Source organism: Burkholderia sp. AW49-1, assembly GCF_053427845.1.
Genome location: NZ_JBSAXF010000027.1, coordinates 1 through 57,671, shown reverse-complemented (window position 1 = coordinate 57,671; position 57,671 = coordinate 1). Strand labels below are relative to the sequence as shown.

The window sequence follows — 57,671 nt, the reverse complement described above, 5'->3', positions numbered from 1 at the left end:
CGGGCAGTCGCCGGCCCGCGCGCAGTTCGTTCAGATCTCGTCGAGCCGTCGGCCCGACAGTGCGCGCTTGATGCTCTTGTCCATCCGGCGCGCCGCGAATTCGTCGGTGCCGTCGGCCAGCGTCTTGGTCGCGGTTTCGATCGCGTCCGTGTCGTCGCCCTGCGCGATCGTGCGCAGCGCGGCGACGAGCGCGTCGACCTGCGTGCGTTCGGTGTCGTCGAGCAATTCGCCGTCGGCCGCCAGCGCCGCCTGCGTCGCCTCGATCATCCGCTCGGCCTCGACTTGCGCTTCGCGCAGCGCGCGCGCCCGCATGTCGATCTCGGCGGTCTTGAAGCTGTCCTCGAGCATCTTCGCGATGTCGTCGTCAGCGAGGCCGTACGACGGCTTCACGACGACCGACGCCTCGACGCCCGAATGCTGCTCGCGCGCGAATACCGACAGCAACCCGTCCGCATCGACCTGGTAGGTCACGCGGATGCGCGCCGCACCGGCCGTCATCGGCGGGATGCCGCGCAGCTCGAAGCGCGCGAGCGACCGGCAGTCGGCGACGAGCTCGCGCTCGCCCTGCACGACGTGGATCGCCATCGCGGTCTGGCCGTCCTTGAAGGTCGTGAATTCCTGTGCACGCGCGATCGGAATCGTCGAATTGCGCGGAATGATCTTCTCGACGAGGCCGCCCATCGTCTCGACGCCGAGCGACAGCGGGATCACGTCGAGCAGCAGCCAGTCGTCACCGCTGCCGCGATTGCCGGCGAGCAGGTCGGCCTGGATTGCCGCGCCGAGCGCGACGACCTGGTCCGGATCGAGATTGACGAGCGGCGGCTGGCCGAAATGCTTCGCGACCGCCTCGCGAATCACCGGCATGCGCGTCGCGCCGCCGACGAGCACGACGCCCTTGATGTCGGCCGGGCTCACCTGCGCATCGCGCAATGCCTTGCGGGTCGGCGTCAGCGTACGCTGCACGAGCGGCTCGACGAGCGCGGCGAACGTGTCGTGCGAGACCGTCTGCTCGAGCCGGGCACCGCTCGACAGCGTCACGTCGAGCGCCGCCTGCGGCGCGGACGACAGCGCTTCCTTCAGCACCCGCACGCGATCGAGCAGCAGGCGCACGTCCTCGGGCGCGAGCGCCTTCGCGTCGATGCCTGCCTGCGCGAGCACATGGCCGAACAGTGCATGGTCGAAATCGTCGCCGCCGAGCGCGGAATCGCCGCCCGCTGCCAGCACTTCGAACACACCCTTGGTCAGCTTCAGGATCGACAGGTCGAACGTGCCTCCGCCGAGGTCGTACACCGCGTAGAGGCCTTCGGCCGCGTTGTCGAGACCGTAGGCGATCGCGGCCGCGGTCGGTTCGTTCAGCAGGCGCAGCACGTTGAGGCCCGCAAGACGCGCGGCATCCTTCGTCGCCTGGCGCTGCGCGTCGTCGAAGTACGCGGGCACCGTGATCACCGCGCCGACCAGTTCGTCGCCGAGCGTGTCTTCCGCGCGGTAACGCAGCGTCGCGAGAATCTCGGCCGATACTTCGACCGGGCTCTTCACGCCGTCGATCGTGCGGATCTGCACCATGCCCGGTGCATCGACGAATTCGTAAGGCGCGTTCGCCGCGCCTTCGACCTCGGCCTTGCCGCGGCCCATGAAGCGCTTGACCGACACGATCGTGTTGCGCGGATCGCTTGCGGCCTGTTCCTTCGCTTCGTGACCGATGCGGCGGCTGCCCTTCTCCAGATAACGGACTACGGAAGGCAGCAGCACGCGGCCCGCGTCGTCCGGCAGCACTTCGGGCACGCTGTTGCGCACGGCCGCGACGAGCGAGTTCGTCGTGCCGAGATCGATCCCGACAGCGAGTCGCCGCTGGTGCGGCGCCGGCGCCATGCCCGGTTCGGAAATTTGCAGTAAAGCCATCTTGGTTCGTTCGGGCGCTCGGCCCGTTTGCTGCGCGTGCCGCGAGGCACGCGGTTAAGTTTCGAGGCGCTCGATCTGCGCACCCACTTCCGACGCGACCCGTTCGATGAACATCAGCTGGCGCACGGCTTCGGCGGCGGCCTGGTCGGCGGCGCTGTCGAGCAGCGTGCCGAGGCGCTCGAGGCGCACGCGCTTTTCGTCGCGCAATTCGGCGAGCAGCGCATCGAGCGCGTCGACGTTGCGGGCGGCCGCGGCATCCTCGATGCCTTCGCGCCACTCCATCTGCTGCATCAGGAACGCGGGCTCCATCGCGGTGTTGTTTTCGGCACCGATATCGACGCCACGCAGCGACAGCAGATAGGTCGCGCGCTTCAGCGGATCGCGCAGCGTGCGGTACGCCTCGTTCGCACGGGTCGCCCATTGCATCGCGATGCGCTTTTGCGCGTCGCCGGCCGCCGCGAAGCGGTCCGGGTGGACCTGCGTCTGCACCGTGCGATACGCGCTGTCGAGCGCAGCCTCGTCGAGCGCGAATTGCGCCGGCAGGTGAAACAGATCGAAGTGGCTGTCTTTCAGCGAAACCATCGTCGCGTTCAATTCCGGTTCGTCGCACGGCAAACGCCGCACATTAAAAAGGCGGCTCGTGCCGCCTCTTGCCCGCATCGCGCGGATACCCGCGTCACACGCGGAACGATTCGCCGCAACCGCACTCGTCCTTCACGTTCGGGTTGTTGAACTTGAACCCTTCGTTCAGGCCTTCGCGTGCGAAGTCGAGCTCGGTGCCGTCGATGTACGCGAGGCTCTTCGGGTCGACCACGACCTTCACGCCATGGCTCTCGAACACCTGATCCTCGGGGGCCAGCTCGTCGACATACTCGAGCTTGTACGCGAGCCCCGAGCACCCGGTCGTGCGAACGCCAAGCCGCAGGCCCACACCCTTGCCGCGACGGACGAGGTATTTCTGGACGTGCTGTGCTGCTTTTTCGGTCAGTGTAATTGCCATGATGTCCTTGCCGCGGCGCGCCACCGGGGCCCGCCGCGTTCCGTCTAAGCGCCCCAAACCTGTCGCTTCGCGCCAGCCCCCCAGGGGGTCATCCCTCAAGGGGACTTCCTACGGGGCGGAAAACTTGGGGCGGCCCGGCGTTTTCTTGCGAAGCCGCTCGAGACCGCTCAGGCCGCTGCCTGATCGCCTTCCTTCGTGTCGTGGCGCTTCTTGTAGTCGGCCACGGCTGCCTTGATCGCGTCTTCCGCGAGAATCGAGCAGTGAATCTTCACCGGCGGCAGGGCCAGCTCTTCGGCGATCTGCGTGTTCTTGATCGACAGCGCCTCGTCGAGGGTCTTGCCCTTCACCCATTCGGTCACGAGCGAGCTCGACGCGATCGCCGAACCGCAGCCGTACGTCTTGAACTTCGCGTCTTCGATCACGCCGTCCGCGCCGACGCGGATCTGCAGCTTCATCACGTCGCCGCAGGCCGGCGCGCCGACCATGCCCGTGCCGACCGCGTCGTCGTCTTTCGCGAACGAACCGACGTTACGCGGGTTTTCGTAGTGATCCAGAACCTTGTTGCTGTATGACATGACTCAGACTCCTTGACTCGTTACGTCTGCGTGCGCAAATCCGCCCGCGAATGTATTCAATGCGGTGTTCAGTGTGCGGCCCATTCGATCGTCGACAGATCGATGCCTTCCTGGTGCATTTCCCAGAGCGGCGACAGTTCGCGCAGCTTCGCGATCTTGCTGTTCAGCAGAGCGATCACGAAGTCGACGTCCTGCTCCGTCGTGAAGCGGCCGACCGTGAAGCGGATCGAGCTGTGCGCGAGTTCGTCGTTGCGGCCGAGTGCACGCAGCACGTACGACGGCTCCAGCGACGCCGACGTGCACGCCGAGCCCGACGACACCGCGACGTCCTTGATCGCCATGATCAGCGACTCGCCTTCGACGAAGTTGAAGCTGATGTTCAGGTTGTGCGGGACACGGTGCTCCATGTCGCCGTTCACGTACGTTTCCTCGATCTGCGACAGGCCGCGCAGCAGCTTGTCGCGCAGCATGCGGATGCGCTCGTTCTCGGTCGCCATTTCTTCACGCGCGATGCGGAACGCTTCACCCATGCCGACGATCTGGTGCGTCGCCAGCGTGCCCGAACGCATCCCGCGCTCGTGGCCGCCGCCGTGCATCTGCGCTTCGATGCGCACGCGCGGCTTGCGGCGCACGTACAGCGCGCCGATGCCCTTCGGGCCGTAGGTCTTGTGCGCCGAGAACGACATCAGGTCGACCTTCAGCTTCGCGAGGTCGATCTCGACCTTGCCGGTCGACTGTGCGGCGTCGACGTGGAACACGATGCCCTTCTCGCGGCAGATCTCGCCGATCGTCTCGATGTCCTGGATCACGCCGATCTCGTTGTTCACGTGCATGACCGACACGAGGATCGTGTCCGGGCGCAGCGCGGCCTTGAACACGTCGAGGTCGATCAGACCGTCTTCCTTCACGTCGAGATAGGTGACTTCGAAGCCGTCGCGCTCGAGCTCGCGGCAGGTGTCGAGCACGGCCTTGTGCTCGGTCTTCACCGTGATGATGTGCTTGCCCTTGCCCTTGTAGAAATTCGCGGCGCCCTTGATGGCGAGGTTGTCCGACTCCGTCGCGCCGGACGTCCAGATGATCTCGCGCGGATCCGCGTTCACGAGCGCGGCCACCTGCTCACGCGCTTCCTCGACCGCGCGTTCCGCGTCCCAGCCGTATGCGTGGCTGCGCGACGCCGGGTTGCCGAACTGCTCGCGCAGGTACGGCACCATCTTGTCGACCACGCGCGGGTCGACCGGCGTCGTCGCGCTGTAATCCATATAGATGGGCAGGTGGAGAGTCTCTTGGGTCATCTGTCGCTCCGGGAATTCTGTGCAGGGACTATGTGCGTTATGGGGTGTGCGGCGCGTTCGCGCTCACGAACTCGCGATGTTGAACACCGAATTGGGACCGAGCGGCATCGTGCGCACCGGTTCGGCCGGCGCCGCGACGGGCTCCGGCGTGCGCCGGTCGCGCAGCACCGCGGGTGCGCCCTCGCGTGCGCGCTGCTGATCGACGAGATCCTGCAGCGATACCGAATCGAGGTATTCGACCATTTTCTGGTTCAGGGTCGACCACAGCTCGTGCGTCATGCAATGGCCGTCGGGCTGCTTCGAGCCGTCGCACGTGCCTTTGCCGCCGCACTGCGTGGCGTCGAGCGGTTCATCGACCGCGATGATGATGTCGGCGACGGTGACGTCCTGCGCGCGGCGCGCGAGGTTGTAGCCGCCGCCCGGGCCGCGCACGGATTCGACGATTTCATGCCTGCGCAGCTTGCCGAACAGCTGTTCGAGATACGAGAGCGAAATCCGCTGGCGCTGGCTGATGCCTGCAAGCGTCACCGGGCCCTGCTCCTGGCGCAGTGCCAAGTCAATCATCGCCGTGACGGCGAAACGGCCTTTGGTGGTGAGTCTCATGGTGTCTAGGGGACTGCAATCTTGACGATTTTGGTCAAGTATAAATATTTGACGTTTTTAGTCAAGTATCCATGTCTTCGACAGGGTATTCGCAAATCGCTGAATACACCCCGTCGCGATCAGCGTGCGGCGCCGCTCTGGAGGGTGTCCAGCAGGCCCGCGCATGCGCGCTCGACCTGGTCGAGCACCTGTTCGAAGCCCTGCGCGCCGCCGAAATAAGGATCCGCCACTTCGGTCTCGGTCGCGCCCGGCGCGAATTCCATCAGGAGGCGCACCTTGTCGCGATGCCCGGGCGGGCAGCGCCGCCGCAACTCCGCAAAATTGGCTTCGTCCATCGCCAACAGCAGATCGAACCGCTCGAAATCCACCGCGCTCACCTGCCGCGCCCGCAGCGCCGACAGGTCGTAGCCGCGGGTGCTGGCCGCCGCCTGCGCGCGCGTGTCGGGCGGCTCGCCGACGTGCCAGTCGCCGGTCCCGGCCGAATCGATCGCGATCCGATCGGCCAGCCCGGCCGCTTCGACTTGATGGCGCATCACGCCTTCCGCCGTGGGCGAACGGCAGATGTTGCCGAGACAGACGAAACAGATCGCAACGCGGGTCATCGCACTATCGAAAAGCCGCGGCGAACCGCGTGGAAGAAGAACACGCCATTATACAAAGGCGCCCGGAATCGCGCCGCCGCGCAAAGCGACGGCGGCGTGCCTTACAGCGCCTTGGGTGCGACGAGTGCGACGTCGCCGGATACGGCCGGCAGCGGCTTCGCCGCGTCGCCGACCAGCCCGAACGACACCGCGCGCGCGAGTTCGGCCGATGCCTGATGAACGGCGAGCGGGCCACGCGACGGCGCGTCGGCCATCGCGTGCAGATAAGCGACCGCGGCGAGCGGAACGACGATTGCCAGCGGCCAGTACATCGATATTGTCTTTCTCATGATGCGGCTCCTTGACCTCATGCCCCGAAACCCGATTCCGGGGACTACAGGCAGGATTCTATAGACCGCACCTATCGAGATAAATACATGAATAGCGAACGCACTGTTGTCGCTCGATGAACAGTCGTCAGCCGAGGTGGCTTTGCGATGCCGCGTATAGTTCGCGGAAGGTGCGTCCGGTCGGCGTCGGCATGTCACGCGTGTCCATCCAGCCGCCCATCATCGGCAGGCGCCGCAGCGTGCCGCCATTGCCGCCCAGCCGCTCGAGGATGCGCACCGCAAGCTTGGTCGTGAGGGCGTACAGCATCGGCCGGCGTGCGACAAAGCCCCACGCGGCGAGCGCGGCGCGCTCGCGCCACGGCCGCAGATGCCGCTCGACCTGTTTCTCGCGCAGCGTGCGCAGCAAGTGCGACAACGGGATCCCGGCCGGGCACACGCTGTCGCATTCGCCGCACAGCGTCGCGGCCTGCGGCAAGTCGAGCGCTCGGTCGAGCCCGACGTAGCTCGGCGTGAGCACCGAGCCCATCGGGCCCGGATAGACCCATCCGTACGCGTGCCCGCCGACCTTCTGATATACCGGGCAGTGGTTCATGCAGGCGCCGCAGCGAATGCAGCGCAGCATCTCCTGGAAATGGCCGCCGATCAGTCCCGTGCGGCCGCCGTCGACGAGCACCACGTAGTTGTGCTCCGGGCCGTCCTCGTCGCCGGGGCCGCGCGGCCCGGTGAGCAGCGAGAAATAGTTCGAGGTCTTCTGCCCGGTCGCCGAGCGCGGCAGCAGACGCATCGCGGTCGCGAGATCCTCGAGCGTCGGCAGCACCTTCTCGATGCCCGTCACCGCGACATGCACGCGCGGCATCACCGTGCACATCCCTTCGTTGCCTTCGTTCGTGACGACCGCGACCGACCCCGTCTCCGCGATCACGAAGTTGCCGCCGGTCACCCCCATGTCGGCCGACAGAAAATGCGGGCGCAGCACCTCACGCGCCTCGCGTGTCATGTCGGGGATCTCGGTCAGACGCTCGCGGTGGTGCGTGCGCGCGAACAGGTCCGCGATCTCGTCCTTGTCCTTGTGCACGACGGGCGCGATGATGTGACTCGGCGGCTCGTTGTCGTTGATCTGCAGGATGTATTCGCCGAGGTCCGTTTCGATCGACTGCACACCCATCTCGGCAAGCACCGCGTTCAGGCGCATTTCCTCGGACACCATCGACTTCGTCTTGATGACCTTCTTCACGTCATGGCGTCGCGCGATGTCGGCGACGAGCCGCGCGGCGTCATCGGTCGTTTCCGCGAACAGCACCGTTGTGCCGCGCCGCGTCGCCTCGCGTTCGAACGCCTCGAGCCACACATCGAGATTCTCCAGTGCACGGTTGCGGCGCGCCTTCAGCGCGGCGCGCGTCGCCTGGAAGTCGATCGCGGTCATCGCGTCGGCGCGTGCGGACACGAACTTCGTCGACAGCTTCTTCAGGTTCTGCTGAAGGCGCTGGTCGGCCAGTTTCTGGCCGGCACGGGCCTTGAAATGCATCGATTGGACTTGCATCGCGGTATCGGGGAAAAGTGAGCGGAACCGGGCGTCAGACGTCGCCCGCCAGCACCTGCGCGACGTGCAGCACGCGCGTGTCGCGGTCGCCCGTGCGGCGCAACCGCCCTTCGATGTTCAGCATGCAGCCGAGATCGCCGAGCACGACGGCGCCTGCGCCGGATGCGCGCACGTTCGCGCATTTCTCGTCCGCGATGGCCGCCGAAATGTCGCCGTACTTGACCGCGAACGTGCCGCCGAAACCGCAGCAGTGCTCGCAGTCCTTCATCTCGGTGACGGCCACGCCGCGCTGCGCGAGCAGCGCGCGCGGCTGCGCCTTCACGCCGAGCTCGCGCAGGCCCGAGCACGAGTCGTGATAGGTGACGGGCCCCGTGAATTCACCGGGCGCGAGCGTCACCTTCGCGACGTTCGCGAGGAAATCCGTCAGTTCATAGACGTTCTGCTGGAATCGCGCATAGCGGCCCATCAGTTCGGGGTCGTCGCGGAACAGGTCGGCGTAGTGCGTGCGGATCATGCCGCCGCACGAGCCCGACGGCGCGACGACATAGTCGAACTGCTCGAACTCGCGCAGCGTCTTTTCGGCGAGATCGCGTGCGAGCGCGCGGTCGCCCGAGTTGTAGGCCGGCTGGCCGCAGCAGGTTTGCGCGGGCGGCACGAACACCTCGTAGCCGGCTTCGCGAATCAGTTTCAGCGCGGAAAAACCGATTTCCGGACGCATCAGGTCGACCAGGCAGGTCACGAACAAACCGACTCGCATATGCGCTCCTTCGAGAAAACGGCTCTCATTATCCGCCGTTTGGCCGGCAAGACCAACGCCGGCGCGCGCGCAAGCACGCACGGCCGGAAACGAGGACTTCCTCGAACGGCGTTCGCTTTTTTCACGATACGAGATACAATCGACGCAACCACCGCTTGATGCGTCAACCGATTCTCCCCCGACATGAGCCAACCCACCCCGGATTCCAAAACGTCGATCCAGGTGATCGAACGCATGATGCGGCTGCTGGACGCGCTCGCCGCGCACAGCGACCCCGTCAGCCTGAAGGAGCTTGCGCAGCGCACCGAGCTGCATCCGTCTACCGCGCACCGCATCCTCAACGACATGGTGACCTGCCGCCTCGTCGACCGCTCCGACCCCGGCACCTACCGGCTCGGCATGCGGCTGCTCGAACTCGGCAACCTCGTGAAGGCGCGCCTGTCGGTACGCGACGCCGCGCTGATGCCGATGCGCGAGTTGCACCGCCTGACCGGCCAGACCGTGAACCTGTCGGTACGCCAGGGCGACGAAATCGTCTATATCGAGCGCGCGTATTCGGAGCGCTCGGGGATGCAGGTCGTCCGCGCGATCGGCGGCCGCGCGCCGCTGCACCTGACGTCGGTCGGCAAGCTGTTTCTCGCGGTCGACGAAACGTCGCGCGTGCGCGCCTACGCGACACGCACCGGGCTGTCCGGCCATACGCAGAACAGCATTACCGATATCGCAAAGCTCGAGCGCGAACTGACGCTCGTGCGCCAGCAAGCGTGCGCGCGTGACAACGAGGAACTGGAGCTGGGCGTGCGCTGTATCGCGGCCGGCATCTACGACGACTCGGGCAAGCTCGTCGCTGGCCTGTCGCTGTCGGCACCGGCCGATCGCCTGCAGGACGCGTGGCTCGGCCAGTTGAGCCGCACCGCCCTCACCATTTCGGAATCGCTCGGCTACCGCCCGGAACCCGCGAAGAACGCCGAAGGGCTGCAACGGCACGCATGACCCGCACCGCCCGCCGCACGGCGGCCGGACGAAAAAAGCCCCGCGATTGCGGGGCTTTTTCTTTGCGGCGACGGTACGGCGGCGAACCGCCGTGGCGCGATCAGGTGCCGCCGTTCGCCGTGTTGGCCGCCGTCAGGCGCTCGCCGCCGCCGGCGTCGAGCCAGTTGCGCAGGCGCGCCGCGTCGGCGAAACGCGAGTACTTGCCGAACGAATCCAGCAGCACCATCACCATCGGCCGGCCGTGGATCGTCGCCTGCATCACGAGACATTCGCCTGCCTCGTTGATGAAGCCCGTCTTCTGCAGGCCGATGTCCCACGAGCCGTTGCCGCGGATCAGCGCGTTCGTGCTGTTGTAGACCAGGTTGCGCTTGCCCGTATTGACGTCGTACGTGCGGTCGGTCGAGAACTGGCGAATCATCGGGTACTGGTACGCCGCGTTGACCATCTTCACGAGGTCGCGCGCGCTCGACACGTTCGAGCTCGACAGGCCCGTCGAATTCTCGAAGTGCGTGTCGTTCATGCCGAGCGACTTCGCCTTCGCGTTCATCGCCGCGATGAACGCTGGACGGCCACCCGGGTAGTAGCGCGACAGCGCGGCAGCGGCACGGTTTTCCGACGCCATCAGCGCGATGTGCAGCATGTCCTCGCGCGACAGAACCGAGCCGACCGACAGGCGCGAGCCCGTGCCCTTCTCGTAGTCGCGGTCTTCGTCGGTGACTTCGATCTGGTCGGTCATCGGCGATTTCGAGTCGAGCACGACCATTGCCGTCATCAGCTTCGAGATCGATGCGATCGGCACGACGGCGTGCGAATTCTTGTCGAACAGCGGCTCGCCGGTGTTCTGGTCGACGACGTACGCGACGCTCGAGCGCAGCGCGAGGGCATCCGGCGTGTCGTGCAGGCCGAACGCCTGGCCAACCGTCGGGCGACGCGGCTGGAACGCAACCTTGCGCACCGCGCCGCGGTGGCCGTGTACGTTCGACGCGAGCGTCGCGCGCTTGCGCGTTGCCCTCGGCGCATCGGCCGACGCGACGTTGGCGGATTTCGCGGAGGCGGCCTTCACCGTCTTCTTCTTCGCCGAAGAAGTGGAAGCGGCTTTCTTGGCGGCCTGGTGGGTCTTCGCAGTGGCGGCAAAGGCGTCAGCGGGTGCGACGGACGCAGCGGTCGCCAGCAAGGCGACGGCGACCGACACAGCCGTGCCGAGCGTCATGCTCTGCAACAATCTGCGCGGTGAAAACGATTCGGCTTTCATTGGGGTCTGGACAAAGCGGGCGGGAGTTTCCGCAAGTGTAGTTAAAGCTGAAAAAAAGAGCAATATTAGGCACTTACCGATCGTCGTTAAACCGGAATGTAAGAGTTGACCAAGAACGAGTCGATCAACCCTCCCGCTCCCATCGAAAAAATTGATGAGATGCGCTGCCCGACAGCACCCGTCTCCCGATTACCACACGGTTAATTGAGATAACGTCACTTTGGCGACGAATTAAAGCGGGGAAAGTACGTACCCGGCGCTCGGTGTGCCTGCGGCACCGGTGTCGACCGCGGCGGCGGCACATCGCCACGGCACGCGCAGTGAAACGGCGCGCTTTTCGACAGGAACAGAAGCATAACGTTCCACATGCCTGTCAGGTTTACCTGTGCATGATCATGGTGCGCCGCGCCTTCCCCGGCCCGGTGCGCACCATGTGGGATCACGCCTGAAACCGATTCCGGATGGGCATGATAACTCGTTGTTTTATCGATAATTTGTCGCGATTGTGCAACGCACAAAAAATACTTGACAAGTGTTTTCTCTGCCCTAAAATACGACTCATTGCTGCGTTGCACAAAGCACGCGGATCCGAGGTTCCCCAGCGTAGTGCCCCTTACCCCTGCGATCGACGCGATCGCTTTTCAGGAGCTTGACATGTCCTTGCTGACCCCCGAGCAAATCGCCGCCGCACAGAAAGCCAACCTCGAAAGCCTGTTCGGTCTGACGACCAAGGCGTTCGAAGGCGTCGAAAAGTTGATCGAACTCAACCTGCAGGTCGTGAAGTCGTCGCTGGCGGAAAGCCAGGAAAACGCTCAGCGCCTGCTGTCGGTGAAGGACGCACAGGAACTGATCGCGCTGCAAGCGAGCCTCTCGCAGCCGGTCGCGGAAAAGGTGCTGTCGTACAGCCGTCACCTGTATGAAATCGCCTCGTCGACGCAAGCCGAGTTCGCGAAGGTTGCCGAAGCGCAATTCGAAGAGCAGAACAAGAAGGTCCAGGCGCTCGTCGACAACGTCGCGAAGAACGCCCCGGCCGGTTCGGAAACGGCTGTCGCCGCACTGAAGTCGGCACTGAACGCAGCGAACACGACGTACGAAACGGTCCAGAAGGCTGCCAAGCAGGCCGTCGAGATCGCCGAAACGAACTTCAACGCGGCCGCCGCTGTCGCGACGAAGGCTGCGACCGCTGCTGCATCGCGCCGTTCGAGCAAGCCGGCCGCGTAAGCGTCCCCTGCTCCTGAAAAAGCCGCGCATTGCGCGGCTTTTTTTCGTTTCCGGCGTCGGAACATCCGGGCATCGGGTCGCCGCCAGCGCGTTGGGGGCACTGCCGTCGGCTGCGGACAAAAGAAAACGCCGCCGTCCGGATTCCCGGGCGGCGGCGTTTTTCGTGGCCGGCACGAGGCCGGCCATGCCGATCGCGTTACTTCTTGCGTTGCGGCGGCAAGTCCGTACAGACGCCTTCGTACAGCTCGGCGGCCATGCCGACCGATTCGCCGAGCGTCGGGTGCGGATGGATCGTCTTGCCGATGTCTTCCGCGTCCGCGCCCATCTCGACGGCCAGACACACTTCGCTGATCAGGTCACCCGCGTTCAGGCCGACAATGCCGCCGCCGATCACGCGATGGGTTTCCTCGTCGAAGATCAGCTTCGTGAAGCCTTCGTCGCGGCCGTTTGCGATTGCGCGGCCCGATGCGGCCCACGGGAACACGGCCTTGCCGTATTTGATGCCTTCGGCCTTGCACTGGTCTTCCGTCTTGCCGGCCCAGGCCACTTCCGGATCCGTGTATGCCACCGACGGGATCTGCAGCGCGTCGAAGTATGCCTTCTCGCCGTGTGCGGCTTCCGCTGCGACGTGGCCTTCATGCACGGCCTTGTGCGCGAGCATCGGCTGGCCGACGACGTCGCCGATCGCGAAGATGTGCGGGACGTTAGTGCGCATCTGCTTGTCGACGTCGATGAAGCCGCGGTCGGTGACCGCGACGCCGGCCTTGTCGGCACCGATCTTCTTGCCGTTCGGGCTGCGGCCCACCGCGACGAGCACGAGGTCGTAGCGCTGCGCTTCCGCCGGCGCCTTCTCGCCCTCGAACTTCACGTAGATGCCGTCTTCCTTCGCCTCCGCGCCGACCGTCTTGGTCTTCAGCATCACGTTGCCGAAGCGCTTCGCGTTGTACTTTTCCCAGACCTTCACGAGATCGCGGTCCGCGCCCATCATCAGGCCGTCCATCATTTCGACGACGTCGATCTCGGCGCCGAGCGTCGAGTACACCGTCGCCATTTCGAGGCCGATGATGCCGCCGCCGATCACGAGCATGCGCTTGGGCAGTTGACGCAGCTCGAGCGCGCCCGTCGAATCGACGACGCGCGGGTCTTCCGGCATGAACGGCAGCTTCACTGCCTGCGAGCCGGCGGCGATGATCGCCTGCTTGAACTTGACGACCTTCTTGCCGTTTTCGCCCTGCACTTCCATGTGATACGGATCGACGAATGCGCCGACGCCGGTGACCACTTCGACCTTGCGCGCCTTCGCCATGCCGGCGAGGCCCGTCGTCAGCTTCTTGACGACGCCGCCCTTGAAGTCGCGCAGCTTGTCGAGATCGACCTGCGGCTTGCCGAACGAGATGCCGTGCGCCGCGAGCGCTTCGGCTTCCTCGACGACGAGCGCCGTGTGCAGCAGTGCCTTCGACGGAATGCAACCGACGTTCAGGCAGACGCCGCCGAGCGTCGAGTAGCGTTCGACCAGCACCGTCTTCATGCCGAGGTCGGCTGCGCGGAACGCGGCCGAATAGCCGCCGGGGCCGGCGCCGAGCACGAGCATGTCGCACTCGATGTCGGCGGAGCCGCTGTAGCTGCCGGCTTGCGGCGCGGGTGCCGCAGCGGCGGCGGGCGCAGCGGCCGGAGCCGGTGCTGCGACCTTCGCGGGTTCGGCTGCTTTCGCCGGAGCGGCGGCGCCTGCCGAAGCTTCGACGATGGCGATGACCGTGCCTTGCGAGACTTTCTCGCCGGCCTTGACCTTGACTTCCTTGACCGTGCCGGCGATGTCGCTGGGCACTTCCATGGAGGCCTTGTCCGATTCGAGCGTGATGAGCGTTTGCTCTTTTTCGATCACGTCGCCCGGCTTCACGTTGACTTCGATGACATCGACGCCGCTGAAATCGCCGATATCCGGAACCTTGACTTCGATGAGACTCATTACTGTCCCCTTCTTGATTAGCTGCAGACAGAGGGGGAGAAACCCGCGCAAGAACCAGTTGCGACCACGGCCGGACAAGAGAACGCGAACCTGGGCAGGACCACCTTTGCCGTCCGCCCAAGGACGCGCCTTTCTTTTGGTTACTTTTCTTTGGAAGACAAAGAAAACTAACCGCCGCCCCGCGCAGGGGCGACGCTAATAGACCGTTAGCAAAACAGGTTCAACGAAAAGGCGTGGACAACCGAACAGAAACCCACGCCCCCGCGAGCCACTCCCACGCTCATCAAAGAATGATGCGACGGAAATCGGCAAGCAACGCACCGAGATACGCATTGAACCGCGCGGCTTCCGCGCCATCGATGACACGATGGTCATACGACAGCGACAGCGGCAGCGTCAGACGCGGCACGAACTGCTTGCCGTCCCACACCGGCTTCATCTGACCGCGCGACAACCCGAGGATCGCGACTTCCGGCGCGTTGATGATCGGCGTGAAGTTGGTGCCGCCGATCCCGCCGAGCGACGAGATCGAGAAGCAGCCGCCCTGCATCTGGTCCGGCTTCAGCTTGCCGTCGCGCGCGGCCTTCGACAGCTCGGCCATTTCCTTCGCGATGTCGACGAGGCCCTTCTTGTCCGCGTCGCGGATCACCGGCACGACGAGACCGTTCGGCGTGTCCGCGGCGAAACCGATGTGGTAGTACTGCTTGAACACCAGGTTGTCGCCGTCGAGGCTCGCATTGAAGGTCGGGAACTTCTTCAGCGCCGCGACGACCGCCTTGATCACGAATGCGAGCATCGTGAACTTCACGCCGGCCTTCTCGTGCTCCTTGTTCAGCTGCACGCGCAGCGCTTCGAGCTCGGTGATGTCCGCTTCGTCGTTGTTCGTGACGTGCGGGATCATCACCCAGTTGCGATGCAGGTTCGCGCCCGAGATCTTCTTGATGCGCGACAGCGGTTTCGCCTCGAACGGGCCGAACTTCGAGAAGTCGACCTTCGGCCACGGCAGCAGGTTCAGCTCGCCGCCGCCTGCCGGCGCGGCTGCCGCGCCCGGTGCTGCGCGCTGGCCCGTCATCACGCCCTTCACGAAGCCGGTAATGTCGTCCTTCGTGATACGGCCCTTCGGACCGCTACCCTGCACGCGTGCGACTTCGACGCCGAGTTCGCGCGCGAACTTGCGCACGGACGGCGATGCGTGGCTCGCGCGATACTCGCCCGACGGTGCAGCGGCCGGCGCGGCAGCAGCCGGAGCCGGCGCGGCCTTCGCGGGGGCCGGTGCGGCGGCGGGTGCCGGCGCGGCAGCGGCCGGCGCCGGTGCGCTCGCTTGCGGCGCGGCGGCCGGCGCTGCGCCAGCGGCGTCGAGCAGCACGATCAGCGTGCCTTCCGACACCGAGTCGCCCACCTTGACCTTGATTTCCTTCACGACACCGGCGGCCGGGCTCGGCACGTCCATCGTCGCCTTGTCCGATTCGAGCGTGACGAGCGACTGCTCCTTCTCGACCGCGTCACCGACCTTCACGCCGATCTCGATCACCGGGACGTCCTTGTAGTCGCCGATGTCGGGTACCGTCACCTCGAGCGTGCCGCCCGACGCAGCGGGAGCGGCAGCCGGCGCGGCTGCGGCCGGTGCCGGCGCTGCCGCCGGAGCCGGCGCTGCTGCCGGCGCGGCCGCGCCGTTCACCTGCGCCGCGGCGCCGCCTTCGAGCAGGATGATCAGCGAGCCTTCCGATACGGAATCGCCCACCTTGATCTTCACTTCCTTGACCGTGCCGGCTGCCGGGCTCGGGACGTCCATCGTCGCCTTGTCCGACTCGAGCGTGACGAGCGACTGCTCGGGCTCGACCGTGTCGCCCACCTTCACGAGCACCTCGATGACGGGCACGTCCTTGTAATCGCCGATATCCGGCACCTTCACTTCGATCGCTTGACTCATCTTTTTGTGTCTCCATGGCCGCGCGCGCCCCTCCCGGAAGCGGCGCGCGGCATCACACGGCGCGTGTGCGTTAAACGGTCATCGGGTTGGGCTTCGACGGATCGAGGTTGTACTTGGCAATCGCGTCCGCGACCACCTTGCGCTCGATCGTGCCTTCGTCGGCCAGCGCGTTCAGCGCGGCGACGGTGACCCAGTGACGGTCGACTTCGAAGAAGTGACGCAGCTTCTCGCGGGTGTCCGAACGACCGAAGCCGTCCGTGCCCAGCACGACGAAGCGGCGATCGATCTGGCCGCGGATCTGGTCGACCAGCGCGCGCACGTAGTCGGTCGATGCGATGACCGGGCCTTGCGTGTCCTTCAGGCACTTCTGCACGTGCGACAGGCGACGCTCCTCGGTCGGATGGAGCAGATTCCAGCGCTCGATTTCGTGACCTTCACGCGCGAGTTCGGTGAAGCTCGGCACGCTCCACAGGTCGGCCGCGACGCCCCAGTCGTTCTTCAGCAGGTCGGCGGCGGCAATCACTTCGTTGAAGATCGTGCCCGCGCCGAGCAGCTGCACGCGCGGCGCCTTCTGGTCGGCGTCGGCCTTCTTGAACGCGTACATGCCCTTGATGATGTCGGCCGCCACGTGCTCGCCCTGCGGAATCGCCGGGTGCTCGTAGTTCTCGTTCATCACAGTGATGTAGTAGTACACGTCTTCCTGGTCCTGCACCATGCGGCGCAGACCGTCCTGGATGATCACCGCGAGTTCGTAGCCGAACGTCGGGTCGTAGCTCACGCAGTTCGGCACCGATGCCGCCCACAGGAGCGAGTGACCGTCTTCGTGCTGCAGGCCTTCGCCGTTCAGCGTCGTGCGGCCCGCGGTGCCGCCGAGCAGGAAGCCGCGCGAGCGCATGTCGCCCGCCGCCCATGCCAGGTCGCCGATCCGCTGGAAGCCGAACATCGAATAGAAGATGTAGAACGGCACCATGATCTCGCCGTGCGTCGAATACGACGTCGCCGCCGCGATCCAGTCGCACATGCCGCCCGCTTCGTTGATGCCTTCCTGCAGGATCTGGCCGGTTTCCGATTCCTTGTAGAACATCAGCTGGTCGGAATCTTCCGGCACGTACTTCTGGCCTTCCTGGTTCCAGATACCGATCTGGCGGAACAGGCCTTCCATGCCGAACGTACGCGATTCGTCCGGGACGATCGGCACGACGCGCTTGCCCAGCGCCTTGTCCTTCAGCAGGATGTTCAGGATCCGCACGAACGCCATCGTCGTCGAGATCTCGCGGCCTTCGCCCGTGCCCTTCAGCAGCGGCTCGAATGCGTCGAGCGCCGGCACCGGCAGCGACGTCGCCTTCTCGCGGCGATGCGGCAGGTAGCCGCCGAGGTCCATGCGCTTCTGGCGCATGTATTCGAGTTCCTTCGAACCTTCCTCGAACTTCAGGTACGGCACGTCGGCGATCTGCTCGTCGGTGATCGGCAGGCGGAACTGGTCACGGAACTTCTTCAGTTGCTCGACCGGCAGCTTCTTCTGCTGGTGCGTGATGTTCATCGCCTGGCCCGACTCGCCCATCCCGTAGCCCTTGATGGTCTTCGCGAGGATGACGGTCGGCGCGCCCTTCGTGTTGGTCGCTTCGTGGAATGCCGCGTAGATCTTGTGCGGATCGTGGCCGCCGCGGTTCAGCGCCCAGATGTCGTCGTCCGACCAGTCGGCGACGAGTGCCTTCAGTTCAGGCGTGTTGAAGAAGTGCTCGCGCACGTACGCGCCCGACTCCGACTTGTACGTCTGGTATTCGCCGTCGACGGCTTCCATCATGCGGCGCATCAGCGCGCCCGACTTGTCGCGTGCGAACAGCGCATCCCAGCGGCTGCCCCAGATGACCTTGATCACGTTCCAGCCGGCGCCGCGGAATTCCGATTCCAGTTCCTGGATGATCTTGCCGTTGCCGCGCACCGGGCCGTCGAGACGCTGCAGGTTGCAGTTGATCACGAACACGAGGTTGTCGAGCTTCTCGCGGCTCGCCATGCCGATCGCGCCGAGCGATTCCGGCTCGTCCGTCTCGCCGTCGCCGAGGAACGCCCAGACCTTGCGGCCGGCGGTCTTCGCGATGCCGCGCGATTCCAGGTACTTCATGAAGCGCGCCTGGTAGATCGCCATGATCGGGCCGAGACCCATCGACACGGTCGGGAACTGCCAGAAGTCCGGCATCAGCCACGGGTGCGGGTACGACGAGATGCCCTTGCCGTCGACTTCCTGGCGGAAGCTGTCGAGCTGCTCTTCCGACAGGCGGCCGAGCAGGAATGCGCGCGAATACACGCCCGGCGACGAGTGGCCCTGCACGAACACGAGATCGCCGCCGTGCTGGTCCGACGCCGCGTGCCAGAAGTGGTTGTAGCCGACGTCATAGAGCGTCGCGGCCGACGCGAACGACGCGATGTGGCCGCCGACGTTCGTGTCCTTGCCTGCGCGCAGCACCATCGCCAGCGCGTTCCAGCGCGTGTACGAACGGATGCGGTGCTCGACGTCCTGGTCGCCCGGAATCTTCGCCTGGGCTTCGACCGGGATCGTGTTGATGTACGGGGTGTTGGCGGAGAACGGCAGGTGTTCGCCGTGCATGCGGGCGAATTCGATCTGCTTTTCGATCAGGTAGTGCGCGCGGCCGGTGCCCACGGAGGAGATCACGCCGTCGAGCGACTCGAGCCATTCAACGGTTTCTTGCGGGTCGTCGTCACGATCGGCGGCGACATATTTCATCACTTCGTTCGGTACAGCGGACATTCTCGTCTCCTGGGTCCTGGAATGTGAGGATCGCTCTCGTGCAGACGACGCGACGCGGCCGGCTGCGGGCAAGCTCCGACGGATTGTAATGATCGTGCACGGCCACGCGCAACAAAATTTTCGAATTGTGAGATCTTTTCTCGCAATGCGGAATATTGCTGCGCTGCACCCTCGTTTCGGGCCTCTCCGGCATGCGCCGCGAGCACAAATCCGTTTCCGTTCAACATATCCGGTATGGGTTTTCCATGTATTGCGCTGCGCTACAATCCTGCCATGTTGACCGATCGGCTTTTCGCACGCTCGGCGCGACCGTCGGGCCCGCCGGCGGAGTCGCAGCCGTCCCGCTGGCACCACGGACCGTGGTGGTCCAACTCCTATTTGCTGACGCCGCTGCTGTCGATCCTCGTGTTCCTCGTGGTGATGAGCCTGATTCTATGGAGCCTCAATCGCCGCGAACAGCAGCAGCAGGAAGACACCCTGTTCCGTAACGTCGCGTGGGCGCAGCAGCAGATCCGCCTGTCGATGACGGGCGCGCAGGAGCAGCTGCAGGCACTGTCGCGCGATCTCGCGTCCGGCCGTCTCGACCAGAATGCATTCCAGATGGCCGTCGCGGACGTGATGCAGACGCATCCGGAAATCCTCTATCTGAACTGGTACACCGCGCCCGGCGTGCAGCGCTGGCCGACCGTGCACCCGCCGCTGCTCGGCCAGCGGCTCGCGAAGCCCGGCGACGCGCAAATGCAGGACGCCGTGCGCGGCGCATACGACGAGGCGCGCAGCACGCGCCGCCAGGCCTATTCGCCACTGATCTACGACGACTTCGGCAACGGCTTCATCACGCTGCAGACGCCCGTGATGCGCGGCGACCGCGAATATCTCGGCTCGATCGCCGCGGTGTTCTCGGTCGAAGGGATCCTGAAGCACGACATCCCGCAGGAGCTGTCGTCGAAATACAAGATCTCGATCACCGACTCGAACAACCGCGAGCTGTCGTCCACGTCGACGCGCCCGCGCCTGCCGCGCGATTCCCACTACGACCTGCCGCTGGATCCGCCCGGCCAGGGGCTGACCGTGCGCGTGTACGCGTTCCCTCAGCTCACGAACCTGACCAACAACACGCTCGTGTGGCTGGTCGCCGGGCTGTCGTGCTTCGTGCTGTGGAGCCTCTGGAGCCTGTGGAAGCACACGCGCCAGCGCTTCGAAGCGCAGCAGGCGCTGTACGCGGAAGCCTTCTTCCGCCGCGCGATGGAAAACTCGGTGCTGATCGGCATGCGCGTGCTCGACATGCACGGCCGCATCACGCACGTGAACCCCGCGTTCTGCCGGATGACGGGCTGGGACGAGACCGACCTCGTCGGCAAGGTCGCGCCGTTCCCGTACTGGCCGCGCGACGCCTACCCGGAAATGCAGCGCCAGCTCGACATGACGCTGCGCGGCAAGGCGCCGAGCTCGGGCTTCGAGCTGCGTGTGCGGCGCAAGAACGGCACGCTGTTCCATGCGCGCCTCTACGTGTCACCGCTGATCGACAGCTCGGGCCGCCAGACCGGCTGGATGTCATCGATGACCGACATCACCGAGCCGAAGCGCGCGCGCGAGGAACTCGCGGCCGCTCACGAGCGCTTCACGACGGTGCTCGAAAGCCTCGACGCCGCCGTGTCGGTTCTCGCCGCCGACGAAGCCGAGCTGCTGTTCGCGAACCGCTACTATCGCCATCTGTTCGGGATCCGCCCGGACGGCCACCTCGAGCTGTCCGGCGGCGGCTTCGACCGCGCGCAGGCATCGTCCGACTCGATCGACATGGTCGACGCGTTCGCGGGCCTGCCGGCCGCCGCGCTGACGAGCAGCACGGCCGACGCCCAGGAAGTGTACGTCGAGAGCATCCAGAAGTGGTTCGAGGTGCGCCGCCAGTACATCCAGTGGGTGGACGGCCACCTCGCGCAGATGCAGATCGCGACCGACATCACGACCCGCAAGAAGGCGCAGGAACTCGCGCACCAGCAGGAAGAGAAGCTGCAATTCACGAGCCGATTGATGACGATGGGCGAAATGGCGTCGTCGATTGCTCACGAATTGAACCAGCCGCTCGCCGCGATCAACAACTACTGCTCGGGCACGCTCGCGCTCGTGAAGAGCGGCCGCGGCACGCCCGAGACGCTGCAGCCCGCGCTGGAAAAGACCGCGCAGCAGGCGCTGCGCGCGGGGATGATCGTCAAGCGGATCCGTGAATTCGTGAAGCGCAGCGAGCCGAAGCGCCAGCCGGCACGGGTGGCGGACATCGTCGCCGACGCGGTCGGGCTCGCCGAAATCGAGGCCAGGAAGCGCAGGATCCGGATCGTCACGGAAATCCTCGCAAGAATGCCTATTATTTATGTCGACCCCGTGCTGATCGAGCAGGTGCTCGTGAACCTGATGAAGAACGCGGCCGAGGCAATGGCCGACGTGAAGCCGGCATCGGCGGACGGCGTGATCCGCGTCGTCGCCGACCTCGACGCGGGTTTCGTCGACATCCGCGTGATCGACCAGGGTCCGGGCGTGGACGAAGCGACCGCCGAACGCCTGTTCGAACCGTTTTACAGCACCAAGTCCGACGGCATGGGCATGGGGCTGAACATCTGCCGTTCGATCATCGAATCGCATCGGGGGCGTCTGTGGGTGGTCAACAATGTCGAACCGGACGGCCGCATTTCCGGCGCGACATTCCACTGCAGCCTGCCCATTGGGGAACCCGCTGATCTCGGCCAAGGGGGGCGCGAGGCATCGGCATCACATACCGTTACGGGAGAACTATGAATAGCCCTGTCACCACCACTCAGGAAACTGTCTTCGTCGTCGACGACGACGAGGCCGTACGGGACTCGCTGCGCTGGCTGCTGGAGGCGAACGGCTATCGCGTGCAATGCTTCTCGAGCGCCGAGCAGTTCCTCGATGCCTATCAGCCGGCGCAGCAGGCCGGCCAGATCGCCTGCCTGATCCTCGACGTGCGGATGTCGGGCATGAGCGGCCTCGAACTGCAGGAACGCCTGATCGCCGACAACGCCGCGCTGCCGATCATCTTCGTCACGGGCCACGGCGACGTGCCGATGGCGGTGTCGACGATGAAAAAGGGTGCGATGGACTTTATCGAGAAACCGTTCGACGAGGCCGAGCTGCGCAAGCTCGTCGAGCGGATGCTCGACAAGGCCCGAAGCGAAAGCAAGAGCGTCCAGGAACAGCGCGCCGCGAGCGAGCGCCTGTCGAAGCTGACCGCGCGAGAGCAGCAGGTGCTCGAGCGGATCATCGCCGGCCGCCTGAACAAGCAGATCGCGGACGACCTCGGGATCAGCATCAAGACGGTCGAAGCGCACCGCGCGAACATCATGGAAAAGCTCAACGTCAACACGGTCGCCGATCTGCTGCGCCTCGCGCTGTCGAAGAAGCAGGCCTGAACGTCGCGTGCGGCCGCGGGCACTTGCCCCGCCGGCCGCACCGTCGCCCTGCCGCGCCGTGCGATGCGGCCCACTCGCGCGGTGCGGCCCGGCGCTTCCTCCCGGCGCGCCGGCACCGCCGCCATGACGCTTTCCTTGTATTCGCTGTCGGACGACGGCAGGCGACCGGTATAATTGCGTGTTTTGCTGCGGCGCTTCGCGCGCCGCACGCCCGCATTCCAACTTCCCGGCAGGACCACCACCATGACAGCCCTCCTCATCGACGGCAACGCCCTCTCGAAGACCTTGCGCGCGCAGGCCGCCGAACGCGCCGCCGCCCTGACCGCACGCGGCCACCAGCCCGGTCTCGCGGTGATCCTCGTCGGCGCCAACCCCGCGAGCGAAGTCTACGTGCGCAACAAGATCAAGGCGTGCGAGGACAACGGTTTCTTCTCGCTGAAGGATGCGTACCCGGACACGCTGTCGGAAACCGACCTGCTGGCGCGCATCGACGAACTGAACCGCGACCCGAAGATCCACGGCATCCTGGTCCAGCTGCCGCTGCCGAAGCACATCGACAGCCACAAGGTGATCGAGGCGATCGCGCCGGAGAAGGACGTCGACGGCTTCCACGTCGCGAACGCCGGCGCGCTGATGACGGGCAAGCCGCTGTTCCGCCCGTGCACGCCGTACGGCGTGATGAAGATGTTCGAAGCACATGACATCCCGCTGCAAGGCGCGAACGCGGTCGTGATCGGCCGCTCGAACATCGTCGGCAAGCCGATGGCGATGCTGCTGCTCGAAGCCGGCGCGACCGTGACGATCTGCCACAGCAAGACCCGCGACCTCGCCGCACACACGCGCCAGGCCGACGTCGTGGTCGCCGCGGTCGGCAAGCGCAACATCCTGACGGCCGACATGGTCAAGCCTGGCGCGACGGTGATCGACGTCGGCATGAACCGCGACGACGCGGGCAAGCTGTGCGGCGACGTCGATTTCGCCGGCGTGAAGGAAGTCGCCGGCCACATCACGCCGGTGCCGGGCGGTGTCGGCCCGATGACCATCACGATGCTGCTGATCAACACGATCGAAGCCGCCGAGCGCGCCGCCGCGGCCGCCTGATCGCAACCCGATCGCCCCTGCCCGCCCAGCCGGCGCGCATTCGTGCGCCGGCGTCTGGCCGGCCGCCGTCGCGGCCGCGCCGTTGCACCAAACTCCCCCGAATCCGACCCCGCACCGAGCGCAACCAATCGCGTCGTTAGAAACTAACGATTGGAAAGCGCGCGATGCGCCCCAATAATGTCGGTATCGGGCGCCGCCGCATCGCGCCTCACCCTTTTCACCCCGGTTCATCCGGCAACAGACAGGGAGTCTTAATGTCCGCCAGCGCCAACACCAATCCGCTCCTCGATTTTTCCGGCCTGCCCCGCTTCGGCGAGATTCGTCCGGAACACGTGACGCCCGCGCTCGATACGCTGCTCGATGCCGCCAACCGCGCGGTCGACACCGCGAGCGCGCCAGCGACGCCGGCGACATGGGCCGCGATCGTCGAGACGGTCGAGCAGGCGACGGAGCCGCTCGGGCGTGCATGGGGCGTCGTCGGCCACCTGAACGCGGTCGCCGATACGCCGGAGTTGCGCGCCGCCTACGGCGAAAACCTGCCGCGCGTGACCGAGTTCTGGTCGAGCGTCGGCCAGAACCTCGCGTTGTACGAGAAGTACAAGGCGATCGCCGCGAGCGCCGAATACGCGACGCTGTCCGCCGAGCGCAAGAAGATCCTCGACAACGCGCTGCGCGATTTCCGCCTGTCGGGCGCCGAGTTGCCCGAGGACCGGAAGCCGCGCTTCGCGGAACTGCAGGAGCAGCAGGCCGCGCTGTCGAAGGCGTTCTCCGACCACGTGCTCGATGCGACCAACGCGTATGCGTATTTCGCGCACGACGAAGCCGAGCTGGCCGGCCTGCCGGGCGACGCGATCGAAGCGGCTCGCGAAGCCGCGCAGAAGGAAGGCAAGGAAGGCTGGAAGTTCACGCTGCACTTCCCGTCCTACTTCCCCGTGCTGCAGTACGCCGAGAATCGCGCGATGCGCGAGACGCTGTACCGCGCGTATGCGACCCGCGCATCGGAACTCGGCCCGCAGTACGGCGGCGGCAAGGCCGAGTGGGACAACACGGCGATCGTCGCCGACGAACTGAAGCTGCGCCGCGAAGAAGCGCAGATGCTCGGCTACCGCAACTTCGCCGAAGTGTCGCTCGCGCCGAAGATGGCCGAATCGCCGCAGCAGGTGATCGCGTTCCTCGAGGATCTCGCGACGCGCGCGCGACCGCACGCTGACAAGGACTGGGACGAACTGCGCGCGTTCGCCGCGAAGGACCTCGGTCTGACCGAGCTCGCGCCATGGGACGTCGCGTTCGCGGCCGAGCGGCTGCGCCAGCAACGCTACGCGTTCTCGGAAAACGAGGTCAAGCAGTATTTCCCGGAACCGGCCGTGCTGAAGGGCCTGTTCACCGTCACCGAAACGCTGTTCGGTGTGCGGATCAAGCCGGACGACGCACCGGTGTGGCACAAGGACGTGCGTTTCTTCCGCGTGGAGAACCGCGACGGCTCGCTCGTCGCGCAGTTCTATCTCGACCTGTATGCACGCGAAGGCAAGCGCGGCGGCGCGTGGATGGACGATGCGCGTGCGCGCGCGAAGCGCGGCAACGCCGTGCAGACGCCGGTCGCGTATCTGACCTGCAACTTCTCGGCACCGGTCGGCGGCAAGCCCGCATGCTTCACGCACGACGAAGTCATCACGCTGTTCCATGAATTCGGACACGGGCTGCATCACATGCTCACGCGCGTCGACGAACTCGGCGTGTCGGGCATCAACGGCGTCGAATGGGATGCGGTCGAACTGCCATCGCAGTTCATGGAAAACTTCTGCTGGGAATGGGACGTGCTGTCGTCGATGTCGTCGCATGTCGATACGGGCGCCGTGCTGCCGCGCGAGCTGTTCGACAAGATGATCGCCGCGAAGAACTTCCAGAGTGGCCTCGGCACGCTCCGCCAGATCGTGTTCTCGATGTTCGACATGCTGCTGCACGTCGACTTCGACCCGGCCGGCACGACCGGCGTGAACGCGTTCGCGCGCGAGATCAACGAGCGCTACCACGTGATCCCGCAGGCGGCGTTCTCGCGCTGGCCGAACACGTTCAGCCACATTTTCGCGGGCGGTTATGCGGCCGGCTACTACAGCTACAAGTGGGCCGAGGTGCTGTCGGCCGACGCGTACGCGGCGTTCGAGGAAGCGGCTGCCGCAAGCGGCAGCGTGCTCGATGCGGCGACCGGCACGCGCTATCGCCGCGAGATCCTCGAAGTCGGCGGCAGCCGTCCGGCGATGGATTCGTTCAAGGCGTTCCGCGGCCGCGAGCCGGAAATCGACGCGCTGCTGCGCCACAACGGGATGGCTTCCCCCGCGCACTGAGCATGCCCTGCCCGGCTCGTCCGGCAGCATCGAAAGGCACCGCTTCGGCGGTGCCTTTTTCATGGTGCCGGCGTTTCGCCGCCGGCTTCGTCCGTGTTGTCGTTGTTGCGGTCGGCCTCGTCGTCGAACAGCGAAAACTGCCCGTGACGCTCGGCCGTGTCCTCGTCGATGCGCACGCCGACGCCGAGCAGCCGCACGGCCTGCGCGCGCCGCTGCAGCCCCTTCGCAAGCAGCGTGACGGCCGTCTGCGCATTCGTCGCGTCGGCCACGCACTCGACCGTCGTGCGCTGGAAATCGGCGAAGCGGATCTTCACGTACAGCTTGCGGATCGTGCGGGCCGCGCCCGCGCGCGCGATCCGCGCGTCGAGCTGAACGACGAGGCGACGAATCTCGTCCGCGCATTGCTCGAGCGTCGTCAGGTCGGTCACGTAGGTCGTCTCGACGCTGACCGACTTGCGCTCCTGATCGGCCTGCACCGGCCGCTCGTCGATTCCGCGCGCCAGTTGGTACAGCCGCCGGCCGAACGCGCCAAACTCGCGATGCAGGTCGATCAGCGACCAGTCGCGCAACTGCGCGCAGGTCTGGATGCCGAACCGGTCGAGCCGCGTGGCCGTCACCTGGCCGACGCCGTGCAGCTTGCGCACCGGCAACGCCGCGACGAATGCATCGACCTCATGCGGGCGCACGACGAACAGGCCGTCGGGCTTGTTCCAGTCGGACGCGATTTTCGCGATGAACTTGTTCGGCGCGACACCCGCCGACACCGTCACGCCGACCGTGTCGTACACGCGCTGGCGAATCTCCCGCGCAATCAGCGTCGCGCTGCCCTGGCACAGTTCGGAGCCGCTGACGTCGAGGTACGCCTCGTCGAGCGACAGCGGCTCGACGTCACGCGTGTAGTCGCGATAGATCGCCATGATCTGCCGCGACGCCGCGCGGTACTTGTCCATCGCGGACGGCAGGATCAGCAGGTCCGGGCACTTGCGCATCGCCAGCGCCGACGACATCGCCGAATGCACGCCGTAGCGCCGCGCCTCGTAGTTGCAGGTCGCGATCACGCCGCGCTGGTCGGGCCGGCCGCCGACCGCGAGCGGCCGGTTGCGCAGCGACGGGTCGTCGCGCATCTCGACCGACGCGTAAAAGCAGTCGCAGTCGCAATGGATGATCTTGCGCACGCGTGACGGCGCGTCGCCGGGTGACGGCACGCGCGGATCGGCAGGCGGGATGATGGTCGGATTCACGGTGCCGATACTGTACAAAAACACAGTGGCCGTTTCAACTGTCGCGTGCTGTCGCGTTCGATCGCCTCCGCGCAGTTCCGGCACGTTCCGGCCGGCCGCACCGTACCGGTCCGCTTCGCGCGGATCGTACCGCCGCGCGCAAGGACCGCCCCCTATACTCGTCTGCCACAGGTTACGAAACGCACGGGTGACGGATGAAGACGATCGGACTGATCGGCGGGATGAGCTGGGAATCGTCGGCGGAGTACTACCGGATGATCAATCGCCATTCGAAGGCGCTGCACGGCGCCCATCACAATGCGAAGAGCGTGCTGGTCACGGTGGATTTCGCGGAGATCGAGGCGCTGCAGCGCGCGCAGGACTGGGCCGCGCTCGGCGAGCGGATGCCCGATGCCGCGCGCCGGCTCGAAGCGGCCGGCGCCGATCTCATCGTGCTGACGACCAACACGATGCACCGCGTGCACGGCGCGATCGAGGCTGCGGTGGCGCTGCCGTTCCTGCACATCGCCGATCCGACCGGCGCCGCGCTGCGTGCAGCGGGCGTCGAGCGCGTCGCGCTGCTCGGCACGCGCTACACGATGGAACTGCCGTTCTACGCGGCGCGTCTGCGCGACAAATTCGGCCTCGACGTGCTGGTGCCGGACGAATCCGCGCGCAGCGACGTGCACCGGATCATCTACGACGAGCTGTGTCATGGCGTGATCGATGCAGGGTCGCGCGCGACCTACGTGGCCATCATCGACGAACTGGCAACACGCGGCGCGCAGGCGGTGATACTCGGCTGCACGGAAATCACGCTGCTGATCGGTGCGGACGATTCGCCGCTGCCGGTGTTCGACACGACCGCGCTGCATGCGAAGGCGGCGGTCGAGTGGGCGGCGGGCTGAAAACAAAAAACCCGGCACGAGGCCGGGTTCCTGTCGACGAAGCGCGCATCGGTCACTTGCGCTGCACATCGTCTGGTGTGCTTGGTTGCGGGGGTAGGATTTGAACCTACGACCTTCGGGTTATGAGCCCGACGAGCTGCCAGACTGCTCCACCCCGCGTCAGAAAAATAAATTATAGGGTGATGAAGTACTCACGTCAACACTTTTGTCACATTTTCTTTGCAGGTCGTCGATAACGCGATGCATCGCGCCTGCTTCGCGTCGCGTGTCGCGCGCGTTCGCGCCCCTTGCTCGCGGTAAGATGGCGGCCTTCGCATTCACCCCGCACGCATTCCCGTTCATGAAAATCGCCACCTGGAACGTCAACTCGCTCAACGTCCGCAAGCAGCACGTGCTCGACTGGCTCGCGCAAAGCGGAACCGACGTGCTGTGCCTGCAGGAACTGAAGCTGCCCGACGAGAAGTATCCGCGCGCCGATCTCGAGGCTGCCGGCTACCGCAGCTGGTTCACGGGCCAGAAGACCTACAACGGCGTCGCGATCCTCGTGCGCGACACGCTCGCCGTCGACGAATCGGACGTCGTGCGCAACATCCCCGGCTTCGACGATCCGCAGCAGCGCGTGATCGCCGTGACGGTCGACGGCGTGCGCATCGTGTCCGCCTATTTCCCGAACGGCCAGGCGCCCGACTCCGACAAGTTCGTCTACAAGATGCAGTGGCTCGACGCGCTGCATGCTTGGCTGAGCACCGAGATGCAGCGCTACCCGAAGCTCGCGCTGCTCGGCGACTACAACATCGCGCCGGAAGATCGCGATGTGCACGACCCGGCGAAATGGGAAGGCCAGAACCTCGTGTCGCCGCAGGAGCGCGCGCACTTCGCGAAGCTGATCGAACTCGGCTTCGTCGATGCATTCCGCCGTTTCGAACAGCCGGAGAAGACCTTCACGTGGTGGGACTACCGGATGTTCGCGTTCCGCCGCAACGCGGGGCTGCGCATCGACCACGTCCTGCTGTCGCCGGCGCTCGCCGCCACCTGCACGTCGTGCGAAGTCGACCGCGTGCCGCGCACGTGGGACCAGCCGTCCGACCACACGCCCGTCGTCGCGATCGTCGGCTAAACCCCCTGCCCGCTCGCGCCCGCGCTCAACCGCGCGTGGGCGCGGGCCCGAGATGCGTCCACAGGAAGCCGAATTCCGCCGCATCCGATTCGGCTCGCTCCAGATCGTCGGCGCTGCCGTGGCCGCCGTCGGTGTTCTCCCAGTACCACACCCGTTCGTGTCCGAGCGCATGCATGCGCGCGGCCATCTTGCGCGCATGCGCGGGATGCACGCGGTCGTCGCGCGTCGACGTCGTCAGCAGCAGCGGCGGATACACGACACCGTCGCGCACGCGGTGATACGGCGAGTAGGCGGCGAGTGCCGCGCCCTCGCGCGCATCGTCCGGATCGCCGTACTCGTCGAGCCACGCGGCGCCCGCATGCAGCTTCGGATAGCGCCGCATGTCGAGCAGCGGCACGCGGCACAGCACCGCGCCGAACAGTTCCGGACGCTGCACCATGCAGGCGCCCTCCAGCAGCCCGCCGTTGCTGCCGCCCTCGATGCCGAGCTGCGCGGCCGTCGTCACGCCGGTGCGGATCAGGTCCTCGGCCACCGCGATGAAGTCGTCGAACGAGCGCTGCCGATGTTCGCGCTGCGCGTCGACGTGCCAGCCCGGCCCGAATTCGCCGCCACCCCGGATGTGCGCGAACGCCGCGACACCGCCGCGTTCGAGCCACGCAATGCCGAGTGCATCGCTGTAGCCCGGCAGGTTCGGAATCGCGAAACCGCCGTAGCCTGACAGCAGGCACGGGCGCGCGACGCGGGTGCTGCCGTCGGCGCGCTCCGGTGCATCGAGTGCGTCGAGCGCGTCACGCGACCCGATCAGCGTGTACGGCACCGCCGTGCCGTCGCGCGAACGGGCATTCGCACGACGCACCACCAGCCCGGCCGCATCGAACCGCACCGGCGGCCGGTCGAGCAGCACGCGGCGCGACGGCGCATCGGCCGCGCGATCGGCCAGATCTACGAGCCAGCATTCGGGCGGATCGAGATAGGTATCGACGTCCACGTACACGTCGTCGTTCAGCGTCGACTCGACCGGCTCGACGTCGATCTGCGCATCGCCCGGCCAGTCGAACGGCCGCGCCTCCCACGTCCACGCGCCGTCCTCGCCCTGGCGCGGCTGCCACAGCATCGTGCGGTTGTGAACATCGTCGAGCCAGCTCGCGATCAGCATCGTGCGCGTGTGCGTCCACGTGCAGGCGGATGTCGACGGTTGCGGCGCGAACAACGTCGTGAGCTCGCGCGACCCTGCCAGGAACGCCTGCTCGCGGATCGCGAGCAGCGAGCCGCCCGCGTGATGCACGCCGCCGCAGTCCCAGTCGAGCCGCGGCTCCAGCACGAGCCAGCCTTCCCAGAAGCCGACCTCGACATGCGTCGGCACGTCGTAGCGCGCCCACTCGCCCGCGTCGGTCAGCCAGTACGCGTGTGCATCGAAGAAATCGACGCTGCGCCACGCGACGTGACGGCCGTCGATCGGGTCGAACCACGCGCCCGCGCTGATGTCGTCGGGCTCGCCGCGAAACACGACCGGCGCATCGGCAAGCGGCGTGCCGCGCACCCAGCGGCGCGCATCGTACGGATAGCCGGCTGCGGTCGCATGCGCTTCACCGCGATCCCAGCTTACGTAGACGGTATCGCGACCGATCCAGCCGACCGTGTGATGCCCCGGCTCGTCGATCGTGAAACCGCCGTCGACGAAACGGCGCTGCACGAGATCGAACTCGCGCACGACGACGGCGTCGGCCCCGCCCGGCGACAGCGACAGCAGCGCGCGGTCACCGTCGGGGTACAGGATCGCATCCTGCTCGAACACCCACGACTCACCCTCTTGCGCGCCGAGCGCGTCGACGTCGAGCAGCGTTTCCCATTCGGGCCGCCCGGCGCGCCAGTCGTCCCAGCGCGCGCGGCGCCACAGACCCTTCGGATGGAGATCGTCCTGCCACAAGTCGTACGCCCAGTCGCGCCAGCGGGTCGGAATCACCGGGCGTTCGCGCGGCAGATACGCTTGCGCGAGCCGCGCGGTGAGCGCGCGATACGCATCGTCGTCGCGCAGCGCGACACGCGTGCGCGCGTTCTGTTCGTCGACCCAAGCGCGGGCACGCTTGCTGTCGAGCGCCTCGAGAAAGCGGAAGGGATCGGCCCCGGCGGGCCAGCGGAAGGAATCGGACATGACGGAACGCACCTGACGGCAAACCGCGATTATGTCCGATCACGGCATGCGCGACGCCCGCGCATGCCGCGACGGAGATTTACGGCTCGAGATGCAGTTCCTGGATCTTGCGCGTGATGGTATTGCGGCCGATGCCGAGCCGCTCCGCCGCCTCGACCTTGCGGCCGCGCGTAAAGTCGAGCGCCTCGCGAATCACGGCCGCCTCGAAGCGGCGTGCAAGCTCGTCCATCACGTCGGCCGAATTCTCGCGCAGCAGCCGCGCGACTTCGGTGCGCAGCCCGCTTTCCCACATCGGATAACCGGTCGGCGCACCGTTCGGTGCGGCCGCGACGGGCGCCGCCGTCAACGGCACGATACCGGCCGCCAGCTGCGCGCGCGCCGCGTCGCCCGCAACGCCGCCGCTCACGCCGCCAAGTGCATCCGCGCCATCGGCCGTCGCGGTCACCGGCGCGCCTGCCGGCACGAGGTCGGGCGGCAAGTCCTTGATCTCGACCGTCTGCGCGGGCGCCATCACGGTCAGCCAGTTCGCGAGGTTCTCGAGCTGCCGCACATTGCCGGGAAACGGCAGCGACGTCAGATACGCGAGCGCTTCGTCCGACACGCGCTTCGGCTCGACGCCGAGATCGCGCGCGCTCTTCTGCAGGAAATGACGCGTGAGCAGCGCGATGTCCTCGCTGCGTTCGCGCAGCGGCGGCAGCCGCAGCCGGATCACGTTGAGCCGGTGGTAAAGGTCCTCCCGGAACAGCCCCTGCCGCACGCGCGCCTCCAGATTCTGGTGCGTCGCGGCGATCACGCGCACGTTCGCGCGCAGCGGGTTGTGGCCGCCGACCCGATAGAACTGGCCGTCCGACAGCACGCGCAACAGGCGCGTCTGCAGATCGAACGGCATGTCGCCGATTTCGTCGAGGAACAGCGTGCCGTTCTCGGCCTGCTCGAAGCGGCCCTGGCGCGTCGTCTGCGCGCCGGTGAACGCGCCACGCTCGTGGCCGAACAGTTCGGATTCCAGCAGGTCCTTCGGAATCGCTGCCGTGTTCAGCGCGATGAACGGACCGTTCGCCCGCGGGCTGTGACGGTGCAGTGCCCGCGCGACGAGTTCCTTGCCGGTGCCCGATTCGCCGGTAATCAGCACGGTCGCGGCCGAATGCGACAAGCGGCCGATCGCGCGGAACATGTCCTGCATCGCGGGCGCCTGGCCGAGCATCTCGGGCGCCTCCGCGACGCGCTCGTCCTGCGGCGCGCCGCCGCGCAGGCTCTCCTCGACCGCGCGGCGAATCAGCTCGACGGCCTTGTCGACGTCGAACGGTTTCGCGAGATATTCGAACGCGCCGCCCTGGAACGCTGCAACGGCGCTGTCGAGGTCGGAGAACGCCGTCATGATGATGACGGGCAGGCCCGGCAAGCGCTCGTGCATCGCCTGCAACAGCTCGAGGCCGGAGCCGCCCGGCATCCGGATGTCGGACACGAGCACCTGCGGCGTCTCGTGGTCGAGCGCGGCCAGCGCATCGCGCACGTTCGCGAAGCTCTTCGTCGCGAAGCTGTCCCGGGCGAGTGCCTTTTCGAGCACCCAGCGGATCGATTGGTCGTCGTCTACTATCCAGATCGGCTTCATAGGTCGGTCAGGTATGGGTGAATCCGGTGAATCGCCATGCCGTCGCTCAGTGATCGAGCGGCAGCAGGATCTGAAATTCGGTACGGCCAGGCCGGCTCTCGACTTCGATCATCCCGTCGTGCTGCTGCACGAAGGTCTGCGCGAGCGTGAGGCCGAGGCCGCTACCGTCGTCGCGCCCGGACACGAGCGGGTAGAAGATCCGGTCGCGGATCTCCTCCGGGATGCCGGGCCCGTTGTCGACGACGTGCAAGTCCAGTGCCAGCTTGTACAGGCGCTTCGCGATCGTCACCTTGCGCGCGACGCGCGTGCGCAGTTCGATCTTCGCGTCGCCCTGCGCGATCCGTTCGCGCAGGGCCTGCGCGGCGTTGCGCACGATGTTCAGCAGCGCCTGGATCAGCTGCTCCTTGTCGCCGCGCAGGTCCGGCACGCTCACGTCGTAATCGCGCTCGATGGTGAGCCCGCGCGGAAATTCCGCGAGCATCACCGCGCGCACGCGTTCGCACACTTCATGGATGTTGACGTCGCCGACGATGTGCGGATGCCGATGCGGCTCCAGCAACCGGTCGACGAGCGTCTGCAGGCGGTCGGACTCCTTGATGATCACCTGCGTGTATTCGCGCAACTCGCCGCGCTCGCGCTCGCTCAGTTCGAATTCGAGCAACTGGGCTGCGCCGCGAATGCCGCCGAGCGGGTTCTTGATTTCGTGCGCGAGGTTGCGGATCAGTTGCTTGTTGACCGCGGTCAGGTCGTGGATGCGCTCCTCGCGATCGGTGCGCGACTGCCGTTCGTTCTCGAACAGCTCGACGAGCACGAAATCGGGCGCCGTCTCGATGAAACCGACGATCGCATGCACGTGCAGCGGTTCGCGGCCGGGCCGGTCGAGCACGGTATCGAGATGCGTCGCGTGAAAGCGCTCCTCGCCGATCGCGGTGATCGTCGACGCGAGCTCGTTCGCGTTCGGGAAAATCTCGCCCCACGGCCGCTGCGCGAGCTGCCGGCGCGAGATGTCGAGCATCGCCTCCGCGGACGGGTTCGCGAACGCGATCCGCAACGTCTTGCGGTCGAGCACGATCACGACCGTCGGCAGCGCTTCCAGCCCCGCAAGCAGGCCCGAGCGCGAGAGCCGCTCGTCGTCCGTCAGTCGCTCGGGCTGCCCCGTCTTCGCCTTGATCAGATTCTTCAGAGCCATCGTGCGTGTCGTCGCGCCTCACCGGGTCGGAAAATGGAAATGCTCGGAACAAAAAAGGGACGGCTGGACGCCGTCCCCTTTCAGACTCCGCGGTTCCCGCCGCAAGCCACGCGACGGGAACGAACCGGCATGACGGCGCTGAATCGAAGCGCCATCGCCGATTACAGCGAGTAGTACATCTCGAACTCGATCGGATGCGTCGTCATGCGGAACTTCGCCAGCTCCTGCTCCTTCAGCGCGAGGTACGCATCGATCATGCCGTCGGTGAACACGCCACCGCGCGTCAGGAACTCGCGATCCTTGTCGAGCGCTTCCAGTGCCTGGTCGAGGCCTGCGCAGACGGTCGGGATCTTTGCATCCTCTTCCGGCGGCAGGTCGTACAGGTTCTTGTCCGCAGCTTCGCCCGGGTGGATCTTGTTCTGCACGCCGTCGAGACCGGCCATCATCAGCGCCGTGAAGCACAGGTACGGGTTGGCCATCGGGTCCGGGAAGCGCGTTTCGATGCGGCGGCCCTTCGGGTTCGACACGTGCGGAATGCGGATCGATGCCGAGCGGTTGCGTGCCGAGTAAGCGAGCTTGACCGGTGCCTCGAAGTGCGGAACCAGACGCTTGTACGAGTTCGTCGTCGGGTTCGTGATCGCGTTCAGCGCGCGGGCGTGCTTGATGATGCCGCCGATGTAGAACAGCGCGAATTCCGACAGGCCGGCGTAGCCGTTGCCCGCGAACAGGTTCTGGCCGTCCTTCCAGATCGACTGGTGAACGTGCATGCCCGAACCGTTGTCGCCGACGACCGGCTTCGGCATGAACGTCGCCGTCTTGCCGTACGAGTGCGCGACGTTATGGATGATGTACTTCGACCATTGCGTCCAGTCGGCGCGCTGCACCAGCGTCGAGAACTTCGTGCCGATTTCGTTCTGGCCCTGGCCCGCCACTTCGTGGTGGTGCACTTCGACCGGGATGCCGAGCTGTTCGAGCAGCAGGCACATTTCCGAACGCATGTCCTGGAACGTGTCGACCGGCGCGACCGGGAAGTAGCCGCCCTTCGTGCCCGGGCGGTGGCCCGTGTTGCCGCCTTCGAATTCCTTGCCTGCCGACCACGGCGCTTCTTCCGAGTTGATCTTCACGAAGCAGCCCGACATGTCCGTGTTCCACTGGACCGAGTCGAAAATGAAGAATTCCGGCTCCGGACCGAAGTAGGCGGTGTCGCCCAGGCCGGTGCTCTTCAGGTACGCTTCGCCGCGCTTCGCGAGCGAACGCGGGTCGCGCTCGTAGCCCTTGCCGTCCGCCGGCTCGACCACGTCGCAGGTCAGCACCAGCGTCGACTCTTCGTAGAACGGGTCGATGAACGCGGCGGTCGGGTCCGGCATGAGCAGCATGTCCGACGCCTCGATGCCCTTCCAGCCGGCGATCGACGAGCCGTCGAATGCATGACCGCTTTCGAACTTGTCTTCGTCAAACGCCGAAACCGGCACCGACACGTGCTGTTCCTTGCCGCGCGTATCCGTGAAGCGGAAATCGATGAACTTGACGTCCTCGTCCTTCACGAGCTGCATGACGTCGGCGACGGTTTTACTCATAACCTCTTCTCCTGATTGAACAATTCCGGCGGACTGGGAACCGCCTCGTTTATCGAGCTGCCCGGAGTCTGGCTTTGGCGCAGCGCGCTCCGGGTCGACCGAATTCTATATAGCAGCAACCGTGCCAGCCATGCACAGAAGCGACATGAATCGCGCCAGCCCGCGCCACGGCAGGGCCCGGCTGCGCGATTCCGGGGCCACGCGCCGCATCGACGATCGCCTGGCCGCACTCTCGTGGTGCAAATGGCCAAGCGCGCCGATACTACGGAATCATTCTGGTGCACGCACGCCATTCTGCACCTTTTTGGTGAACCCGTGGGCGGTGCTTGCCTCGCTCGGTACACGGCCATCCGCACGGCGGTGCCGCGCTAGAATGACCGTTTGACCGATACGGAGACCTCCTGCCATGAGTACGCTCGACCAGCTTTACGCGAAGGCCGAAGAACGCCGCGCCCAGGGCGCGCTCCACTATGCCGGCGCACTGCTGCCGGCCGAGGCTTTCGAACTGTTGCAGCTCGACCCGTCGGCGCGCCTCGTCGACGTGCGCACCCGCGCCGAGCTCGACTGGATCGGCCGCCCGCTCGTCGGCGACGGCCAGTACCTGCACCTCGAATGGACGCGCTATCCGGGCGGCGTGCCGAACGCCGAATTCGTCGATCAACTGAAAGCGGCCCTCCCGGCCGATACGCCGATCCTGTTCCTGTGCCGCAGCGCCGCGCGCTCGAAGCTCGCCGCGGTCGCCTCGACGCAGGCCGGCTTCACGAAGGCCTTCGACCTGCTCGAAGGCTTCGAGGGCGGCAAGGATGCCGAAGGCCACCGCAAGACGGTCGACGGCTGGTGCTTCCGGAAACTGCCGTGGATCGGCGCCTGACGGCGCATCCGCCCAGGCACGCCCGACTGCGACATCGTCGAGCCGGGCGATGACATCCCGATGACGGGCCGCATTGCGCGGCCCGTGGTTCTTTTGCGGCCCTTCCGCGGCCCGCATCGGTGCGCGGCGCTCAGGCGCGCGGCACGTCCGGTTCGACCACGTCGCCGCCGAGCAGGTGCACGCCTTCGCGCAGCTTCACGAACGCGGCCGCGACCGCCTCCGGCTCGCCCTTCACGCCGAGATCGATATGCCGGCGCGCGTAGATCCCGCCGCGCTCGGCATCGCCGACGCTCGGCAGGCTGAACACGCGCACGCCCGGGAAATCGCGCTCGATCTTCTCCATCAGCGGCGTGAGCGTCGATTCCGGCAGTTCGAACACGTAGAGCGAGCGCTCCGCGTGCGGCGTCGCGTGATGGAGATGCTGGTACTTCGTGTCGAGCACCCATTCGATCATCGGCCACGCCATCACCGGAAAGCCCGGCACGAAATGGAGATCGCCGACCGAGAACCCGGGAATCCGGTTGTAGCCGTTCGGGATGATCGTCGCGCCGGCCGGGAACACGCCCATGTTGAAGCGGTGCTGGTTTTCCGGCGATTCGAAATCGACCGGCCGAGCCGGATCGGTGTGCGTCTCGCGGATGCGCTCCGAGATCAGCGCCTTCGCTTCCGGGTGCAGCTCGAGCGGCACGCCGAGCGCGGCGGCCGCGCACTGGCGCGTGTGGTCGTCCGGCGTCGCGCCGATCCCGCCCGTGGAAAACACGATGTCGCCGGATGCGACCGCGCGCGCGATCGTCGCGGTGATCCGCGCGGGATCGTCGCCGACGTATTCGGCCCAGTCGAGCGCGAGGCCGCGCGCGCCGAGCAGCTCGATGACCTTGGCCAGGTGCTTGTCCTGCCGGCGGCCCGAAAGGATTTCGTCGCCGATGATGATGATGCCGATGCTCATGCCTGCCCCATGTCGATTGCGGTGGCGCGCGAACTCGCGCGCAGGTCGTCCAGCGCGCGCAGGCAATAGTGCCCGAACCACAGCGCGGAAAAGACGAGGATGAAAGCGTAAACCCAGATCATGGCCGCCGCCACGAACGGAAACAGCACCATCATCCAGACCGACGATACCCACACGAAGGTCGGCACGGTACCGAGCAGCCCGGTCGCGACGCCGATGCCGATCAGCGGCCAGCGATGCTGCCGCACCAGCGCACGGCGCTCGTCGCGGCTCGCGTGCTGCGCGAGCGCGTCGTAGGTCATCACGCGATAGGTCAGCCAGCCCCAGATCACGGGCGGCAGCAGCGCGAAGAACGGCGGAATCAGCCACAGCGGGATCGTGACGACGAGCAGCACGACGCCGACGACGGCCGCGCCGAGCGAATTGAACACGCTGCCGAAGAACGTGCCGCCCCGCTTCGCTTCCAGCGCGGCGAACTGCCGGTTCGACAGGTGCTTGATCACGACCGGCATCGAGATCGTCGCGATCAGCAGCAGCACGGTCAGCACGATCAGCGGAATCGCGAGCGATACGACGACGAACGGCGCGACGACCGCATGCAGCTGCGACATCCCGATCGCGTCGAACATGCGGTACAGCACCGCCGTGAGCACGAAGCCGTCGAGCGCGCCGCGCGCGGCGTCGATCAGCGTCTGCCACGAGAACCACAGCACGACGCCCCACAGCAGCGCCGAGACGACGAACGGCATCAGGGTGAGCCACAGCATGCGCGGATGCAGCGCGCTGACGAAGGCCCGGATGAAGGAGCGCAGCAAATCGTTCATGCGAACCTGTATCGACGAAGAAAAACGGGGAAAGGATAAACCACACGGCCCGCATGCGCCAAAGCGCATGCGGGCCGTGCAGGAGAGCCGTTCAAGGGGAAAGCGACGGGGTCAGGCCGACGCCGCGCCGCGCTTCGCGGGAACGAGGCGCCGGAAGATGCGCACGAACGCGAGGCCGTGCTGCGCCCAGAAGCCGTCGCCGTAGGACACGCCTTCGACCTGCTCGCGGATGCCGGTCGGCTCGACCGTGCGGTTCCACGACGCGGTGCCGAACATCATGTCCCACCACGGGAACAGCACGCCGAAGTTGCAGCCGTACTTGGTGCCTTCGTGGCCGTAGCCGACCGCGTGGTGGCGCCGGTGGAAGGTCGGGCTCACGAGCAGGCGCTCGCCGAGCCAGCCGAACGACAACCGCGCATTCGTATGCTGGATGCTCTGCATGAAGTTCGTGACCGCGGTCAGCACGACGAACTGCGACGGCGTCACGCCGATCACGAGCGCGATCGCCGCGAAGAAGCACGACTGGATCACGTCGTCGAGCAGGTGGTTGCGGTCGTCGCACCACAGCGACATCTGCCGCTGGCTGTGATGCACCGCGTGCAGTTCCCACCAGATGCCGAACTTGTGCTGCCAGCGGTGATACCAGTAGCCGGCGAAGTCGAGCACGACGAGGTAGATCGCGAACGCGACGATCGGCCGCGACGTCACGCCCGGCCACAGATAGTCGAGGTTGACGTTCACGACGCCGTGCAGGCGCAGCCATGCCTGGAAGCCGTCGAACACCGGCTGCAGTGCGAAGAAGAAGAACAGCGTGTAGATGCCGAGCTTCGCGATCGCCGTATAGATCACGTCGACCCGCACCGCACGGCGGTTCTGCCAGCGCTCGACCGGCAGCAGCGCCTCGAGCGGGCGCAGCAGCGCGAACATCAGCACCATCTGCAGCGCGCCGATGATCACCCAGTACAGCGCGTCGTAGGTGTCCTCGTCATAGCCCATCAGGTTGAACTTGAAGAGGAGCGGCTGCACGACGTCGACGTACAGCCAGGTCTGGATGTCCGACACGAACGCATCGATCAGGTGCAGCATCGCTCGCCTCCGCCCGTCACGCGCCGTTCGCAGCCTTCCACGGCGCGCGGTCGTAGAAGTAGATCCCGTGCGGCGAACGGCCGACGGCGATCGTCTGCACCAGCTTGCGCGAGGCGAGGTCGATGATACCGACCTTCTTCGCGAAGCGGAACGTCACCCACAGCGTCTTCTTGTCGGCGGACAGTTCCATGTCGTCCGGCCCCGGCAGCAGGCCGGTGATGTCGCCGACGTTGGTGAGCGTGTTCTCGTCGATGATGCTGATCGTGTTCGCGACCCGATTGGTGACCGCGACGTGCGTGCCGTCGGCGAGCGAGCGGAAGTTGTGCGCGCCGTTGCCCGTGTGGATCTGCTTGACGACCTTCTGGTTGCGCCAGTCGACCACCGCGACGTAGTCCGCGCCGGTCATCCCGACCAGCAGGAACTTGTCGTCCGGCGTGAGCCACAGGCCCGCCGGCACCTTGCCGACCTTCATCTTCCACTTGACCGTCTGAGTCGCGAGGTCGACCGCTGCGATCTCGCCGGACACCTGCAGCGACACGAGCACGGTCTTGCTGTCCTTCGTGAACGCGATGTGGCTCGGCATCACCGCGAGCGGCAAGCGCTTCACGAGATGCAGGTCGCGGCCGTCGTAGTTGTAGATGTCAAGCCGGTCGAGGCGCAGCCCGGTCGACACGAACCACTTGTTGTCGGGCGAGAAGCCGAGCTGGTACGGATCCTCGATGCCTTCGACGGTGCGCTGCAGCTTGCCCGTCTTGGGATCGACGAACATCAGGCTGTTCGAGACCGAATTCGCGACGATCAGCGACGAATTGTCGGGCGTCGCCATCAGGTGATGCGGCTCCTTGCCGGTCGGCATCGTGCCGACGACCTGGCGGGTCTGCTGGTCGATCAGGGAAAGCGTCGCCTCGGCCGAATTGAGGATGATCACGTTATTCGCGTGTGCGGCGGGCGCCAGCACGGCGGCGGCCAGCGCAAGCGTGCGGCCGAAGGAAAGGAAAGTGCGCATGAAGACTCACGTCGTGGAACAGCAGTCATTGTAAAACGCTCGGCAGGCCCCACCGGTTGACGGAAGGCGGCATTGCGCCACTTCGACGCACGTCGCGGTGCCGTGCGGCCGGTTGCGCCCAGGGCCCGCAATCAGTGCGGGCCCCGCCAGTCGCCGTTGCGCTATCGCTGCATCGACTCCCACACCTTGTGCAGACGCTTGACAGAGACAGGCATCGGCGTGCGCAGTTCCTGCGCGAACAGCGAAATTCGCAGCTCTTCCAGCAGCCAGCGGAATTCCGCGAGGCGCGGATCGGCGACGCCGCCGCGCTGCGACACCGCGCGCTGATACTGCTGGACGAGCGGCAGCAGCTCGCCGGACTGCTTCGCGTCGCGCGCCGGGTCGGCCTTCAGCTTGTCGATCCGCAACGCGATGCCCTTCAGGTAGCGCGGGAAGTGTGCAAGCTGCACGTAAGGCGTGTCGATCACGAAGCGCTTGCCGACCAGCGCGGCGAGCTGCTGCTGCAGATCCGCATGGGCCTGCGCGAACGGCTTCGCCTGCGCGAGCTTCTTCGCAAGCCCCGCATACTCGGCGAGGATCTGCCCGACGAGCCGCGCGATCTCCTGCGCGAGCAGGTTCAGGCGGCTCCTGCCCTCGTCGCGGCGCGCGTGGAAGCTCGCGTCGTCGTCGGGCAGCGGATCCTGCAGGCACGCGCGGTCGAGCGCCGTGTCGATCAGCTGATCGCGCAGCTCGTCCTGCGTGCCGAGCGACATGTACTGCATCGCCATCTCGCGCAGCCCCGGCAGGTTCTTCTCGAGGAACTTGATCGGCTCCTTCAGCTGCAGCGCGAACAGCCGCCGCAAGCCGGCCCGGTGGATCCGTGCGGCCTCCTCCGGCGAGTCGAACACCTCGACGTCGCAATGCGTGCCGCGATCGACGAGCGCCGGATAGCCGTACAGCGTCTGGCCGCGGCGGCGGATCTCCAGCAGTTCGGGGAGCTTGCCGAAGTTCCACGTCGTCAGGCTCTCGTACAGCGCGGTCGCGCCGGCTTCCGCCGGAGCGGCCGTGTGCGGCGCCGCACCCTTGCCCGGCTTGCCGCCCTTCGCCGCCGAAGCCGGTGCCGCGGCGAGCGCCGGCGCCTCACTTGCATCGCCCTCGGCTGCTTCGCCGCCCGGCGCGATCGTCGATGCCGCCGCGATCTTCTGGAACTGCTGCTGCGCCTGCGCGCCGAGTTCCTGGCGCAGTTGCGCCAGATTGCGCCCCATCGCGAGCTGGCGGCCGTGCTCGTCGATCACCTTGAAGTTCATGAACAGGTGCGCGGGCAACGTCTCGAGCTTGAAGTCGGCCGTCTTCATCGCGACCTGGGTCTCGCCGCGCACGTCGGCGATCAGCGCCTCGACGAGGCCGCCCGCGCCGAAGCGCTCGCGGCCCGTCCGCTCGACGAAGCCGGCCGCGTATTCGGGCAGCGGTACGCAGTGCCGGCGCAGCTTCTGCGGCAGCGACTTCAGGAGCAGCTGCACCTTTTCCTTCAACATCCCCGGCACGAGCCATTCGCAACGGCGCGCGTCGACCTGGTTGAGCGCGTAGAGCGGCACCGCGAGCGTCACGCCGTCGCGCGGCGTGCCGGGCTCGAAGTGGTACGTGAGCGCCATCTCCACACCCGCCATCGTCGCGCGCTTCGGAAACAGCTCGGTCGTCACGCCGGCCGCCTCGTGGCGCATCAGGTCGTCGCGCGACAGGTACAGCAGGCGCTGCTTCTCCTCCGCCTGACCGCCCTTCTTCACCTCGTCGCGATACCAGCGCTCGAACGCGGCGCCCGTGTGAATGCCCTCCGGAATCGCCTGGTCGTAATACGCGTAGATCAGCTCGTCGTCGACCAGCACGTCCTGGCGGCGCGACTTGTGCTCGAGCTGCTCGATGTCGGCGAGCAGCTTGCGGTTGTGCGCGAAGAACGGCAGCTTCGTGTCGAACTCGCCCTCGACCAGCGCGCCGCGGATGAACAGCTCGCGCGCCCGCGCCGGATCCTGCTTGCCGAACGCGACGCGCCGGCGGTGGTAGATCGGCAGCCCGTACAGCGTCGCGCGCTCGAACGCGCTGACCTGCGCGGGACGCTTTTCCCAATGCGGCTCCGACAGCGATTTCTTCAGCAGGTGCGCGCCGATCTTCTCGACCCACTCCGGCTCGATCTTCGCGAGACAGCGCGCATACAGCCGGCTCGTCTCGACGAGTTCGGCCGCCATCACCCAGCGGCCGGCCTTCTTGGCGAGCGCCGAGCCCGGCCACAGGTAGAACTTGATCCCGCGCGCGCCGAGGTAATGCGGATCGTCGTCGGCCTTCATGCCGAGGTTGCCGAGCAGGCCCGTCAACAGGGCCAGATGGACCTGCTCGTAGGTCGCCTCGACCTCGTTGAGGCGCCAGCCGTGCTCGCGCACGACCGTCAGCAGCTGCGAATGGACGTCGCGCCATTCGCGCAGCCGCAGGTGCGACAGGAAGTTCTGCCGGCACGCGTCGATCAGCTGGCGGTTCGACTTCTTGTGCGCGACGGCTTCCTCGAACCATGCCCAGATCTTCAGCCACTGCAGGAATTCGGAGCGCTCGTCGGCGAACCGGCGGTGCGCCTGGTCGGCCTGCTCCTGCGCCTCGATCGGACGGTCGCGGGGGTCCTGCACGGACAGCGCGCTCGCGATGATCAGCACCTCGCGCAGCGACTGCTGGTCGCGCGCGGCGAGAATCATCCGGCCGACGCGCGGATCGAGCGGCAGCCGCGCGAGTTCGCGGCCGAGCGGCGTCAGCGCGTTGTCGTCGTCGACCGCGCCGAGTTCGTTGAGCAGCTGGTAGCCGTCCGCGATCGCGCGGCCGGGCGGCGGCTCGAGGAACGGGAACGATTCGATCGCGGTCAGGTGCAGCGACTTCATCCGCAGGATCACCGAGGCGAGCGACGAGCGCAGGATTTCCGGATCGGTGAAACGCGCGCGCGCCTGGTAGTCGCTTTCCTCGTACAAGCGGATGCAGACGCCGTCGGCCACCCGGCCACAGCGGCCCGCGCGCTGGTTCGCGGCGGCCTGCGAGATCGACTCGACCTGCAGTTGCTCGACCTTGTTACGGTACGAATAGCGCTTCACGCGCGCGAGCCCGGTGTCGACGACGTAGCGGATGCCCGGCACCGTCAGCGACGTTTCGGCCACGTTGGTCGCGAGCACGATGCGGCGCGCGTTCGACGCCTTGAACACCTTGTCCTGGTCGGCCGCCGACAGCCGCGCGAACAGCGGCAGGATCTCGGTATGCGGCGGATGATGCTTGCGCAGCGCCTCGGCCGCCTCGCGGATCTCGCGCTCGCCGGGCAGGAACACCAGCACGTCGCCGGGGCCTTCGCGGCACAGTTCGTCGACCGCGTCGACGATCGCGTCCATCAGGTCGCGTTCGGCCTCGCGCGCGGTCTTCACGCGATCGCGGCCGCCCGTGCCTTCGGCGTGCTTCACGGCCGGGCGATCCTCGGCCACCGGCCGGTAGCGCATCTCGACCGGATACAGCCGCCCGCTCACCTCGATCACGGGCGCCGGGCGCGCGTCGGTGCCGAAATGGCGCGCGAAGCGGTCGGCGTCGATCGTCGCGGACGTGACGATCAGCTTCAGGTCCGGCCGCCGCGGCAGGATTTCCTTCAGGTAGCCGAGCAGGAAGTCGATGTTCAGGCTGCGTTCGTGCGCCTCGTCGATGATCAGCGTGTCGTACGCCTTCAGCAGCGGATCGGTCTGCGTCTCGGCGAGCAGGATGCCGTCCGTCATCAGCTTGACGGACGCGCCCGGCGCGAGATTGTCGGTGAAGCGCACCTTGTAGCCGACCACCTCGCCGAACGGCGTGCCGAGTTCCTCGGCGATGCGCCGGCCGGTCGACGACGCGGCCAGGCGCCGCGGCTGCGTATGGCCGATCAGGCCCGTGCCGCCGGCACCGAGGCCGCGGCCGAGATCGAGACAGATCTTCGGCAGCTGGGTGGTCTTGCCCGAACCCGTTTCACCACAGACGATGACAACCTGATGACCGGCGATCGCGCGCGCGATTTCGTCGCGCTTGCCCGACACGGGCAGGCTTTCGGGGTAGGTAATCGGCGGAACGGGATTGGGCGCGACGGCCGCGCGCGGCGGACGTTCGCGGCGCGGCGCGCGCTCGCCGGCGGCCTGGGGCGCGCCCTGCGCGGCCGGCTGGCCCGGCTCGCGGCGCCGCTCGTCGCCACGCGGCCCGCGCGGCGGCTGCCCCGCCTGCTGTTGCTGCTGGCGCGGCGGCTGGCCCTGCTGCTGACGCGCATCGGCCGCCCCCTCCGGGTGCCGGGCCGACGGCGCTTTGGCCCGCGTCGGCGCGGGACTTTTAGGTACATTCGACATGGGGGCGCATTATAATCCCGCCCATGAATTCCCAAACCGACCTCCCACCCGCCCAGACCGGCGCCGCGACGCCGCCGGCCGCCGACGATTCGGCCGCCAGCCACGCGCAGTTCGTCGACTGGATGCGCTCCGTCGCGCCCTACATCCACAAGTTCCGCAACAGCACGTTCGTCGTGGGGTTCGGTGGCGAGGTGGTGCAGCAGGGGCTGCTGAACGCGCTCGTGTCCGACATCGCGCTACTGCAGGCGATGGGCATCCAGATCGTGCTCGTGCACGGCTCGCGGCCGCAGGTCGAGGAGCAGCTGAGCCTGCATGGTGTCGAATCCGAGTTTTCGCACGGGCTGCGCATCACCGATGCGCGCGCGCTCGAATCCGCGAAGGAGGCGGCCGGCGAAGTGCGTCTCGACATCGAGGCCGCGATCAGCCAGGGTCTGCCGAACTCGCCGATGGCGCACGCGCACATCAGCGTCGTGTCCGGCAACTTCGTGACCGCCCGGCCGGTGGGGATTCTCGACGGGGTCGATTTCGCGCACACGGGCATCGTGCGCAAGATCGACGCCGAATCGATCCGTCATTCGCTCGCGAGCCGCAAGCTCGTGCTGCTGTCGCCGCTCGGCTTCTCGCCGACCGGCGAGGCGTTCAACCTGTCGATGGAAGACGTCGCGTCGGCCGCCGCGATCGCGCTGCGCGCCGACAAGATCATCTTCCTGACCGAGGCGCCCGGCATCGTCGACGACGAAGGCGGCCTGATCCGCGAAATGTCGCTCGACGCGGCCGCCGAGCTGCTCGACTCCGGCAACATCCAGGGCGACGACGCGTTCTTCCTGAAGCACTCGATCCGCGCCTGCCGCGGCGGCGTGACCCGGGCCCACCTGATTCCGCAGTCGCTCGACGGCAGCATGCTGCTCGAACTGTTCCTGCACGACGGCGTCGGCACGATGATCTCGTACGAGAACCTCGAGAGCCTGCGCGAAGCGACGCCGGACGACGTCGGCGGCATCCTGTCGCTGATCGAGCCGCTCGAGTCGGACGGCACGCTGGTGCGGCGCGGCCGCCATCAGATCGAACGCGACATCGACCACTTCTCGGTGATCGAGCACGATGGCGTGCTGTTCGGCTGCGCGGCGCTGTATCCGTACCAGCAGGAGAAGATCGGCGAGATGGCGTGCCTGACGGTCGCGCCGGAAGCGCAGGGCTCGGGCGACGGCGAACGCCTGCTCAAGCGCATCGAGCAGCGCGCCCGCGCGCGCGGCCTCACGCACATCTTCGTGCTCACGACGCGCACCGAGCACTGGTTCCTCAAGCGCGGCTTCGTCAAGGTCAGCGTCGACGACCTGCCGGAAGACCGCCGCAAACTCTATAACTGGCAGCGCAAGTCGCTCGTGCTGATGAAGCAGCTCTGAGCATAGGCACGACTGCCCTCCCCCAGACCGATTACAGGAGAAGTACACGATGGCTCGAATGATCCAATGCGCGAAGCTCGGCAAGGAAGCCGAAGGTCTCGATTTCCCGCCGCTGCCGGGCGAACTCGGCAAGCGCATCTACGAAAGCGTGTCGAAGGAAGCGTGGCAAGGCTGGCTCAAGCAGCAGACGATGCTGATCAACGAGAACCGCCTGAACATGGCCGACCCGCGCGCGCGCCAGTACCTGATGAAGCAGACCGAGAAGTACTTCTTCGGCGACGGCGCGGACCAGGCGTCCGGCTACGTGCCGCCGACGGAAGGCTGAAGCACCGCGCATCGCGCGGGCCTGTCGCGCCGGGCGCATCGCGAAGCGAAGCAAGGCAAACGGCACCGTGTATCGCACGGTGCCGTTTGCTTTTGGGAGGGCGGAATCGACGCGATGCGATCCGGCCGGCGCGTGCGCTGCCGCCGAATCGGCAAATCGCGCCGGCCCGGCGGATTCAACCCGCCGGTTTCAACGCACCGCGGTCGCCCGCCTGCGCGGTCTCGCCGGCCGGACTTTCAGCGCTCGCGCCTTCGGCACCCCATTCGGCCGCATCGCTCCGCTCGGCCGTCGACAACTCGTCCGCGCGGTAGCCGGTGCGATTCAGCAGCGCGAGCATGCACGCGAGCGACACGAGCGCGTACAGCCCCGACGCGATCGCGACGCCGACGATGCTGCCGGTCGCGTTCAGGATCGCCTGCGCGAGCACCGGCGTGCCGCCGCCGACGACGAGCGCGCTCAGCTGATACGCGAGCGACAGGCCCGTGTAGCGGATGTTGGCCGGAAACACGCGTGCGAGCACGCCGCCGACCGCGCCATAGAACATCGCCGACGGGATCGTCGAGATGCACATCCCGGCGACGGCGATCCAGTACGAACGCGTCGCGAGCGCATGGAACATCACCGGCATCAGCACGATCTCGGGAATCAGGATCCAGCACATCGCGCGTCGCATGTCGACCTTCGACACGAACCACGCGCCGACCGGCTGCATCAGGAACTGCACGACGAGCGAGATCGACAGGATGCCGAGGAACGTGCCCTGCGCATAGCCGAGCTCCTTCGTCGCCCACGACAGCGCGAAGGTGCTGCGGAAATACGTGACGTTGATCACCGGCAGCGTGCCGGCCGCGAGCAGCACGACGGGCCAGTGGTCGCGCACGACGTCGCGCAGCGGCAGCTTCACCGTGCGCTTGCGCGCGAGCACGCGCTGCATGTCGATCGATTCCTCGAGCCGCAGCCGGATCACCATCCCGATGATCACGAGCACCGCCGACAGCAGGAACGGAATGCGCCAGCCCCTCATCAGGAACGACGGCGTCGGCAACGCGCTCAGCGCGAAAAAGGCTGCGGTGGCGAGCAGGTTGCCGGTGGGCGAACCCTGCTGCGCGAACGCCGCATAGAGGATGCTGCGATGCTTCGGCGCATTCTCGCTCGCGATCAGCACCGCACCGCCCCACTCGCCGCCGACCGCGATGCCCTGCAACACGCGCAGCACGACGAGGCCCGCCGGCGCCCACACACCGATCGACGCATGGCCGGGCAGCAGGCCGATGCCCGTCGTGGCCAGCCCCATCATCACCAGCGTGATCACGAGTGCGGTCTTTCGGCCGACGCGATCGCCGAGATGCCCGAACACGATTCCGCCGAGCGGCCGCGCGGCGAAGCCGGCCCAGAACGTGACGAATGCGAGCAGCGTCGCGACGCCGGGATCCATCGTGCTCGAAAAGAACACCTTGCCGAATACGAGCGCGGCGGCGGTGCCGTAGATGTAGAAGTCGTACCACTCGATCGTGGTGCCGACGAACGCCGCGAGGGCGGCGCGGCCGGGCCGCGGCTGCGCGGCGGACGGGGATTGCGGACGGCTCATCGATGTCTCCATGTTTGTGATCGGCGGCGCGACTGTCGCGCGCCTTGCCGGATGGCCGGCCTTGCGCCGCCGGCTGGCGGTGGTGCTTTACATCGCCTTACGTCGCTTCATTGCCTTGCGTCGAGCGGCTTGTCCCTGCGATGCGCCGGCCGAGGATGCTCGCGTGCGAGCACCACTCGGCCGGTCACGCCGGGTCCGGCGCGACCTTCAGCACGCCGGCGTCGAGCAATCGTTGCTGGAGCGCGGGATCGACGCCGAGGCGGTCGAGCACCGCGCGCGTGTCGCGGCCGAGCGCGGGCGGCGGCGAACGATAGGTCGCCGGCGTGCGCGACAGCTTCACCGGCGATGCCGTGCCGCGATATGCGCCGATCTCGACGAACAATTCGCGGTGCAGCGCATGCGGGTCGCGCGCGACGTCGGCGACCGTGCGCACCGGCCCGCACGGCACGCCCGCCGCCATCAGGTCGCGCGCCAGCGGCTCGCACGGATGGGCGGCGAGCCGTGCCTCGAGCGCGGCCTTCAGTTCGGGCCGGTGCGCGCAGCGGCTGCGGTTGTCGGCGAAGCGCGGATCGCCCGCGAGCGCCGGCGCGCCAAGATGCGCGACGAGGCGCGCGAACTGCCGATCGTTGCCGACCGCGAGGAAGATCGGCACCGTCGCCGTGCGATAGCTGTCGTACGGCGCGATGTTCGGATGCGCGTTGCCGCTGCGCCCGGGCACGCGCCCCGAGCCGAAGAAGTTCGGCAGGTGCGGATGCAGCAGCGACACGCCGCAGTCGTACAGCGCGATGTCGATCGACTGCCCCTGCCCGCTCTTCTCGCGCTCCGCGAGCGCCAGCAGGATGCCGGCAAGCGCGTTGAGCCCCGTGACCATGTCGACGATCGGCAACCCGATGCGCATCGCGTCGCCGTCGCGCTCGCCATTGACGCTCATCAGCCCGGCCATCGCCTGGATCACCGCGTCGTAGCCGGGCAGCCCGCCGAGCGGGCCGTCCTCGCCGAAGCCCGTCACCGCGCAGTGGATCAGGCGCGGGAAACGCGGCTGCAGGTCGCGCGTGTAGTCCATGCCCCAGTGCGCGAGCGTGCCAGGCTTGAAGTTCTCGACGAGCACGTCGGCGTCCTCCAGCAGGCGCCACAGGATCGCGCGCCCGTCGTCGCGGGACAGGTCGAGCGCGAGCCCCTCCTTGTTGCGGTTCACGCCCATGAAATACCACGCGGTGTCGCCGAGGAACGGCGGCCCCCAGCCGCGCGTCTCGTCGCCGTCCGGCGGCTCGATCTTGATCACCGTCGCGCCGTGATCGGCGAGCGCCTGCGTGCAGTACGGACCGCCGAGCACGCGGCTCAGGTCGACGACCTTGAGCCCGTCAAGCGCGCCGCGCGGCGCGCTCATCGCTTCCGTCGCGCTCATCGTTCGACCTCCGGCAGCAGGTCGAGCGCCATGTCGAGCGGCACCGGCGTGCCGCGCAGCAGCGCGTCGAACGCCGCCGCTTCGTCGTCGCGCGACGCCGGTGCAAGCGGGTCGACCGGCAGCAGCTTGTGACGCACGACCAGGTGCGCAAGCGCGAGGCGCCGGTAATCGGGTGCGAGCTGTGCGCCCTCGCACGCCATCAGGACGGCCGCGCTCGCGTAGTAAAGCGCCGACGCGGCCTGCCGCACGCGCGCGTCGTCGCGTTCCGCCGCGACCCGCGCGAGCGCATCGCACGCGCGCGCGAGAATGCGCCGCAGCGCCGCGCGGCTCGCGTCGGGCAGCGGCGCCGCGCCGAGCCGGTCGCCGAGGAACGTGCGCAGCGCGTCGAGCGCCTGCTCGCGCTGCGCGGCGCGCGCGACGTCGAGCGCGACGATGTTGCTGGTGCCTTCCCAGATCGAGCCGAGATGCGCGTCGCGCACGAGGCGCGCATCGCTCCACTCCTCGATGTAGCCGGTGCCGCCGCGCACCTCCATCGCGTCGCCCGTCACGCAGCGCGCATCGCGGCACGCGCGGAACTTGATCAGCGGCGTCAGGATGCGCACGCAGCGCGCGGCCTGCTCGTCGCCCGCATCCGCCTGCGGCAACAGCAGCGCGATCTGCATGAACATCGCGCGCGCGGCCTCGGCGGGCAGCAGCATCTTCATCAACTGACGCTGCATCAGCGGCATCTCGATCAGCTTGCGGCCGAACGCGGCGCGATGCGCCGCCACGTGCAGCGACTCGTTCAGCGCGCGCCGCATCAGGCCCGCCGCGCGCACGCCGTTCGACAGCCGCGACATGTTGATCATGTCGGCCATCTGGTGAAAGCCGCGGCCGGTCTCGCCGATCAGCCAGGCCTGCGCGCCTTCGAGCGCGATCTCGCCGCTCGCCATCGAACGGCTGCCGAGCTTGTCCTTCAGCCGCACGATCCGGTAGCGATTGCGCGTGCCGTCCGGCAGCGTCTTCGGCAGCAGGAACAGCGCGAGGCCGTTGATGCCGTCCGGCGCGCCGTCGGGCCGCGCGAGCACCATCGCCAGGTCGGCGTCCGCGTTCGAGCAGAACCACTTGTCGCCGTACAGGCGCCACACCGCCCCGCCCTGCACGTCGGCTTCGCGCACCGCGCGCGTGGCGATGCGGCCGACGTCGGAGCCGGCCGCCTGCTCGGTCATGAACATCGCGCCCTGGAACAGCGTGTCGAAATTGCGCGACGCGAGCCTCGGCAGATAGTGTTCGACGAGCGCCGGGTCGCCGAAACGACGCAGCGTGCGCGTCAGCGAATCGGTCATGCTGACCGGGCAGCACAACCCGAATTCCGCCTGCACGAACAGGAACGTCAACGCGTACTTGACGAGCGGCGCCACCGCCCCGGGCTGATGGCTCAGCGCCGCGAGCCCGAGTTCCGAGTAGGCGACCCGTTCGAGCGCGACATACGCGGGATCCTTGTCGATCCGCTGCACGGCTTCGCCGCGCCGGTTGCGATGCTCGAGCACGGGCGGATGCTTGTCCGCGCGCGATGCCCACGCGTCGAGTTCGCCCGACACGCGCGCGCCGAGCGCGTGCAGCTGCGGTTCGAGTGCCGCGTAGCGGGTCGCGCCGAGATGCAGTTTCAGCAACGCGCCGAGATCGGGATCGGCCGTGAAGAAGTTGATGCCCCGGCTATCGGGGATGTCGTTGGCCGCGCCGGTGTCCGGCGTGCGAGCGGTGTCGTTCATGCATGCGTCTCCATGGTGGCCCGGCTGCCGGCCGGTGCCCGCGACGCGGCGGCGCGGCCGGCTGGTGCCAGGCGTTCAGCAGAGCGTAGGCGCGCGATCGATAAGCGTCCAATACAGGATTTATCCGGTACGATAGACGACGCTTATCGAAGCCGATGCGGGGAGGACGCACCATGGAACTGAGGCAGTTGCGCTACTTCGTGGCGGTCGCCGAGGAGCTGCATTTCGGGCGCGCGGCGAAGCGCCTGTTCATCTCGCAGCCGGCGCTGAGCTTCGACATCCGCAAGTTCGAGGATGCGCTCGGCGTGCAGCTTTTTTCCCGCACCAACAAGACGGTCGCGCTGACCAACGCAGGCGCGGTGCTGCTCGGCGAAGCGCGCCGGCTGCTGCTGCAGGCGGCCGAGGCCGAGCGTCTCACGGTGCGCTCGGCGTCCGGTCTCGCGGGACGGCTGCGGATCGGCTTCGTCCATTCGATGCTGTATCGCGGGCTGCCCGACGCGGTGCGGCGCTTCGAGGCCGACTATCCGGGCGTCGAGATCGTGCTGAGCGAGATGAACACGCAGGCGCAGGTGCAGGCGATCCAGCGCGGCCAGATCGATCTCGGCTACGCGCACTGGGGCCACTGCCCGCCCGAGGTCGAATCGGCGCCCGTCTACGCGGAACCGTTCGTGTGCTGCCTGCCGGCCGCGCATCCGCTCGCGCGGCGCCGGCAGGTCGCACTCGCCGCGCTGGCCGCGGAACCGTTCATCCTGTTTCCGCGCGACGCGGCGCCGCACTATCACGACCTGATCATCGCGCAATGCGTGAACGCGGGATTCAGCCCGCTGATCCGTCACGAGGCGCGGCTCTGGCAGACGATCCTGTCGATGATCGAATTCGGGATGGGCATCGCGCTCGTGCCGCGCGTGCTGCAGCAGGTGAAGAGCGACCGGCTCGCGTTCCGGCCGCTGAAGGATGCGTCGCTGGAATCGCGCACGCTGGAGCTGAAGCGCAGCGGCACCGCCGAACCGGTCGCGCTGCGCTTCGCCGACTACGTGCGCGCGTCGATCGATGCGCTGCCCGCGCTCGCGGGCTGAGCCGGCGCGCCGGTACGCCGCGCCGGCACTTCTCCGCTACTTCGATTCCGGCTGCAGCACCGGCTGCGCGCGCCGATACCACACCGCGTACACGACGGACAGCGCGACCAGGAACGGAATGCCGAAGATCAGCGTCATGTGGAATTCGGCCGTGAAGTACGTCGTCACCATCACCGCGAGCATCAGCGCCGCGCCGAGCAGCGTCAGCAGCGGGAAGCCGCGCATCCGGAACGCGGGCGCCGGCAGGCCGAGCGCCGCGCGACGCCGCCGGAAGCAGTAATGCGTGACGAAGATCATCATCCACGTGAACAGCGCGCCGAACATCGACACCGACATCATGATCGTGAACGACGCGTCCGGATACAGCACGCTCAGGACCGTCGCGAGCGCGATGCCGAGCGTCGACAGCATCAGCGCGCCGAACGGCACGCCGCGCGTGTTCACCTCGCCGAGCGCCTTCGGCGCATGACCCGCGCGCGACAGGCTGAACATCATCCGCGTCGTGATGTAGAGCTGGCTGTTCATCGCGGACAGCGCGGCGATCAGCACGACGAAGTTGATCAGCCCGGCCGCGCCCGGCAGGTGGATCGCCTCCATCACCTTCACGAACGGGCTTTCGTCGCGCCCCGCCGCCGTCCACGGCACGATCGCGAGCATCAGCGCGAGCGTGACGAGGTAGAACAGCACGAGCCGCACGATCGTCGAGCGGAACGCGCGCGTCACCGCGCGCTCGGGATCTTCCGCCTCGCCCGCCGCGACCGCGATCATCTCGATGCTCAGGTAGCTGAAGATCGACACGATCACCGCGACCCACATCCCCCACATCCCCTTCGGGAAGAACCCGCCATGCTCGGTGTAATGATGAAAGCCCGCGCCGGCCGCGCCGTCGCCGACCAGCGCCGGATTGCCGAACACGACGTATGCGCCCAGCACGATGAAGCCGACGATCGCCGCGATCTTCACGACCGAGAAGCCGTATTCGACCGCGCCGAACACGTCGACGCTGCGCGCGTTGACGAACACGAGCAGCGCCGAGAAGCCGACGATCCACAGCCAGCCCGGCACGCCCGGGAACCAGTACTTCATGTACAGCGCGATCGCGGTGACTTCGGTGCCGACCGCGAGCACGATGCACGCCCAGTACGCATAGCGCACGAGGAACCCGGCCCACGGGCTCACGTAATGTTCGGCGTACGCGCCGAACGACCCGGAAGTCGGGTGCGCGACCGTCATCTCCGCGAGACAGCCCATCAGCAGCAGCGAAATGAATGCGCCGATCGCGTAGCTGACGAGCACGCTCGGGCCGGCGAAGCCGATCGCGAACCCGCTGCCGAGAAAGAGACCCGTGCCGATCGCACCGCCGATCGCGATCATGGCCATCTGCCGTGCGGAAAGCGTGCGGCGCAGACCCTGCTCGCGCGCCGCGATGTGCTGGAATTGCCCTTCTGGTTGCATCGAATGACCTCGTTCGAAAACGTGTGTCCGGTCGAAACATCGACGGCGCACGGACCGGTGCCGGACCGCACCGGCCACCGCGCGCCGCGTGCTCAGAACATGTGGCGCAAGCCGGCCGCGATACCCGTCTGGTTGCCGCGTCCGGGCATTTCGGTGAACGCGCCGCCGGTCACCCGGTTGTAGTCGACCGTCGCGTAGACCTGCGTCGCCTTCGACAGAGCGTACTCGGCCTCGAGCACGCCCGTATAGCGCTTCCCGCCGTTGCCTGCGACGCCGTTGACGTTGCGGATGTCGTCGTAGTACGCGACGCCCGTCACCGACACCGCCGGCGTGACCTTCACGCTCGCGCCGGTATAGAAGATCGCGTCGCGGCGCGGATTGTCGGCGAACGAACCGTAGGTCACGTCGCGGCCCGGCGCGTTCAGCAGTTGCCGGTCGAGCATGCCCGTGCGGTCGATGCCGCCGAGATAGCCCGCGTACAGCGTCGCCGCGCCGAACGCGTAGCGTGCGCCCGCGCCCCATGCCTGTTGCGCACGGCTGTTCAGGTCGCGCACCTGCTGGTAGGTCGCGCCGACCATCAGTCCGCCGAGCGTGTACGACACGTGCGTGCCCCAGTACGCATTCGCGCCGAGGCTGCCCGCGACGCCGCCGAAGCCGTAGCTCGCGCCGACGTTCAGCCCGCCGAACGTGCCGTCGTAGCCGACGACGTTGCTCGCGCGACCCTGCGTGAGGAAGTACGGCCACATGTTGGCCGTGTAGTTGCCGACCGTCAGCGGATCGAGATCGCCGAACAAGTTGAACGCCTCGGTCGCCTGCCGGCCGAGCTTCACGGTGCCCCAGTCGCTCGCCAGACCGACATACGCGTAGCGGCCGAACAGCGCGCCGTCGAGCTGCCCGTTCTGCGGCTCGAAGCCGCTCTCGAGCTGGAAGATCGCCTTCAGCCCGCCGCCGAGCGCTTCGCTGCCCTTCAGGCCCCAGCGGCTGTTGGTGATCGCGCCGTTGGTCATCTGCACGCTCGCGTCGTTCGACGCATTCGCGTGCGTCGTGTAGCGGATGCTCTGGTCGACGATGCCGTACAGCGTCACGCTGCTCTGCGCCATCGCGCCGCTCGCGGCGAGCAGGCCCGCCATCGTTGGTACTGCGAATCGAGTGATACGCCTCATCTTCGTCTCCATCCTTGTCTGAATATTTGATGTTCGTCGGGGGGGGGTTGATGCTTGTCGTTGATCGTGGGTGCTGCGGTCGTCGCGAAGTCGCGTGCCGGCTAGCCGCGTGCCGCCGGCAGCGCGACGTACGCGACGAGTTCGACGCGCATGTCCGGGTGCGCGAAGCCCTGCACGCCCACGCACGTGCGGTTCGGGTACGGCTCGTGAAAGTGGCGCCGGTATTCGGCGTCGAATTCGGGCATCGCCTTCACGTCGGACAGATAGACGAGCACCTGTGCGACGTCGTCCATCGTCGCGCCGGCCGCCGCGACGGCCTTCGCAAGATTGCCGAGCGTGATGCGCGCCTGCTCGGTCATCGTGTCGCCGGCGATCGCACCGGACGCATCGACCGGCCCGTGGCCGGTAAACATCAGCCCGCTCGCGCGGGTGGCCCACGAGAACGGTTGCTCGAGTTGCGGCAAGTCGACCGGGATCATGTCTGCCATCGTGTCCTCCTTCGGTTCGCGACCGGCCGCTCAGGCGGCCTGGCGCGACGTGCCGCCGAACACGTCGGCGATCGCGTTCGCGACGTGGTCGACGTTCGCGTCGTTAAGGCCCGCGACGCACATGCGGCCCGAGCGCAGCAGGTAGACGCCGTGCGACGCGCGCAGCCGGTCCACGTCGGTCGCGGCGATGCCCGTGTAGCTGAACATGCCGCGCTGCGTGACGAGCGCATCGAACGCGCTCGTCGGCAGGCGCGCGTCGAGCCGCGCCTTCAGCGCGCTGCGCATGCGCTTGATGCGCGTGCGCACCTCGGCCACCTCGTCTTCCCAGCACGCCCGCAGGACGTCGTCGTTCAGCACGGCCGACACGAGCTGCGCGCCGAACAGCGGCGGGCTCGAATAGGTGCGGCGCACGCCGGCCTGCAACTGGCTCAGCACCGTCGCCGCTTCGCCCTCGCTCGCGCAGACGATCGACAGGCCGCCGACGCGCTCGCCGTACAGCGAGAAGTTCTTCGAAAACGAGTTGCTGACGATCGCCGGCAGTCCCGCTTCGACGATCGCGCGCACGGCCCATGCGTCGTCGTCGAGCCCGTCGCCGAAGCCCTGGTACGCCATGTCGAGGAACGGAATCAGCCCGCGGCGCGCGAGCACGTCGATCACCGCGCGCCACGCGTCGCGGCCGAGGTCGAGGCCCGTCGGGTTGTGGCAGCACGGCTGCAGCAGCACGATGCTGCGCGCGGGCAGCGCGTCGAGCGCCGCGAGCATCGCGTCGACGCGCAGGTCGTTGCGCGCTTCGTCGTAGTACGGGTACGTGTGCACGTCGAGGCCGGCCGCCGCGAAGATCACGCGATGGTTGTCCCACGTCGGATCGCTGATCCAGATCGCGCTGTCGGGGAAATAGCGCTTCACGAACTCCGCGCCGAGCCGCAGCGCGCCCGAGCCGCCGAGCGTCTGCAGCGTCGCGATACGCCCTTGCGCGAGCGCCGCGCAGTCGGCGCCGAACACGAGGCGCTGCACGCCCTGCCGATACGCGGCGAGCCCTTCCATCGGCAGATACGTATGCGGCGCGCCGGCTTCGCGCACGCGCTCGGCCGCGAGACGCGTACTCTCCAGCACGGGGATGCGGCCCGCTTCGTCGTAGTAGAGACCGATGCTGAGGTTGACCTTGTGCGGATGGGCATCCTGCTGGAACGCCTGGAACAGCGACAGGATCGGGTCGCCCGGATAGGCGGGAATGTGTTCGTACATGGCGGAATGACGCTGGAAGTTGAAGGCGGCGAGTCGGCCGGCGGCGTGACAGCGCGTCAGGCCGTGCGATCGAGGCATGGGGCGCATGTTATCGAGGACGAAATAGAATGAGCTTCACTTTTCGATGACGAATCGCCGCCATTGCAGTAGAGTCTGCGCTTGCCATCTCAAAAACTATGGGATTCTGCGAAATGAATCTGGATCGAACCGACATGCGGATCCTCCGGCATCTCGAGCGGGACGGACGCATCAGCAATCAGGACCTCGCGAATGCGGTCGCGCTGTCGCCGTCGGCGTGCCTGCGGCGCGTGAAGCTGCTCGAGGAACGCGGCGCCATTTCGGGCTACCGCTGCACGATCGATCCGAAGAAGGTCGGCGTCGCATTCGAGGCGCTCGTGCACGTGTCGATGCGGCCGGACGTGCCCGAATGGCACGACCGGTTCGTGGAGGCGATTCAGCAGTGGCCGGAAGTCATCGCCGCGCAGATCGTGACGGGCGGCTCGAACTACGTGCTGACGGTGCGGGCGCGCGACCTCGACCACTATTCCGATTTCGTGATCAACCGCCTGCACCGCGCGACGGGCGTGATGTCGATCAATTCGAGCATCGTGCTCGCGACGCTCAAGCGCGACGGCTCGATCCTCGATCTCGTCGAACCGTCGACGGCCGGCTGACGAACCTTTTGTACGGGCCTGAAAAATATTTGAAGAAAGTGCTTTACGAACCCGAAAAGCTCTGACATAATTTCAGCTTCTTTGGGCGGTTAGCTCAGCGGTAGAGCACTGCCTTCACACGGCAGGGGTCACTGGTTCGATCCCAGTACCGCCCACCAAAGAATTCAAGGGCCTGCGTCTCACGACGCAGGCCCTTTTCGTTTTGCGGCCGCCTTTCTGCTGCGGCCCGCCTCCCCTGCACGCTTCCTTGCGCTCGCGAACCGGTTCGACGGGCAACGACGCTTCGGCCACATGCGATCGAAGCGTCGCGACGACTGACTACCCTGCCCGTCCAACCCGCTCCGCCGTCGCATCGAACGCGCGCTTCGCCTTGTCGACGATCTCGTCGACCTCCGCCTCCCGGATCACCAGCGGCGGCGACAACAGCATCCGGTCGCCGGTCGCACGCATGATCAGGTTGCCGTTGAAGCAGAAGTCGCGGCAGATCGTGCCGATATCGAAGCTGGCATCGAACCGCTCGCGCCGCTCACGATCACGCGCGAGCTGGACACCCGCGACCAGCCCCGCCCCCGCGATCTCGCCGACGATCGGATGATCGCCGAGCGCTTCCCGCAGCCGACGCTGGAAATATGGCCCGATGTCAC

Annotated in this window: 44 protein-coding genes, 2 tRNA genes and 1 pseudogene; 14 read left to right on the top strand and 33 right to left on the bottom strand. The window is 66.9% G+C overall.

The features are described 5' to 3' along the window. Nucleotides 1-30: 30 nt before the first annotated feature. The 10 genes from hscA to ACV22W_RS27710 all read right to left on the bottom strand — a co-directional run bounded on the left by hscA (nt 31) and on the right by ACV22W_RS27710 (nt 8,597). Nucleotides 31-1,899 (bottom strand): Fe-S protein assembly chaperone HscA, encoded by a 1,869-nt coding sequence (hscA, locus tag ACV22W_RS27755; RefSeq protein WP_448022691.1) that lies wholly within the window; start codon nt 1,897-1,899, stop codon nt 31-33. A gap of 54 nt (nt 1,900-1,953) precedes the next feature. After that, nucleotides 1,954-2,481 (bottom strand): Fe-S protein assembly co-chaperone HscB, encoded by a 528-nt coding sequence (hscB, locus tag ACV22W_RS27750; protein WP_034176899.1) that lies wholly within the window; start codon nt 2,479-2,481, stop codon nt 1,954-1,956. 94 nt (nt 2,482-2,575) lie between these two features. Then, nucleotides 2,576-2,899 (bottom strand): iron-sulfur cluster assembly protein IscA, encoded by a 324-nt coding sequence (iscA, locus tag ACV22W_RS27745; protein ID WP_011885413.1) that lies wholly within the window; start codon nt 2,897-2,899, stop codon nt 2,576-2,578. Nucleotides 2,900-3,066: 167 nt separating this feature from the next. Beyond that, the gene (iscU, locus tag ACV22W_RS27740; RefSeq protein WP_009691729.1) at nt 3,067-3,474 is read right to left on the bottom strand and encodes a Fe-S cluster assembly scaffold IscU; all 408 of its coding nucleotides are present in this window, start codon (nt 3,472-3,474) and stop codon (nt 3,067-3,069) included. Nucleotides 3,475-3,542: 68 nt separating this feature from the next. After that, a complete protein-coding gene (locus tag ACV22W_RS27735) occupies nt 3,543-4,766 on the bottom strand; it encodes an IscS subfamily cysteine desulfurase (RefSeq protein WP_175908669.1) in 1,224 nt (407 codons plus the stop codon). A 63-nt stretch (nt 4,767-4,829) separates the two neighbouring features. Beyond that, nucleotides 4,830-5,369 (bottom strand): Fe-S cluster assembly transcriptional regulator IscR, encoded by a 540-nt coding sequence (gene iscR / locus ACV22W_RS27730; protein ID WP_009691731.1) that lies wholly within the window; start codon nt 5,367-5,369, stop codon nt 4,830-4,832. A 119-nt stretch (nt 5,370-5,488) separates the two neighbouring features. Beyond that, nucleotides 5,489-5,971: a low molecular weight protein-tyrosine-phosphatase gene (locus ACV22W_RS27725; RefSeq protein ID WP_448022690.1), complete on the bottom strand. Its 483-nt coding sequence runs from the start codon at nt 5,969-5,971 to the stop codon at nt 5,489-5,491. Between the two features lie 101 nt (nt 5,972-6,072). Then, complete coding sequence (locus ACV22W_RS27720) at nt 6,073-6,300, bottom strand: hypothetical protein (RefSeq protein WP_448022689.1); 228 nt, start codon at nt 6,298-6,300, stop codon at nt 6,073-6,075. A 127-nt stretch (nt 6,301-6,427) separates the two neighbouring features. After that, entirely contained in the window at nt 6,428-7,840 is a 1,413-nt protein-coding gene (locus tag ACV22W_RS27715) for a lactate utilization protein B (protein WP_448022688.1), read from the bottom strand. A gap of 34 nt (nt 7,841-7,874) precedes the next feature. Continuing rightward, nucleotides 7,875-8,597 carry a (Fe-S)-binding protein gene (locus tag ACV22W_RS27710; RefSeq protein WP_448022687.1) on the bottom strand — a complete coding sequence of 241 codons (723 nt, stop codon included), beginning with the start codon at nt 8,595-8,597 and terminating at the stop codon, nt 7,875-7,877. A 183-nt stretch (nt 8,598-8,780) separates the two neighbouring features. Between ACV22W_RS27710 and ACV22W_RS27705 the strand changes: the two genes are divergently transcribed. Next, nucleotides 8,781-9,590, top strand: a complete 810-nt coding sequence (locus ACV22W_RS27705; protein WP_448022686.1) for an IclR family transcriptional regulator — start codon at nt 8,781-8,783, stop codon at nt 9,588-9,590. A gap of 100 nt (nt 9,591-9,690) precedes the next feature. Here the strand turns inward: ACV22W_RS27705 and pbpG are convergent, their stop codons facing one another. Further along, entirely contained in the window at nt 9,691-10,842 is a 1,152-nt protein-coding gene (pbpG, locus tag ACV22W_RS27700) for a D-alanyl-D-alanine endopeptidase (protein ID WP_448022685.1), read from the bottom strand. 654 nt (nt 10,843-11,496) lie between these two features. Between pbpG and ACV22W_RS27695 the strand changes: the two genes are divergently transcribed. Next, nucleotides 11,497-12,063 (top strand): phasin family protein, encoded by a 567-nt coding sequence (locus ACV22W_RS27695; RefSeq protein ID WP_448022684.1) that lies wholly within the window; start codon nt 11,497-11,499, stop codon nt 12,061-12,063. 196 nt (nt 12,064-12,259) lie between these two features. Here ACV22W_RS27695 and lpdA read toward each other — a convergent pair whose 3' ends face one another. From lpdA to aceE, 3 genes are all read right to left on the bottom strand, one after another. Then, nucleotides 12,260-14,029, bottom strand: coding sequence for a dihydrolipoyl dehydrogenase (lpdA, locus tag ACV22W_RS27690; protein ID WP_448022683.1), 1,770 nt, complete (start codon nt 14,027-14,029; stop codon nt 12,260-12,262). 283 nt (nt 14,030-14,312) lie between these two features. Further along, nucleotides 14,313-15,959 carry a dihydrolipoyllysine-residue acetyltransferase gene (gene aceF, locus ACV22W_RS27685; RefSeq protein WP_448022682.1) on the bottom strand — a complete coding sequence of 549 codons (1,647 nt, stop codon included), beginning with the start codon at nt 15,957-15,959 and terminating at the stop codon, nt 14,313-14,315. Between the two features lie 70 nt (nt 15,960-16,029). Continuing rightward, nucleotides 16,030-18,726, bottom strand: coding sequence for a pyruvate dehydrogenase (acetyl-transferring), homodimeric type (aceE, locus tag ACV22W_RS27680; RefSeq protein WP_448022681.1), 2,697 nt, complete (start codon nt 18,724-18,726; stop codon nt 16,030-16,032). A 273-nt stretch (nt 18,727-18,999) separates the two neighbouring features. On the opposite strand from aceE, the gene fixL reads away from it, so the two are divergent. The 4 genes from fixL to ACV22W_RS27660 all read left to right on the top strand — a co-directional run bounded on the left by fixL (nt 19,000) and on the right by ACV22W_RS27660 (nt 25,594). After that, on the top strand, nt 19,000-21,516 hold the full coding sequence (gene fixL, locus ACV22W_RS27675) for an oxygen sensor histidine kinase FixL (protein ID WP_448022680.1): 2,517 nt from the start codon (nt 19,000-19,002) through the stop codon (nt 21,514-21,516). Then, complete coding sequence (fixJ, locus tag ACV22W_RS27670; RefSeq protein ID WP_006493245.1) at nt 21,513-22,151, top strand: oxygen response regulator transcription factor FixJ; 639 nt, start codon at nt 21,513-21,515, stop codon at nt 22,149-22,151. Before fixL ends, fixJ begins: the two co-directional genes overlap by 4 nt. Before the next feature lie 243 nt (nt 22,152-22,394). Then, nucleotides 22,395-23,252: a bifunctional methylenetetrahydrofolate dehydrogenase/methenyltetrahydrofolate cyclohydrolase FolD gene (gene folD, locus ACV22W_RS27665; protein ID WP_448022679.1), complete on the top strand. Its 858-nt coding sequence runs from the start codon at nt 22,395-22,397 to the stop codon at nt 23,250-23,252. Between the two features lie 254 nt (nt 23,253-23,506). Continuing rightward, nucleotides 23,507-25,594: a M3 family metallopeptidase gene (locus ACV22W_RS27660; RefSeq protein WP_448022678.1), complete on the top strand. Its 2,088-nt coding sequence runs from the start codon at nt 23,507-23,509 to the stop codon at nt 25,592-25,594. Nucleotides 25,595-25,653: 59 nt separating this feature from the next. Here the strand turns inward: ACV22W_RS27660 and dinB are convergent, their stop codons facing one another. Further along, entirely contained in the window at nt 25,654-26,859 is a 1,206-nt protein-coding gene (dinB, locus tag ACV22W_RS27655; protein ID WP_448022677.1) for a DNA polymerase IV, read from the bottom strand. A gap of 170 nt (nt 26,860-27,029) precedes the next feature. Between dinB and ACV22W_RS27650 the strand changes: the two genes are divergently transcribed. Beyond that, entirely contained in the window at nt 27,030-27,722 is a 693-nt protein-coding gene (locus tag ACV22W_RS27650; RefSeq protein ID WP_448022676.1) for an aspartate/glutamate racemase family protein, read from the top strand. Between the two features lie 82 nt (nt 27,723-27,804). Here ACV22W_RS27650 and ACV22W_RS27645 read toward each other — a convergent pair. Next, nucleotides 27,805-27,881 (bottom strand) — tRNA-Met (locus ACV22W_RS27645). Between the two features lie 181 nt (nt 27,882-28,062). Between ACV22W_RS27645 and xth the strand changes: the two genes are divergently transcribed. Then, complete coding sequence (gene xth, locus ACV22W_RS27640) at nt 28,063-28,839, top strand: exodeoxyribonuclease III (protein WP_208456622.1); 777 nt, start codon at nt 28,063-28,065, stop codon at nt 28,837-28,839. A gap of 25 nt (nt 28,840-28,864) precedes the next feature. On the opposite strand, the gene ACV22W_RS27635 is transcribed toward xth, so the two are convergent. From ACV22W_RS27635 to glnA, 4 genes are all read right to left on the bottom strand, one after another. Beyond that, a complete protein-coding gene (locus tag ACV22W_RS27635; RefSeq protein ID WP_448022675.1) occupies nt 28,865-30,991 on the bottom strand; it encodes a prolyl oligopeptidase family serine peptidase in 2,127 nt (708 codons plus the stop codon). Nucleotides 30,992-31,070: 79 nt separating this feature from the next. Then, nucleotides 31,071-32,600, bottom strand: a complete 1,530-nt coding sequence (ntrC, locus tag ACV22W_RS27630; protein ID WP_448022674.1) for a nitrogen regulation protein NR(I) — start codon at nt 32,598-32,600, stop codon at nt 31,071-31,073. A gap of 46 nt (nt 32,601-32,646) precedes the next feature. Continuing rightward, the gene (gene glnL / locus ACV22W_RS27625; protein WP_448022673.1) at nt 32,647-33,789 is read right to left on the bottom strand and encodes a nitrogen regulation protein NR(II); all 1,143 of its coding nucleotides are present in this window, start codon (nt 33,787-33,789) and stop codon (nt 32,647-32,649) included. Nucleotides 33,790-33,950: 161 nt separating this feature from the next. Then, entirely contained in the window at nt 33,951-35,366 is a 1,416-nt protein-coding gene (gene glnA, locus ACV22W_RS27620) for a type I glutamate--ammonia ligase (protein ID WP_448022672.1), read from the bottom strand. 406 nt (nt 35,367-35,772) lie between these two features. On the opposite strand from glnA, the gene ACV22W_RS27615 reads away from it, so the two are divergent. Continuing rightward, nucleotides 35,773-36,237: a rhodanese-like domain-containing protein gene (locus tag ACV22W_RS27615; protein WP_448022671.1), complete on the top strand. Its 465-nt coding sequence runs from the start codon at nt 35,773-35,775 to the stop codon at nt 36,235-36,237. Between the two features lie 130 nt (nt 36,238-36,367). Here the strand turns inward: ACV22W_RS27615 and ACV22W_RS27610 are convergent, their stop codons facing one another. From ACV22W_RS27610 to hrpA, 5 genes are all read right to left on the bottom strand, one after another. Further along, on the bottom strand, nt 36,368-37,183 hold the full coding sequence (locus ACV22W_RS27610; RefSeq protein ID WP_059535895.1) for a competence/damage-inducible protein A: 816 nt from the start codon (nt 37,181-37,183) through the stop codon (nt 36,368-36,370). Beyond that, on the bottom strand, nt 37,180-38,007 hold the full coding sequence (locus tag ACV22W_RS27605) for an EI24 domain-containing protein (protein ID WP_448022670.1): 828 nt from the start codon (nt 38,005-38,007) through the stop codon (nt 37,180-37,182). The genes ACV22W_RS27610 and ACV22W_RS27605 overlap by 4 nt, the downstream gene beginning before the upstream one ends. A gap of 111 nt (nt 38,008-38,118) precedes the next feature. Then, entirely contained in the window at nt 38,119-39,093 is a 975-nt protein-coding gene (locus tag ACV22W_RS27600) for a sterol desaturase family protein (protein ID WP_448022669.1), read from the bottom strand. A 16-nt stretch (nt 39,094-39,109) separates the two neighbouring features. Continuing rightward, a complete protein-coding gene (locus ACV22W_RS27595) occupies nt 39,110-40,099 on the bottom strand; it encodes a YVTN family beta-propeller repeat protein (protein WP_448022668.1) in 990 nt (329 codons plus the stop codon). Between the two features lie 161 nt (nt 40,100-40,260). After that, nucleotides 40,261-44,454, bottom strand: coding sequence for an ATP-dependent RNA helicase HrpA (gene hrpA / locus ACV22W_RS27590; protein ID WP_448022667.1), 4,194 nt, complete (start codon nt 44,452-44,454; stop codon nt 40,261-40,263). Between the two features lie 23 nt (nt 44,455-44,477). On the opposite strand from hrpA, the gene argA reads away from it, so the two are divergent. Both argA and ACV22W_RS27580 read left to right on the top strand, forming a co-directional pair. Next, entirely contained in the window at nt 44,478-45,857 is a 1,380-nt protein-coding gene (gene argA / locus ACV22W_RS27585; protein ID WP_044847668.1) for an amino-acid N-acetyltransferase, read from the top strand. Nucleotides 45,858-45,906: 49 nt separating this feature from the next. Beyond that, entirely contained in the window at nt 45,907-46,182 is a 276-nt protein-coding gene (locus tag ACV22W_RS27580) for an oxidative damage protection protein (RefSeq protein WP_006478357.1), read from the top strand. Nucleotides 46,183-46,357: 175 nt separating this feature from the next. Here ACV22W_RS27580 and ACV22W_RS27575 read toward each other — a convergent pair whose 3' ends face one another. From ACV22W_RS27575 to ACV22W_RS27565, 3 genes are all read right to left on the bottom strand, one after another. Next, the gene (locus ACV22W_RS27575) at nt 46,358-47,770 is read right to left on the bottom strand and encodes an MFS transporter (RefSeq protein WP_448022666.1); all 1,413 of its coding nucleotides are present in this window, start codon (nt 47,768-47,770) and stop codon (nt 46,358-46,360) included. Between the two features lie 184 nt (nt 47,771-47,954). Then, nucleotides 47,955-49,157 carry a CaiB/BaiF CoA transferase family protein gene (locus tag ACV22W_RS27570; protein ID WP_448022701.1) on the bottom strand — a complete coding sequence of 401 codons (1,203 nt, stop codon included), beginning with the start codon at nt 49,155-49,157 and terminating at the stop codon, nt 47,955-47,957. Between the two features lie 14 nt (nt 49,158-49,171). Continuing rightward, nucleotides 49,172-50,926, bottom strand: coding sequence for an acyl-CoA dehydrogenase family protein (locus tag ACV22W_RS27565; protein WP_448022665.1), 1,755 nt, complete (start codon nt 50,924-50,926; stop codon nt 49,172-49,174). Between the two features lie 173 nt (nt 50,927-51,099). On the opposite strand from ACV22W_RS27565, the gene ACV22W_RS27560 reads away from it, so the two are divergent. Next, nucleotides 51,100-52,002 (top strand): LysR family transcriptional regulator, encoded by a 903-nt coding sequence (locus ACV22W_RS27560; RefSeq protein ID WP_059535906.1) that lies wholly within the window; start codon nt 51,100-51,102, stop codon nt 52,000-52,002. A gap of 36 nt (nt 52,003-52,038) precedes the next feature. Here ACV22W_RS27560 and ACV22W_RS27555 read toward each other — a convergent pair whose 3' ends face one another. The 4 genes from ACV22W_RS27555 to ACV22W_RS27540 form a co-directional block, all read right to left on the bottom strand. Continuing rightward, nucleotides 52,039-53,457: an amino acid permease gene (locus ACV22W_RS27555; RefSeq protein WP_448022664.1), complete on the bottom strand. Its 1,419-nt coding sequence runs from the start codon at nt 53,455-53,457 to the stop codon at nt 52,039-52,041. Between the two features lie 92 nt (nt 53,458-53,549). Beyond that, nucleotides 53,550-54,620, bottom strand: a complete 1,071-nt coding sequence (locus ACV22W_RS27550; RefSeq protein WP_448022663.1) for a porin — start codon at nt 54,618-54,620, stop codon at nt 53,550-53,552. Nucleotides 54,621-54,721: 101 nt separating this feature from the next. Further along, a complete protein-coding gene (locus ACV22W_RS27545; protein ID WP_448022662.1) occupies nt 54,722-55,108 on the bottom strand; it encodes a RidA family protein in 387 nt (128 codons plus the stop codon). Between the two features lie 30 nt (nt 55,109-55,138). Further along, entirely contained in the window at nt 55,139-56,353 is a 1,215-nt protein-coding gene (locus tag ACV22W_RS27540; protein ID WP_448022700.1) for an amino acid aminotransferase, read from the bottom strand. Between the two features lie 191 nt (nt 56,354-56,544). On the opposite strand from ACV22W_RS27540, the gene ACV22W_RS27535 reads away from it, so the two are divergent. Both ACV22W_RS27535 and ACV22W_RS27530 read left to right on the top strand, forming a co-directional pair. Then, complete coding sequence (locus ACV22W_RS27535) at nt 56,545-57,027, top strand: Lrp/AsnC family transcriptional regulator (protein ID WP_059535916.1); 483 nt, start codon at nt 56,545-56,547, stop codon at nt 57,025-57,027. An 83-nt stretch (nt 57,028-57,110) separates the two neighbouring features. Then, nucleotides 57,111-57,185 (top strand) — tRNA-Val (locus tag ACV22W_RS27530). A 160-nt stretch (nt 57,186-57,345) separates the two neighbouring features. On the opposite strand, the pseudogene ACV22W_RS27525 reads toward ACV22W_RS27530, so the two are convergent. Beyond that, nucleotides 57,346-57,671 (bottom strand): annotated as a pseudogene (locus ACV22W_RS27525) (aspartate aminotransferase family protein); the annotation flags it as partial.

What these genes read in the sequence shown, in the direction of transcription:
- hscA (WP_448022691.1), bottom strand. Translation starts at nt 1,899, where the DNA reads ATGGCTTTACTGCAAATTTCCGAACCGGGCATGGCGCCGGCGCCGCAC.
- hscB (WP_034176899.1), bottom strand. Translation starts at nt 2,481, where the DNA reads ATGGTTTCGCTGAAAGACAGCCACTTCGATCTGTTTCACCTGCCGGCG.
- iscA (WP_011885413.1), bottom strand. Translation starts at nt 2,899, where the DNA reads ATGGCAATTACACTGACCGAAAAAGCAGCACAGCACGTCCAGAAATAC.
- iscU (WP_009691729.1), bottom strand. Translation starts at nt 3,474, where the DNA reads ATGTCATACAGCAACAAGGTTCTGGATCACTACGAAAACCCGCGTAAC.
- ACV22W_RS27735 (WP_175908669.1), bottom strand. Translation starts at nt 4,766, where the DNA reads ATGACCCAAGAGACTCTCCACCTGCCCATCTATATGGATTACAGCGCG.
- iscR (WP_009691731.1), bottom strand. Translation starts at nt 5,369, where the DNA reads ATGAGACTCACCACCAAAGGCCGTTTCGCCGTCACGGCGATGATTGAC.
- ACV22W_RS27725 (WP_448022690.1), bottom strand. Translation starts at nt 5,971, where the DNA reads ATGACCCGCGTTGCGATCTGTTTCGTCTGTCTCGGCAACATCTGCCGT.
- ACV22W_RS27720 (WP_448022689.1), bottom strand. Translation starts at nt 6,300, where the DNA reads ATGAGAAAGACAATATCGATGTACTGGCCGCTGGCAATCGTCGTTCCG.
- ACV22W_RS27715 (WP_448022688.1), bottom strand. Translation starts at nt 7,840, where the DNA reads ATGCAAGTCCAATCGATGCATTTCAAGGCCCGTGCCGGCCAGAAACTG.
- ACV22W_RS27710 (WP_448022687.1), bottom strand. Translation starts at nt 8,597, where the DNA reads ATGCGAGTCGGTTTGTTCGTGACCTGCCTGGTCGACCTGATGCGTCCG.
- ACV22W_RS27705 (WP_448022686.1), top strand. Translation starts at nt 8,781, where the DNA reads ATGAGCCAACCCACCCCGGATTCCAAAACGTCGATCCAGGTGATCGAA.
- pbpG (WP_448022685.1), bottom strand. Translation starts at nt 10,842, where the DNA reads ATGAAAGCCGAATCGTTTTCACCGCGCAGATTGTTGCAGAGCATGACG.
- ACV22W_RS27695 (WP_448022684.1), top strand. Translation starts at nt 11,497, where the DNA reads ATGTCCTTGCTGACCCCCGAGCAAATCGCCGCCGCACAGAAAGCCAAC.
- lpdA (WP_448022683.1), bottom strand. Translation starts at nt 14,029, where the DNA reads ATGAGTCTCATCGAAGTCAAGGTTCCGGATATCGGCGATTTCAGCGGC.
- aceF (WP_448022682.1), bottom strand. Translation starts at nt 15,959, where the DNA reads ATGAGTCAAGCGATCGAAGTGAAGGTGCCGGATATCGGCGATTACAAG.
- aceE (WP_448022681.1), bottom strand. Translation starts at nt 18,726, where the DNA reads ATGTCCGCTGTACCGAACGAAGTGATGAAATATGTCGCCGCCGATCGT.
- fixL (WP_448022680.1), top strand. Translation starts at nt 19,000, where the DNA reads ATGTTGACCGATCGGCTTTTCGCACGCTCGGCGCGACCGTCGGGCCCG.
- fixJ (WP_006493245.1), top strand. Translation starts at nt 21,513, where the DNA reads ATGAATAGCCCTGTCACCACCACTCAGGAAACTGTCTTCGTCGTCGAC.
- folD (WP_448022679.1), top strand. Translation starts at nt 22,395, where the DNA reads ATGACAGCCCTCCTCATCGACGGCAACGCCCTCTCGAAGACCTTGCGC.
- ACV22W_RS27660 (WP_448022678.1), top strand. Translation starts at nt 23,507, where the DNA reads ATGTCCGCCAGCGCCAACACCAATCCGCTCCTCGATTTTTCCGGCCTG.
- ACV22W_RS27650 (WP_448022676.1), top strand. Translation starts at nt 27,030, where the DNA reads ATGAAGACGATCGGACTGATCGGCGGGATGAGCTGGGAATCGTCGGCG.
- xth (WP_208456622.1), top strand. Translation starts at nt 28,063, where the DNA reads ATGAAAATCGCCACCTGGAACGTCAACTCGCTCAACGTCCGCAAGCAG.
- ACV22W_RS27635 (WP_448022675.1), bottom strand. Translation starts at nt 30,991, where the DNA reads ATGTCCGATTCCTTCCGCTGGCCCGCCGGGGCCGATCCCTTCCGCTTT.
- ntrC (WP_448022674.1), bottom strand. Translation starts at nt 32,600, where the DNA reads ATGAAGCCGATCTGGATAGTAGACGACGACCAATCGATCCGCTGGGTG.
- glnL (WP_448022673.1), bottom strand. Translation starts at nt 33,789, where the DNA reads ATGGCTCTGAAGAATCTGATCAAGGCGAAGACGGGGCAGCCCGAGCGA.
- glnA (WP_448022672.1), bottom strand. Translation starts at nt 35,366, where the DNA reads ATGAGTAAAACCGTCGCCGACGTCATGCAGCTCGTGAAGGACGAGGAC.
- ACV22W_RS27615 (WP_448022671.1), top strand. Translation starts at nt 35,773, where the DNA reads ATGAGTACGCTCGACCAGCTTTACGCGAAGGCCGAAGAACGCCGCGCC.
- ACV22W_RS27610 (WP_059535895.1), bottom strand. Translation starts at nt 37,183, where the DNA reads ATGAGCATCGGCATCATCATCATCGGCGACGAAATCCTTTCGGGCCGC.
- ACV22W_RS27605 (WP_448022670.1), bottom strand. Translation starts at nt 38,007, where the DNA reads ATGAACGATTTGCTGCGCTCCTTCATCCGGGCCTTCGTCAGCGCGCTG.
- ACV22W_RS27600 (WP_448022669.1), bottom strand. Translation starts at nt 39,093, where the DNA reads ATGCTGCACCTGATCGATGCGTTCGTGTCGGACATCCAGACCTGGCTG.
- ACV22W_RS27595 (WP_448022668.1), bottom strand. Translation starts at nt 40,099, where the DNA reads ATGCGCACTTTCCTTTCCTTCGGCCGCACGCTTGCGCTGGCCGCCGCC.
- hrpA (WP_448022667.1), bottom strand. Translation starts at nt 44,454, where the DNA reads ATGTCGAATGTACCTAAAAGTCCCGCGCCGACGCGGGCCAAAGCGCCG.
- argA (WP_044847668.1), top strand. Translation starts at nt 44,478, where the DNA reads ATGAATTCCCAAACCGACCTCCCACCCGCCCAGACCGGCGCCGCGACG.
- ACV22W_RS27580 (WP_006478357.1), top strand. Translation starts at nt 45,907, where the DNA reads ATGGCTCGAATGATCCAATGCGCGAAGCTCGGCAAGGAAGCCGAAGGT.
- ACV22W_RS27575 (WP_448022666.1), bottom strand. Translation starts at nt 47,770, where the DNA reads ATGAGCCGTCCGCAATCCCCGTCCGCCGCGCAGCCGCGGCCCGGCCGC.
- ACV22W_RS27570 (WP_448022701.1), bottom strand. Translation starts at nt 49,157, where the DNA reads ATGAGCGCGCCGCGCGGCGCGCTTGACGGGCTCAAGGTCGTCGACCTG.
- ACV22W_RS27565 (WP_448022665.1), bottom strand. Translation starts at nt 50,926, where the DNA reads ATGAACGACACCGCTCGCACGCCGGACACCGGCGCGGCCAACGACATC.
- ACV22W_RS27560 (WP_059535906.1), top strand. Translation starts at nt 51,100, where the DNA reads ATGGAACTGAGGCAGTTGCGCTACTTCGTGGCGGTCGCCGAGGAGCTG.
- ACV22W_RS27555 (WP_448022664.1), bottom strand. Translation starts at nt 53,457, where the DNA reads ATGCAACCAGAAGGGCAATTCCAGCACATCGCGGCGCGCGAGCAGGGT.
- ACV22W_RS27550 (WP_448022663.1), bottom strand. Translation starts at nt 54,620, where the DNA reads ATGAGGCGTATCACTCGATTCGCAGTACCAACGATGGCGGGCCTGCTC.
- ACV22W_RS27545 (WP_448022662.1), bottom strand. Translation starts at nt 55,108, where the DNA reads ATGGCAGACATGATCCCGGTCGACTTGCCGCAACTCGAGCAACCGTTC.
- ACV22W_RS27540 (WP_448022700.1), bottom strand. Translation starts at nt 56,353, where the DNA reads ATGTACGAACACATTCCCGCCTATCCGGGCGACCCGATCCTGTCGCTG.
- ACV22W_RS27535 (WP_059535916.1), top strand. Translation starts at nt 56,545, where the DNA reads ATGAATCTGGATCGAACCGACATGCGGATCCTCCGGCATCTCGAGCGG.